This window comes from Buttiauxella sp. WJP83 (genome assembly GCF_027594725.1).
In the GTDB taxonomy this organism is placed as follows: domain Bacteria; phylum Pseudomonadota; class Gammaproteobacteria; order Enterobacterales; family Enterobacteriaceae; genus Buttiauxella; species Buttiauxella selenatireducens.
Map to the genome: position 1 here is coordinate 1,786,199 of NZ_CP110080.1, position 57,671 is coordinate 1,843,869.

Here is a 57,671-nt window from a genome sequence, read left to right on the forward strand (position 1 = left end):
ACCCGGGTCCAACAGCTATCGCGACCATCTTCCACGCGGATATGGGTAAAACCCTGCTGTTCGGTACGATTCTGGCGATTCCAACGGTTATCCTGGCGGGTCCCGTCTTCGCTCGCTGCCTGAAAGGTATCGACAAGCCAATCCCGGAAGGTCTGTACAGCGCGAAAACCTTCACCGAAGAAGAGATGCCAAGCTTTGGTGTCAGCGTCTGGACCTCACTGGTGCCAGTAGTGCTGATGGCGATGCGTGCCGTGGCAGAAATGGTGCTGCCAAAAGGCCACGTGATCCTGTCCGTAGCAGAGTTCCTCGGCGACCCGGTAATGGCAACCCTGATTGCGGTTCTGATCGCACTGTTCACCTTCGGTCTGAACCGTGGCCGTAACATGGATCAGATTAACGAAACGCTGGGTTCTTCCATCAAAATCATCGCCATGATGCTGTTAATCATCGGCGGCGGCGGTGCATTTAAACAGGTTCTGGTAGACAGCGGCGTGGATAAATACATTGCGTCGATGATGCATGGCAGCAACGTATCGCCAATTTTAATGGCCTGGTCTATTGCTGCCGTACTCCGTATCGCGCTGGGTTCTGCAACTGTGGCAGCAATCACCGCAGGCGGTATCGTTGCTCCACTTATCGCTACCACGGGTGTTAGCCCTGAACTGATGGTTATCGCGGTTGGTTCCGGTAGCGTGATTTTCTCTCACGTTAACGACCCGGGTTTCTGGTTGTTCAAAGAGTACTTTAACCTGACTATCGGCGAGACCATCAAGTCCTGGTCGATGCTGGAAACGATTATCTCTGTCTGCGGCCTCGTAGGGTGTCTGCTGCTGGGTATGGTCGTGTAATGTGAAGCAAGCCGGGTAGACTCCCGTTTACCCGGAATACGGTTTTATAAGTCCGGCAAGCTTTGCGCTGCCGGACTTACCTCATCATCAGCAAGGTGCGCCGGGTAATGGTCGCCTTATTCATTGTTAGATCTAATGAATGAGCTCTATTATTTGCCGCGACCTGTTAAACAGGTCATTCAGTTCATGTTCCGTTTGCTTGCCGCTTTTCACCAGCCAGAGAAAATCATAATACGTCGGGTAATATTCCAGACCATTTAGCAACTGGCAAAAGCGGTGCGCTGCAATTTCTGATGTTGCCGCGACGGTAGAGTAGCCACGGAATGGGCCAAGCGCGACATTACAAACCTTCTCCAGCGTTTCGCTGACCGGTTTCTTGCGACTGTATTCCAGAAAATGGAAAAACTCGTGCGCCAGATGAATGTCGATGATTTTTTCCAGTGAAAGCCTGCAACAGGATTGCAGGCTTTCCAGTGAAGGTTGATACAGTGTTACGCGTCGGATGTTTTTCTTTTCACTAAATTCAAACTGAGCGCGAAACTGAACGGTAAAAAACAGGCCATCACTCTTATCGAGCTTAATATCAATATGGTTCTGTTGATACAGCTCGCGAATTGACTGTCCGGCAAATTTTTCAGCAGCATCCTCACCGGCTTTCAGCGCATTATCCAGGTAATAGCTGTACTTCTCCGGTGGGATTTTATTAAACACCGCATCATTTTGCAGATCCAACCAGGCCAGTACTCGATTCAGTTCGTCGCGCTCCATTTTTAGTCCTCACTGCCAGGCAATAGCGATAATATTCTGACCCTGTTCCACCACATCCATCTCCATTTCGATAATCGACATCAACTGCTCTTTCGTTTGGGTGCCAGTGAGGTCGAGCATTTTTTCTTTCCAGAATATAAATGTCTTGGGGATCGCCGCGTTAGCTTCTGAGTATCGGGTATTGTCATCAAGGAACTCCGCAAAAAGTGACGGGATCTCCTGACGTGTACACAACAGCCAATTGGCATTCTCTTTTTTAAGCCGCACCACACCTTCACGGTCGAGTATGCTCAGACGACGCTGCTGCTTCTTCATTAGCCCAAAGAAACGTTTTTGCTCGCTAATACCTTCAAACAAGTGCCAGCGACCGGTCTGGCAAGCGTATTGAGTCGTTTGTTGAGGCAGATTGACGGATTCAGCAGCGATCCGCTGAAGCTGATCCAGCGGTAGCGTGTCGTTGATGGTCTCTTTTTGACGCAACTCTGTTGCGCCCGTAGCGATTGCGCGCAGCACATTTTTTTGCTTATCAATCTCAATATTGATATCGACTGTCGCTTCGTTGGCTCCGGATTTCACAATGCGTTCCAGAATTTCGGCACGAATCATTTTGATCTCGGCTTCGCCAGGATTGACGACGCTTTTTTCGATCATTTCTCGCACCATCGCCATACCGACGCCAATGGTAGAAATGTACGGGGCATTGTTGGCGTTTTTATGCTTCATCGCCACTTTTTCCGCCATTGCGGGGACCAGAATACAGCCGCTGCCACCACCACCTACGAGCGTGATAAAATGCCGTTCCAGCTTGTACTCGGCAATCATGTCTTCGACCACCAGCATCACTTTATCAATCGCGATGTCCAGTGCTTGTCGCGCAGCCTGTTCCGCGCTACAACCGAGATGATCCCCAAATAGCTGCCAGGCGATACGCGCACTGTTCACATTACCCGCCGCGTAGTCGTCTGCCGGGACAAATCCCAACAGGTTCGCAGCACCAGCAACCGTCAGCGCATAGCGTTTCCCTTCTGCTCCCTGTATTACCGCATAGGTCTGTGGATCGCCGGGACGCGGGCTAATAAAAGTCAGTTCAGGATGTTCACCAAAGGCCAATTCAGGAATAAAGCATTCATATTCACAACCCGCTATATGCGCACTGCGCGGCCCAGTCATGGTGATTTTGCCGTTTTCAACCACCATCATACTGCCGCCCGCTACAGCCAGAGTGCGAACGTCCAGAGAGCGTAAATAGGTGCGATGTCCACCAACCTGCGCGTTCTGGATCATGACTTTGCCATTTTTGATCACCGAGATGTCGACGCTGGTGCCGCCAACTTCAAAGAAAATACCGTCGGAGACTTTTTCATACATAAGCGCTCCCGCAACCCCCGCCGCCAGACCAGACAGCATGGTGAGGATTGGGCGTTTACGGACTTCATCAATGCTCATTACGCCGCCGTCACAGCGCATAATCATCAGTTGAGAAGCAATTCCCGCCTCTTTGATCGCCTGTTCTGTCATATTGGCGGTTTCCAACATACGCGGGATCAGGCTGGCGTTTACCACCGCCGTACGGGTACGGGTTTTCAACCCGTACAATTGTGTAATTTCATGACCACCGGTGGCACAAAGTCCCATTTCTGCCGCGATAGCTATCACGCGTAGTTCATTGGTGGGATCGTCCACACTGTAAGCTTCCGAAGCCACAATAACCTCGGCACCCCGCTGACGTAACTCAGCAATGGCGCGACGAATGTCTTCATCGCTAAGCTGGCGGGTATCAAGGAACGTGTTAAACGTATGAAGAAATTTACCATCCGAAAGCGGGATATCATCAATGTGGGCTTCTTTGCGTGCGCTTTTTCCTTCAAAGCCACTGCCCATGGCCACTATACCCACTTTGGCGACATCCCCTTCCAGCAGGGCATTGGTTGCCTGAGTAGTCCCGTGGGCAATAAAGCTCACTTGCTGCGGCGAAATGCCGTTTTCCGCAAGCACCTGATGAATAATGGTGATGATACCGTGTGCGACACCGTTCGGATGATGGTGTGTGGTCGGGATTTTTTTCTTAGCAACCAGCGCAAAGCTGTCGTTATCGATAATGGCGGCATCGGTGAAGGTGCCACCGACATCAATGCCGATGCGATATGTTTTGCTCGTCATAACGATTCTCTCCCTTAAAAGGCGATGTATCCTGCCATCAGCATGGAAACCAGGACCGCCGCCATTGCCCATGGCAGGGTTTTGCGCATGATTTCATTCACGTCGACTTTGGCGAAATCAGATGACCAGACGTTGTGAGTGTTAGTTGGATCTGACAGCCCTTGCAGCAATGATGCAGAGCGCAGCGCCAGCATGGTGGCCAGTGGGGACAGGCCGCCACCCAGCATCAATACGCCCAGGCCGCTACCCAGACCAAAGCTATTCAGTGGGCCACGATACAGCGCCAGTGGGCTGAGCAGAGAGAAGAAGAGGATATAGGTGAGCGGTGACGTAGGAATAATCACCTCAATCAAAGGCTTCAATACCTCGCTAACCTGCGGTGCTGTGACGGCATTCAATAGAATACCGATGCCGACCATCAGGCCAATCGCACCTGCGACGTTCTGTATACCTTCGACCAGGCTACTGACCAGTACATGCGTCGGGCGTTTTGGCATTGCCAGCAACAACGTGATCACCAGGCTTAAAACGATGGCGGGAACGACCTCAATTTGAAACGCGAAGATGATAATTACCGGTACCATCGGGGAGAGCAACGCCAGAGGATTGATCTGTTTGCGGTTGCTCAGCTTATCGGCTACAGGCATTGACCAGGCTTTACGCACGACCACATCGCGTTTCACCATCCATGCAACCATAGCGAGATAGATAATAGCAGCAGGGATGGCGAACATGACGGCGTAGCGCGCCATATCTGCAATCGGAATGCCATACAAATCATGCATCAGCGCCCAGCCACTGACCGCAAACATGCTTCCCAGCGCGTGACAAGCCAATAACACGATGCAACTGGTTAATGGCGAAAGCCCGGCTGTCAGCAGAATAGGAATGATAATACTACCAACCAGAATCACCATGCCCAGTCCATCGCTGGAGGAGAAAATCACCGTACCGATAACGAAAAAGACAATGGCCATTGTCATTGGCTTATCACCAGAGAGCTCTGCCGCTTTGCGAACTAGAGCTTCAGTGACGCCGATTTTTTTCAATACTTCACCAAACCAGGCACCAAAAATCAGCGCGACGATCGTGGCACCCAAACGTAGTGAACCTTGAGTCAGTACATTGTTGGCAATAGAGAATGTTGCTTTATCTTCACTGAAAATTGGTGCACCTGCGACCAGAGGCATCAGAATCGCCATCACTGGCAATGCGAGGATCGCGGGCATTTTCCGCGTCATCATTAAGCCAGAGAAGAGCAGGAAAATGATCAGGATGGCGCTGATCTGAATAATATGAAGCATGTCCATGTGAATTCCTCAGAAGTCGAGATAACCATGTTGCTGACGAATGGCATCCTGTAGCTGACTGACGGATACCTGATGAACGCTGGTGTTGTTTTTTGCTGCCAGCGCAGCTGCAATTCCTCCGGCCTGACCAATTGCACCTACCGTTGGGGTGGTACGGATGGCTGCCTGAGCTTCAAAAGTGGCAGAAATACAGCGCCCGACGACGATCAAATTATCTACTTCTTCGGTAATGAGCGTTCGCCATGGAATACCGTACATACCGCCATAGGGGAGCGTGCCGTGTTGAGTGCCTTCACCATCTGGGCTATGGATATCAATGGGATAACCAGAAATGGCAATGGTGTCTTCGAAACGGGTTTGATTCAGCAAATCTTCGGCAGTAAGGCGGTAGCATCCTTTAATCTGCAAGGAACTACGGATACCCACTGAAGGGCCAGTTGACAACACAAGTGCGTTTTCAAAACCGGGAACAACGCGTTTGACAAAGCCTTCCAGCTCGCGGCATTGCTGACGACCTACAAACTCGGCGTGGCTCAGACTCCATGGATCGGTCGCATCGTGATCGAGGATACGGCTGGTATTGAAAATAAACTCACCAGGGTTGTTAGTTTCAAAGAACAAAACATCTTCGCGAGGAATAGAGATTTCGCCTGCCGCTTTTGCTGCTGTCAGTTCTTTAACAAAACCGTGGCATGACAGTCGCTCGGCTGTTTTGACGTCCTCGGCCCGGTAGTGGTTATTCAGTTCAGCAATGTGGTCAAGCATGTAGGTACGCAGTTTTTCGCGATCGACATTGCCCATTTTCATGGTCAGTGTCATCGGCTGCGATTTGCCGTCTGACTCACGACCTTTGAGCAGCGGTACACCTGATTTCTCTGCCACAACAGCGTCACCACTGGCATCAATAAACACTTTGGCACGAAGGGGCATAAGGCCGGAGCGGGTACAGACGGTGATAGTGTCAATGACGTTACCAACACGAGTCACTTCTGCCAGCGACGCATGATAAAGAACTTTTCCGCCTGCTTCTAAAAGCATCAGTTCCAGCTCGTGTTTCATCGCCTCGGCATCGAATGGCGTGTAGGTCGTCGTAAAATGACCAGGGTCACGGACATGTCCCGGTGATTTTCCCTGTGCTTTTAAGCGGCTAACTAATTCATCAGTGATCCCACGGATCACCTGCTTTTCACCAGCGTGAAAGGTCATCATCGGATTTACACCGTTGGTGGTCAGGGTTCCGCCCAGACAGGCACTGGCCTCAACGACGACGGTTTTGGCCTGATTTCTCGCCGCCGCAATCGCGGCAATGCTGCCGGAAATGCCTCCACCAATAACCACGACATCAAACTGTTCCATTCTATTGCCTTTTAGTAAACAAGAGGTGTTGGGCGCATCATGCGGACATAATATCCAGGTGTATAGTGATAATCTGGTCGAATGTGAACAAGGTCATTATTTTTATTAAACAATAAATTTTTTTGTGATCCCGCATTTATTATCGGTTTTAATGCCTCTTTTTACGGTGAACTTACCATTATGTGATAGCTGTCTTTGTGTTTAGTAAACACCTGTGTCAGGCTGTTTAGAATATAATGGGTATGACCCAATGAGGGAAAATCATGAGACTCGGACTGGATATTGGCGGTACTAAAATTGAAGCGGTCATTCTTGGTGAACAGGGAGATGTGATTTATCGCGAGAGATACGCCACGCCAAAACAAAGCTATGGCGCTTTTTTTGAGGCAGTCGTGGAGGTCATTGGCAAAGCAATGGGGGCGGTCAGTGGGCCATTATCTGTTGGTCTTGGAATCCCCGGCACCGTGGGTAGTAGCGGATTAATAAAAAACTCCAATATTCTGGTGCTCAACCAGCAACCTTTTTCCCGTGATCTGGAACAACACCTTGGAATGCCCGTTGCGGTGACCAACGATGCTAACTGTTTTACCTTATCTGAGGCGATGGATGGCGGTGGAAAAGGCTACGGCGTTGTGTTTGGTGTAATCCTGGGTACGGGTTGCGGTGGTGGGTTATGTGTTGATAACCGACTGATTTCTGGTCCTAACTCCTGTGCAGGTGAGTGGGGGCATAATGCGTTACCCCACTTCCAGAGTACTCAGGATGGTCAACCCGTATCGTGCTATTGCGGGCAGCTCAACTGTATCGAAAATTTTGTTTCGGGTAGCGGTCTGGAGCGCCAGTATTTCGATGCCACGGCTCAACAGGCAAGCGTTCCGGAAATCATGCAACGGATCGCTTCTGGAGATGACGATTCCTGCCGGGTGTGGGATCGTTATCGTGATCAATTGGCGAGGGCGCTAGCGAGTGTGGTGAATACGCTTGATCCTGACGTCATTGTCTTGGGCGGAGGGATATCAAATATTGCATTGTTATATCCGGGATTACAGGAGAAAGTGGCACAATATGTTTTTGGCCAGCAGTGCTGTACGCCGATTATCCAGGCAAAGCATGGTGACAGCAGCGGTGTGCGGGGTGCTGCCTGGCTCGGGGCGCAATTACCCCTTAATATCGCTACCGCATAATGAGACTCAATGAATGAGAGCAAGATGACGAAACCAGTACGAATTAGAGATATTGCCGAAGTCTGCGGTGTGTCAGTGGGCGCGGTTTCTCGCGCTCTTAAGGGACAGCCCGGTTTGCGTGAAGATACACGCCAGCGGATAATTTCTGTTGCAGAACAACAGGGCTACGATTTTTCCCGCCTGCGCAGCGATAAGATTAAACGCGTGCTCTTTTTACTGCACCGTCAGCACAACATCAGTTATGCCTTGCCGTTCTATTCGCAACTTCTGCTTGGCATTGAAGATCAGTGTCGTGACCACGGCATCGCCCTGAGCTTCCTCTCGATTGGCCCAGGGGATGCGGCAAATGAGCAGGTGATGTTACATCAGCCTGACGCCTTAATCTGCGCCGGTTTTTTTGAGCCGGAATTGTTGGGGCTACTCCAGCAAATGAAATTGCCGTTGGTGCTGGTAGATTTGTGGGCACCGGGATTGCCTTGTGTGAACCCGGATAATACTCAGGGAGGTTACCTTGCTACCCGGCATTTAATTGAGCAGGGGCGTTGTCGCATTGCATTTCTCGCTAGTACGCTGTCTCACTACAGTATCCGACAACGCGAAAAGGGTTACCGCCAAGCGTTATATGAAGCACGTCTGCTGATGCCACCAGAGTATGAGGCCATTGCACCGCCCTTGCTGGATACCGAGCAGTCATTGATAGAAGCTATTAATGAATTGCTTAATTTACCTGAACCTCCGGATGCCATTTTTGCTTATAACGATGCCGCGGCACTGGTAGTGCTTCGTGTGTGCGCGCAGCGGGGATTGCGAGTACCTGAGGATATTGCGCTGGTGGGGTTTGATGATATCGACGCGGCCGGGTGGTCACTTCCACCGTTAAGCACTATTGCGATTAATAAGCAGCAGTTGGGACGCGAAGCGCTGAATTTGTTACTCGAAGAGAAGCAAGAGGGAAACCTGTTGCTGCCCGTACAATTGATCGTTCGGGCCAGTTCAGCGGTAAAAGCGTCAACGTCGGACACTGGAAATGACATCACGGACTCGCTCGTGGTCAGGAATTGATTGATGTGTGAACAGAAATGGATGTTTATCAGGAGCTAACGGCGAGCAAAATAAGGTAAGTAACTATCTCTTGAGGCTAAATTGAAACGTTCATCAGTGGGTAGAGGAAATCACAGAGGCACCATTTTTCCTGACATCCTTTATCAAAAACACTCATTTTTAGGGTAAAGTTACTGCATATCGTAGGCCGAACAGATCATAAAAAGTCATCCTGTAAAATTCGGCGTAAAAATTGAACACCTTTTGGAGAACACAGCATGAATCATGGGCCGCTAAACGAAGAAGAACTGGAATGGCTGGATGACACGCTCACTCAGTACGGTAATGATGATTCTGTGTTGGACGTTTCTGAATTAGACGGGATGCTGACGGCGATTCTCTCTGCGCCGACGAAGATTACATTTGCTGAGTTACAATCTGCAGTGTGGGGCGGTGAGAATCAGCTTCCACACTGGGAAAGCGCACAAGAACAACAACGCTTTCACGAACTCTGCTCTCAGCATATGAATGATATTGCCGAACGCCTGTCCAGTGCTCCTGACCAGTTCGAACCCCTGTTTGGTTTTCGCGAAGTTGATGGTAATGACTACACGATCGTTGAAGAGTGGTGCTTTGGTTACATGCGCGGTGTTGGGTTAAGTGACTGGAGTGCCTTGCCAGAATCGTTGCGTTCCGTGCTGGAGGCAATTGCTTTACATGGTGACGAAGCTAATATCGCGAAGCTTGAACAGATGACCGAAGAGGAATATGAAACGAGCCAGGCAGCAATTGGTCCTGCTGCGTTGGAATTACATCGTTACTGGAAAGAACAACCTCAGTCTGAGATAAATACTGTTCATTAATTATACAGTGGAAAAGTGTTTTCTCATTAACCAGGCATTCTTCATTGAATGCCTCATTGACGCCATCTCTCGCTAAACCCTCCCACCGGATATGCCTAAGTTAAATCCCAGACAAAAACTTCACTCCTACTTCTTTAAGAAAAACAAATAGCTACCTGTTCGAAAGCACAACATCAGGCAAAAGCAGAACCCTTCAGACATACTTAAACGACATTTTACAATTCATAACAATCTTACATCGTATTCTTTACACTTATGATATAATGATGATGGGAAGGGACTGCATCATCATTATAATTCGATTAATAACGAGTCTAACAATGCTGAGAAATTCACTGAAGTTTACCCATGGAGGGTACCCAGTATTTATTAAGTTAGCGGATTTCATTCTTATTAACTCGATTTTAATATTGAGTGCATTGCTATTATCAATGGAATCGACTAGCACTGTATTAATGTTCAGTTTTCTGTTCTCCACCGCATTCTTGCTGTTTGGCGAATATACTGAACTTTATCTCCATCGACCCAAAAACTGGAGTGTACGAGGTCAGTTGCGATTGATCTTATGCTCATTTCTTACGGTGGTTTTTGTAGAGATTGTCAGACTTTTAGCGGGTGGGTGGCAGTCAGTTGGGTATCTAAACACCCTGGAAAATGAGTTTATCCCTGTTACCTTATTCTGGTACGCAATACCTCTTTTTTTGCTCTATTTAGTCCATTTAATTTTCCTCAAATATTCAACGAAAAAGAACATTCGCGTCGCTATTGTTGGGGTGACATCTAACGGCCTGGCGGCAGAAACGGCCCTGCTCAAAGAATATTCCAATGTAAAACTCGATTTGGCGTTCTACGATGAACGCGATGCTTCGAGATTTAGCGATCTGATTGACCGAATCAACAGCCCCTTCAAAGGCTCAGTCAGCGGCTTGGTTGAAGAGGCGCAAGCAGGCAGAGTCGATGAAATCTATATCGCTTTACCGTTAGTTGCGCTGGAAAGGATTCGCCATTTCCTTGCTGTGATGTCCGACACCACGGTTGATACTTACATCGTGCCAGATTTTAACTCCTACAGCTCTCATATGTCTGAGTTGCGTTCGGTCCATAACTTACAAACCATCAGTATTCTGAGCTCACCTTTCGCCGGTTTTGGCTCCTTTATCAAGCGCGCCGAAGATTTGGTGCTGGGCAGTATTATCATGGTGTTGATTTCATCACTTTTGCTGGTGATTGGCATCGGGATAAAACTGACCTCTCGTGGGCCAGTATTTTTCAAGCAAGACCGTTATGGTTTGAGTGGGCAACGAATTAAGGTCTGGAAATTCCGAACGATGCGCGTGATGGAGAACTCAGACACCGTGGTGCAAGCGACGAAAGACGATCCGCGAGTCACGCGCTTTGGCGCATTTTTACGCCGTACGTCCCTGGATGAACTCCCGCAATTTATTAATGTGCTGCAAGGCAGCATGTCGATTGTTGGCCCAAGGCCACATGCCGTCACCCACAATGAGCAATATCGTAAACAAGTGGAAAACTACATGATTCGCCACAAAGTTAAGCCTGGGATCACAGGTTTAGCGCAAATTAACGGCTATCGTGGAGAAATTGATGCACTTTATAAAATGGAAAAGCGCGTACAGTACGATATTGAATACATCCAAAGCTGGTCGTTGTGGCTAGATATAAAAATTATTATAAAAACTATTTTCAAAGGATTTGTTGGGAAAAATGCATATTAAATATATTTTTGTAGCCGGAATCGTTATATCACAACCGGCCCTGGCAGACTTAACACCGAAATCTCATATCGGCTTTGCAGGTATTGATTTTCAAGGCAAAGTGGGTGCGAGTTACGGTTACGAAGATAATGTGACTTATCAGCCACATGATAGCGATGCTATTGGTTCAAACTTTTTGAGCGCCGCGCCAGTATTGACCATGGAAGGACAACGTGGCGCAGATAAATACCTGATAATGTATTCAGGTGATTATCGCAATTACACTAATGACTCGGCTGATAACTACAATGATCATTTCTTCCGTTTTAATGGTGAGTGGCGTTTTGGGTTAAAGCATGGGCTTGCCTTTAATATTGAAGATTCTATTGGGCATGAAGATCGTGGTCGTGGTGTGACAGAAGGCTTCGTACCTGAGCAATTTCAAGAGTTTGGGATTAACTCCCCCCTTAGTACCAACCTTTTGAACAGTGAGTTGCGTTACACTTACGGGGCCTATGAAGGACGCGGAAAAGCTGCACTCGCTGTGCATTATAAAAGACTTCGTTTTGGGAATACCCAGGAAGTGCAGAAAACGGACGATGACTTTTACACGTACATTCAGGAGCAGGAATGGTATGAAAATGGCCTGGTTGCCGAAATATTCGACCAATACTCCCCGAAAACACGTTTCCGTTATAGCTTTATTACTAACCAGCAGCATTATGATCATGCTACTGCAAAAGACAGTAACGAATATTATTTGATGTATGGAATCAAGTCCCAGGTTACGGGTAAGACCAATATCGATATGAACGTGGCCTGGTTGTATAAAACGTTTCAGAACAACCCAAACTCGCAGGATTTTAATGGACTAAACTGGGATATTCAGGGGGAGTGGAAACCACTCAACCAGGCTATTTTTACAGCACACACCTCGCAGCGTATTAAAGACCCTTCAGAAGTGGGGGGATATATTCTGGTTTCGCAATACGGTATTTCGTATCAACATTTTTGGTTCAATGACCGTTTCTCTACCTTGTTAGATTATTCCTACACTACGGAAGGCTATAAGAAACAAGATAAGGACAGAACGGATAAAGACAGTGTATTCACTTTCGCCATGAGTTACGACTTCAGACCTTCTGTTAATTTTGAATTGAAATATCAAATAGATACATTGCGCTCTACCAAAGAAACCGATTCGTTCTTTATCGGTGCTGACGACGACCGGGAAGTTCTGAGAACGCTGGGCTATGACAATTCGCTGATTATGTTTACAGCTAAGGTGCAGATTTAAAATGAAAATAATGAAACTCTGGGCATTTTTATTATTCACTGTGCTTTTGGCTGGATGTTCAGCCTCTCAGCCTCCACTCATGGATAATCCTGATGCTGAATCAACGGAATATCTTCTCGACTCAGGTGACACCGTCAGTATTGCTGTGTACGGAGAACCTGAGATGACGATGAAGTTTATTATCGATAAAAGTGGAACGATAAATTTCCCTTACATTGGGAAGGTCACCCTGAAAGGAAAAACACCCGATCAGGTGAGTGCCGATCTCACGGGGCGTCTGAGCCCGGATTATCTGCAAAATCCGATGGTCACCGTCAATATCGCTGAATTCCGTAAATTCTATGTTTCAGGTGAAGTGAAGGTTCCTAATGGTTTCGCCTGGGAACCTGAACTCACGGTAGAAAAATCTATTGCAATGGCGGGAGGTTTCACCGACAGGGCGGATCGCGAAGATATTAGTATCCGCCTCGCGGGGACCAACCAATTGCTTGAGAACGTGGACGTAAGACACTCCGTTCACCCCGGTGATATCGTTATAATTGGCATGGGCTTCTTCTAACTATGAAACTATCAATAGTAGAAAATGGCATGAAGCGAGAAAGCGCTATCGATTTCTCCCGGTTTGCCAAAGAAATTAAAAAGAACACCTGGAAAATCCTCCTCGCGGGTGTGATTGCGGGAGCGGTTGCCTGGCCATTAATCACCATGATGACATCTAAGTATGTCTCGACGGCGACCGTGCTTATTAAGGCACAGCCGGATAACGTTTCTCCATTCCCGCAAGTAGATGGTTATGACTCGACACGTAATGGGTATTACGAGACTCAGTATGCGTTGATGCAGTCGCGTATCGTGCTGGAACAAGCGGTGCGTAATTTGAAACTGGATGAAAATCCTGATTTCAATGGCGTCAAATCGGACAGCAAAATTGCGATTACCCCAGAGACTCAGCAGCTGCGTGTTGATAACGCACTGAAACATGTGTTGAAAAACCTCACTATCACCCCTGTTCGTACCACACATCTGGCCTCGATTTCCTACGAGTCATCATCTGCGGAACTTGCGTCTCAGATAGCCAATGGTGTCGCGCAGGCATTTATTGATTACAGCGCAGCACAAAAGCGTGGCAATACGCTTAAAGCACGTGAAATCAACCAGAAGCGGATGGACGAGCTTCAAAAGCAAATAGCCGATCAGAAAGTGGCGATAAATGACTATCTGAAAAATCAGGGGCTGCTGACTTTCCGCGGAGTGGATGGCTTTGAAACAGAACAGCTAGGCATCGTCACAAATCGCCTGGCCGATGCGACTCAGCGCAGAGTCGCGGCGCAATCGCTGTATAACGAAGTCCGTCTACGCCCGGGGCGATCACTCGAAAATCTCATCTCGCTGCCGGTGATTTCGGATCATGCTCAGATCCAGCATTTACGTCTTGCACTCATACAGGCGAGAGGTACGCTGTATGAGCTGCGCAAATCCTACGGCCCAAAACACATCAAGGTTCAGGAAGCTCAGGCGCACGTTCAGGCCATTCAGGATCAGACCAACAGTGTGCTGGGTGAACTGGAAACCGGTCTGCGTCAACAGTATGAGGCTGCTGCGGCTGACGAACAGAACTACTTGCATCAATTGGATGAGCAAAAAGCGCTCTTCCAGAACCAGGCCTCGAAACGTGACGGTTATAACGACTTAAAACTGGCGCTGGATAAAACGGAAGATTCGTACAAAACGTTGTATCAGCGCACCCAGGAACAGTCTCTCTCCGGAAGTGAGAGCGATTCAGATGCCGTACTGTATGACCCGGCTGTGCCTGCTGAGCGTCCCGTTAAGCCGAACAAATCTTTGTTGCTGATTATGGTGGTGCTGTTAGTTTTGGCCTTCAGTATTATGTACTTCATCGTTAAATCTGCGATGGACAGTTCCATTAATAACCTGAGCCAAATGAAGAAGCGCCTGAACCTCGAAGCGTTAGGTGAGATTCGTCGCTTTAATGGGCTGGGGAGTCGTGCGCAAATCCGCGATGTTATCGCCAATAATCCGATGAACGCCGATATTATTCACAGCATTCGAACCCGTATCATGCTTGATAATCGCCATCTACAGGCTGTGTCAGTGACCTCGGCGGATCATGGGGAAGGCCGGACGTTGCTGGCGAATCTGTTGGCAAATTCATTCAGTTTTGACCAGAAAACACTGCTTATCGATCTCGACTTCTCCAATAAAGACGGCTTATCCAGCGAATTGGCCAATCCGTCTGCGCATGGGGTTGCTGAGTTGCTGCGTGGCGAAGCGACGCTTGAGAATCTGTGCGTCAAAGTGAATGAAAATCTGGATTTCCTCGCCCGAGGCAATACCTCGATCTCATCACTATTGATGCTGTCGTCTGAAAATCTGGAACATCTGATGCGTGAATTGCGTAGCCAATATCAACGCATCATCATTGACGTTGCTGCGGTGAATCAGAGCCAGGATAGCCAGTTGATTAGCCGTGTCATTGACGGTCAGATTTTCATGCTCAAAGCCGGTGCGCCTGCGGAACATATCACCCAGGCGTTGGATAAACTCGAATCTAATCATTCGGTTGTTATTGGTGTCGTGATTAACCAAGTCGTTGATAAAAATCTTGAAACGAAAGAGGGATTACGCTCACTCAACCTTCAAACCAATGAATTGATGAACGGTACAGGCCGTCTATGAGTTTACTGAGAAGCGCGTCCACAATTGCTGGGTCATCAGTCATTTCACAGCTGATTGGTGCGCTGTCTATTTGGTTAATTTCGCACAAATATGACCTGGCAGAAGTGGGGCTGTACGCGCTTAACTACAGTATTGCGTTGATTGGCGCACAAGTTTGTACCTTTGCTTCACAGTTGTTAATTCCAAAGCAGAACGATGATGAACTGGCGCAAAACGTGGTGTTTTGCTTATTACAAAGTCTGATTATCGCGCTGCCTTATGCACTACTTACCGCGTGGCTGTTTAACCAAAATATCTTCTTCCTTTATCTACTCACACTGTCCAACACGTGGATTTTGATATCGGAGAACTTGTCATTACGCACGGCTAATTTTGGATTTTTGGTCTTCCAGCGTATTTCTGTGTCGGTGGTGGTGGTGGTTTCGGTGCTGCTGACCTCGCATATTCAGGCATTTTACTGGGCCTGGGCAGGCTTGATGATGGTACTCACCATTGGCTGTATTCTCCGGGCCTTTGATATTCGTACTGTGCAACTGGAACATTTGAGTCCCAAAAATAACCTGGCATTCTTTAATAAGCACGTTCATCACATTACAAAAGTGGGCAGTGCGGAAGTGCTGGCGATGGCGAACAGTAACTTGCCTATCATGTTGATTAATTTTTGGTTCTCAGCGCTAACGGCGGGTTACTTTTCGATTGTGAGTCGCTTCTGCCTGGCACCGGTGGTGATTGTCGGGAACGCGGTACGTAACACGATTTTCTCAAAATGGTCGATAGATTTCAGGCATAACACGTTTAACTTTGAAGAGTATAAAAAGGTCCGTTTGTTGCTTCTGGTGTTAGGCGTTGTGTGTACGCTAGGGGTGTTTCTTTTCTACCCTATCGTTATGCATCTTGGTTTCAGTGAGGATTGGATAAACTCGATCCCAACGTCACGCTATATGCTGCCTTATTTGTTCCCGGCCCTGGCGGTTTGCCCGTTGACCGTGATTGAGCTGATATTTGGCTCTCATCGTTATTTCCTGCGCATCCAGTTTGAACAATTAGCGATTGTACTGATCGCCTTTGTCATTGTGCCTTATTTTTATAACGACTATGCCACATCGATTATTCTGTTCTCTGTATTAACGTTCGTTCGTTATGCCTTTATTTATCTCAAGGTAAATAAACGCGCCAATCTTTTGAAAGACAGGCCGGTCGTATTATGAATCTCAATACTGGGAATTATTTACAGACATACTCTTTCCTGACCCTGATGATTTGCGGGTTAGTACAATATTTCACCGGCGTGCTGGCGGTGTTGTGGATCCCTTTCTTCCTGACGTTGCTGATGTTCGTGCTGCTGGTGATGCAAACCCGCTACGAAAAATTACAGCTGGATAAACAAGAAATTGTGGTGCTGACACTGTATCTCATTTTCCTGGTATTAGCGGGAGCGTCCACCCTTTTGCAAGAAGGGATAACCGATGCCATTGTCGGCTTTAAAAATGAGATAGCACTCTCGCTGGTGATGATCTGTCTGTTATTAGGATTCTGCCGTGAGTCGCAAATTTATCGCGTAACACGTTCTTTGTACTGGATGTTTTACGCACAATTCCCGGTGGTTCTTTATCAATTACTGTTTGTCCTACCCCAGCGTGTTGAGGTACGTGGCGAAGAAGATAAATGGGACTCCGTGGTAGGAACCTTTGGTGGAGACCCATTGGGAGGCGGGAATACCGCCGCGATGGGGCTGTTTTGTCTGCTGATTATGCTGTTAAAAGTCTCCGAATTTAAACACGGCTTAACCAGTTTCAAATCGATGGCCCTGCATGTCATTTTGGGTTTTGGTTTGTGTATTGTTGGTGAAGTGAAATTTGTCATTCTATTGTCACCCATACTGTTGGCGCTGCTTTGGGTCATGCCCAGCTTCGTCAAAGGGGTGAACAAAGTGAATATCAAAGCGCTGCTTTTTATCTTCGCGGGGATGGCATTATTAATTGCGCTGGCTATCGTCATCTTAGCGTCGGGTTATTCCACCGCCTTTGGTACTGACCCTGAGCAAAGTTCGCTGGCCGTCTTTATAGATTCGCTCAGTTATATTTTTGACCCAAACTATATTCTGCCTTCAGGGGAAGTCGGACGCTTTACTACGCTTGTCTTCTGGCTGAAGAATAACGATCTGTGGGGGCTTTCAGGAACGTTATTTGGTTACGGACTGAACGCGACAAACAGCGGAAGTATCGTTTCGCCAGGCTTCCTGAATATCACTTATAATTTGATTCTCGATTCAACGTCTTTGAGTATGTTGCTCTGGGAAGTGGGCGTGGTGGGAACGCTGTTATTTATCGGGTTAATTCTCTACATCCTGAAAATTGTGCAACCTAAAGCTCTGTTAACGCGCGAGCAATTAGACACGCAAGATCTGCAATTGCTCAGTTTTGCGCCTGCGTTCAGTGTTTTTGCTATCAGTTGCTTATTGAGTTTGCCCTACAGTCAGATACTCACGATCACGCCAATGATACAATTCTTGTTCTATCTGTCCCTGGGCTCAAGTCTGATTATTCGTCGGTCCGTTTATCGTTTTGCGGAGCAGTAATATGAGTCATAAACCCTTTATCTCCGTGAGTATTAAAACACTTAACGAAGCCGAATGTATTGAAAAAACCATTGATAGTATCCAGCAGCAGATTGCTGAATACCCGCATAAAATTATTGTTGCCGATAGTTTATCCACCGACAGCACTCAGCAATTGGCCAGCAATAAAGGTGTCACCGTGGTGTCCTTAACACAACCTGCGGACCGCTGTTGTGGTGTTGGGCACCAGCTTGGCTATTTGTACAGCGAAGGGGAATATCTGCTGTTGATGGATGGCGATATGGAGCTGGAAAAGGGATTTATCGATAGCGCCATTGCTTTTCTGGAGAGTCATCCTGAATATGCGGGCGTGGCGGGTACAGTGGAAATGGATGAAGCCACTAACTATGAATTTAAATCGCGGAAACAACGGCTGCATGAAATTTATCCCGTTGGGGATTGCGATCATTTAGGGGGCGGGGGTTTATATCGTCGCTCGGCAATAGAAAAAATTGGTTATCTGACCAATCTCAATCTTCACGCGTATGAAGAGGCTGAACTTGGGATGCGCCTGGTGGACGCCGGTTATAAATTACACCGCCTGAACGTACCTTATTTCAGCCACACTTCGCACGATATGCCCACACTCAAATTGCTTATGTACCGCTGGCGCAGTGGATATAACCAGGCACCCGGCGAGTTATTACGCAGTGCGTGGGGTAAGCCTTATCTGCGAAATGCGATAAAAATGGTCAAAAATGAGGTGATTTTTGCGACTTATTTATTGCTATTACTGGTTGCGATTTTGACTTTCAATATCGATATTATTGCGCTGGCTTTGCTGCCACTGGTGGCATTTATTATCCTGAAAACGATTAAAAATCGGTCATTACTCAATGGCTTGCAAAGTGTACTTAATTTGGCCGTACTTTCTGTCGGATTACTCAAGGGACTGACTCATTCGATGCGAGATCCAATGACTCCACCCGACAGCAAAGTCATTAAAGAATAGGTTGCTATGATGAAAATTTTACTGGTGAATAAGTTTTTCTACATCAAAGGTGGTGCAGAAACAGTTTACTTCCAGGAACGCGAAATGCTGAAACAGGCTGGCGTCGACGTTATTGATTTCTCAATGCAACACGAAAAAAACTTCCCTTCAGACTATGCGGACTATTTTGTCAGTAATGTCGATTATCATAAAGGCAGTAATCTGCTCGGCGGAATTAAGACGGCGGTAAACTTTATACACAACGCTGAAGCCTGCAAAAAAATGAAGGCACTGCTTGAGAAAGAACGCCCGGATATTGTTCACTTTCATAATATTTACCATCAGCTAACCCCATCGATAATAAAAATTGCCCGGGATTTTGGCTGTAAAACAGTGTTAACCGCCCACGATTATAAGATTGCCTGTCCTTCCTACGCGATGTTGCGTGATGGCAAGGTTTGCGATGCCTGTATCACGGGGTCAGTCTACAACGCGTTTAAATATCGCTGTTACGAAGGATCAGCGTCTAAAAGTTTGTTGCTCTCTTTGGAAGCCACCTGGCAATATATCGCGAAGAATTATCAGGCTCTGGACGTCATTATTTCACCGAGTGAATTTTTGCGCGGAATCATAAGACATACGCTGCCCAATTCACGTATTGACGTGATTGTGAATGGTATTGATGACAGCCAGCCGTTCCAGGACATTGAAGACCAGGGTTATATACTCTATGTCGGACGAATTAGCCCTGAAAAAGGGATACAAACGTTAGCGCAAGCACATCAGCTTATGCGCAATAAAATTCCGCTGAAAATTGTGGGTAATGGTCCAATTTATAATGACCTGGTGACGCAATTTCCGCAGGCAGAATTCCTCGGTTATGTACAACAAGGCGAGGGATTAGATGCATTAATTAAGCACGCACGCGTGATTGTCGTGCCTTCAGAATGTAATGAAAATTGCTCGATGTCAGTGTTAGAAGCCATGTCATTTGCGCGGCCAATAGTGGGTTCGCGTATTGGTGGGATCCCTGAACAAATACGTGATGGCGTTGATGGCGCTTTATTTGAACCCGGAAATGCCCAGGCGCTGGCCACGATACTCGATGACCTGGCCGAAAATCCGGAGAAAGCGCACCACATGGGATTGAATGCTCACCAGCGGCTCTGCGATAAATACGCGATGCGAAATCATATGAAAGCATTGCTCGATTTGTATCAAGAATTGTTGAGCAAACCCTGATATGACTAAAAAAATTACTGTTATCGGCACGCGTGGCATACCCGATGTATTAGGCGGAGTGGAAACACATTGCCAAAATCTTTATCCAGCCATCAAACAACAGTTTGATGTGGATATTTGTGTCATCGCGCGTGCACCTTATGTTGGTTACAGTAAGTCACAGTATAAAAATGTTGAAACCGTGGCGCTGTGGGCGCCCAAAAAACGTTCGCTGGAAGCCATTGCTCACTCTGTTTTAGCGGCGTTTAAGACCTGTTTTGACCAATCAAGTATTGTTCATGTCCATGCGATCGGGCCGGGTCTGGTTGTGCCGCTGCTCCGAATGCTTGGCAAGAAAGTGGTGTTTACGCACCACGGCCCGGATTACGAACGCCAGAAATGGGGTGGGATTGCAAAGAAGGCGCTTTTGCTGGGCGAAAAATTTGCTGTCAATTATGCCAATGAAGTCATCGTTATTTCTGACGTCATTAATCAGTTGATTCAGAAGAAACATGGCCGCATGGATGCCCATCTAATCCATAACGGTGTGAATATTCCGCCAACGTTTACCCCTGAAATGATTCATAAAACACTCGATCGTTATGCTCTGAAGCCTAAGAATTATCTTGTTGCGGTGGGGCGTTTTGTGGAAGAAAAGGGGTTTCATGATTTAATTGCCGCCTACCAGCAATCCGGAATATCCGAACCGTTGGTTTTGATTGGTGATGCGGACCATCCTTCCGACTACAGCATAAGTCTGAAGGAATTAGCCATAAAAACGCCGAATGTCATTTTGACTGGCTTTTTAAAAGGTGACGCACTGAAGGTGGTATTTTCTCAGGCAAAGCTATTTATCATGCCGTCTTATCACGAAGGATTGCCGATAGCGCTGCTGGAGGCGATGTCGTATTCGCTACCGGCGGTAGTGAGTGATATCCCGGCAAATCTTGAAGTCGGGCTGCCCGCTGACGCTTATTTCAAAGTCGGAAATGTGGTTGATTTAGCTGAGAAAATTCAGGAAAGAGGTGTGCTAAATACCGCCGATTACAGTCAATTTCTGCAAACCTATGACTGGAGTGAGATTGCCAGGAAAACTGTAGGTGTCTACCATTTAATAGATAAATCAATAGGTTAAAATTGACGAATTCAACCCGACGCCCCATCGTCATTGACAGATTCTACGAAGTGCTTGATGAAGAAACTCAGGCACAGCTGACTCCCGAACAAAAGCAGGAGATAGAGGGCGCGCTCGTTTCGATCACTCTTTCAACACACCACCGGATCGATATTCGTAAGAGCTTTCCCTTCTTTGGGACGCGTTACTATATGGTCTTTTTACTGGGACGAGACTTACGTAAAAGGCTGCGTAAAGAATCGACTCTGGTGCGAATTGTTGTGACATTGCTGATTCTTGGCGGCTCTATTTTTGCCGTTTTGTGCCTGTTACTGACGCTATATATGATCAAATCCGCAGTGGGAATCGATCTGATTCGGAATTTCCATGTGGGGATTTGGGACTGGTGGCTCAGCTTGCGTAACAACTAGTTCTGGGCGAGCTAACGCCCCTAACACCAATCGGAAATACTATGAATATAAAAACGTTAATTTCATTGATGTGCATGGTTTTTCCGGGGGCGGTCATGGCCGTACCGATGACAGTCGTCACGCCAAAAGCACTTTCCGGCCCCATAACGAATCCGGGAATGGGAATCGCCAGCTTTCATCAGGGATATGGTGATCAACTAACGCGGGCGCAATATCCCGATACCGGAATTGAATACGAGCGTTTTTACTGGTCAGAAGTTGAGCCAGTTGAGGGGCAGTACAACTTTGCTCTTGTTGATGATGCTTTTAAGTTTGCAGCGAAGCATCAACCGGCGATGAATGTTGGACTGCGATTTATGGTGATGGATGGCCCGGAAAGCGGGAGCAAAATCCCTGACTGGCTGATTAAAAAAGGGGTGAAAGGCGTCTGGACATCGGACAAAAAAACCTTCGCACCGGACTTAGATGACCCCATTTTTCTTGAATATAGCCAGCGTCTGCTGAACGCCTTTGGGAAGCGGTACGATGGTAATGAAAACCTGGCCTACGTCGATATTGGCATGGTGGGTTCCTGGGGTGAATGGCATAACAGCAATTTCCCTTCAATGACTCCGCTGGAAAAGCGCTACACACCTGCTCAACTAGAAAAGTACGTCACCATGCACTTTACTGCGTTCCCTAAAACGCCAAAAATCATGCTGATTGCCGGTGGCGATAACCTCGTGAGCGCTACGAAGCGTGGTGCTGGCTGGCGTGCGGACTGTCTGGGCGACTGGCGTAACTTTTCGACAACCTGGAACCTGATGGAAGATGATTATCCGCAGCGCATAGAGGCGGCACAGGCGGCCTGGTCCGGTTTTAATGATGCGTGGAAACGCGCGCCGATTAGTTTTGAGATCTGCGGCCATATGGCCGAGTGGAAAACCATCCAGCATTATTCCCTCGACGAAGTGCAACGGACCTTTGACTGGGCATTAGAACAGCACGCCAGTACGATTAATTTGAAGTCCACTGAGGTGCCGGTTATGTATCGCGGCATCGTCGATAAGGCGCTGACAAAACTGGGATATCGTTTTCGTCTAGCCTCGTTAAGCCATGATGCGGTCGTAGCAAAAGGCGGATCTCTGACGCTAAATAGCCTGTGGAAAAATGAGGGGGTCGCGCCGATTTACCTGAAATATGATGTGTCGTATCGCCTGGTGAATGATGCGAACAAGGTTATCGCCCAGGGGAGAACCTCTGATGATATTCGCAGCTGGTTACCTGGCGAGCGCACCACGAGTTATCGTCTGACACTGCCTGCGAATTTAGCGAATGGGCAATATTTTGTTGAAGTGGCGATGCTGGATAAACAAGGAAAAGCGCGAATTAATCTGGCGAATGAAGGCAAACAAAGTGACGGTTGGTATCGGGTGTCGAAGGTTCGCACTAATAATTAACGGAGAATGAGCCTGAAGCTGAAATTCAGGCTCATTATCGTGACAGGAATTTAAGAAACAGAATTAAGAGTTAAAACCGTTCGGGTTATTTTTCTGCCAGTTCCAGGTATCACGCATCATTTCGTCAAGAGAGCGGGTCGCTTGCCATCCCAGTTTCTGTTTGGCTAAGGATGAATCCGACCAGCATTCCGCGACATCACCCGGTCTTCTGTCGACTATTTTGTAGTTAATTTGGGTTTGTGCGGCTTTTTCAAAAGCCTTTATCAGGTCAATCACGGAATAACCGACACCGGTCCCCAGGTTGATGGCTTTGAAGGCCGATCCCTCAGCTTTATGATCCAATGCCGCCAGATGCCCGCTTGCCAGATCCAGCACATGAATATAGTCACGGACGCCGGTTCCATCGGGTGTTGGATAATCGTTGCCGTAAACCGAGAGGCATTCGAGCTTTCCAATAGCGACCTGAGAAATATAAGGCACCAGGTTATTAGGAATACCGTTGGGATCTTCACCGATCCGGCCTGACGGATGCGCGCCAACCGGGTTGAAATAGCGTAAACAGGTAATGCGGAATTCAGGTTGTGCGTGCGAAAAATCACGCAAAATTTGTTCAACCATTAATTTCGACGTCCCGTATGGGTTAGTGGTCCCCCCGGTTTGACACTCTTCGCTTAGCGGGACTTTTTCTGGATTGCCATATACCGTCGCAGATGAGCTGAAGATCAAGCTATCGACGCCTGCAAGCAACATTTCATTGAGCAAAACCAGCGTCCCAACGACGTTGTTTTCATAATATTCCAGAGGCTTTCTAACCGACTCACCGACAGATTTTAAGCCAGCGAAGTGAATAACATCGGATATCTCGTGATTTGAGAAGATCTCTTTTAGCGCATGTTTGTCTAAAATATCGGCAACATATAATGTCGGTACTTTTCCGGTTAATTCTGCAACCCTGTCCAAAGAGGCTTTAGACGAGTTAGAAAGGTTGTCGATGACGACGACATCATCACCTCTCTCCAGTAATGCCAGAACGGTATGTGAGCCAATATAGCCAGCACCACCAGTTACAAGAATTGCCATAGTATCTCCAGAATAATATTGCAAAATGAGCGAATCGAGCTTATGTCTTACTCATGCTCAGTCAAGTTAACCAAGAGTATCAGCAAACACCCGGGCATTCATCTGCTGTTTCAGGCAAAATACTGTTTCCGGTATTTGACAAGGCACTTAAAGATTATCTTTTTTAATGGAGAGAAAAAGCTGAATATCCAATTTTTAGTATCATAGACAATATATGTGTCAGAAAAATTAAAAGTATGAATGCCTGAGCTTTTGTTAATGGTAGGGGAAATATTCGCCACCAGTCGTTCTTCGAAAGTCGTTGGGGTTAAGTTGATTAACTCTTTGATATAAATTGATTTCCCATATGACCCGGGTAAGCATTCCTGAGTAAGAATATAATTTTTATTATTGTTTGAATAAGGCGTTCCGGCACCGCGATGGTGGTAGTTACATAATGTTAACGACGGTTCGATTTTTTTCCAGTCACCTAACAAATCATTTGCCGTGTGAATTACCATTTCATTATCCAGCGTGGTGGATATGAGATAGCTTACGCCATCCAAAGTAAAGAAGACATTATCTGTATATTCGACATCGGAAAGTAACACTTTGACTTTTTCCCAACGCGCCGGGAAATCAGTAGATTGAAAGAGAATAACTTCTTTTCTTTCTGATGATTCCGGGATCATAAATAGTTTGTCATCATGAGAAAAAATAAAAGGAAATGACAGGTGACATTTCAAATCATCAAAACCCTGTAGTTTGATATCTTCTATTTCTTTCATCTCGCTATTCAGAACCCGGCACTTTAGTACGCCTCTCGAGTTAAGGAAACTAAATGCTTCATAGAAGATAAACAGTTTATCTTCTTTTTCGATAATAAAAGGATCGGCCTGAAACGTGTATTTTTTATTAAGAAGTTGTGCTTTGGAATGACTGAGAATATCCAGCGTATTATCAGGGAATGAATGCATGCAGTTTTTAATGACCATGATGTCCCAGGACTCATGGAAGAATAGCTTTTTAATTAATCTATTGTTTTTGTTTAACATTTTTTCATCTTGTCCATGTCAGTTATCACCAGATACAGGAAGAAAATGTTGCTTATTATTGTATGAGTAGAAGCTATGTTCGGCGTTCGGAATACTGCTGTTGTGGAGTATAGACGTTCGGGCAACATTCGCCTTTCTGAAGAGAAAAATCTGGGGGATTTTGCAGGGTAGAGCGATGAACACATTTTGAAAATGAGAACCGGTAAGCATAAAGCATGCTTACCGATTAGAAATGATTAAGCTTGTGTATCCAGGGTAGAAAGTTCTTTATCTACGAAATACAAACCTTCACCGCTTTTACCGACCAGACTTAATTTATCCAGTACAGATTTAAACAGTTTTTCTTCTTCGTGCTGCTCAGAAACATACCACTGCAGGAAGTTAAAGGTCGGATAATCCTGAGAGCTCATCGCTGCATGAGCCAGTTCATTGATCTTACGAGTAATTAACTGTTCGTGCTCGTAGGTTGCGCTAAACAGGCTATCCAGAGAAGTATAATCATGGTCGGGTGCTGGAATAGCATTGATACGAGGCAAGCTTCCGGTATCCGTTAAATAAGCAAACAGGCGCTGCATGTGCTCCATCTCTTCCTGAGCATGGCGACGCAGGAAAGCGGCAGCCCCTTCAAAGCTATGGTAGCTGCACCATGCACTCATTTGTTGATAAAGCAGGGAAGAGTAAAGCTCAAGATTCATTTGTTCGTTAAGTTTTTCGATCATTTCAGCTTTAAGCATGAGGCGCTCCATGAGAATTAGGACTTTAACAATGGCGCTACTTTAATTTTATTATTTCTATAATGCAAAGGAATTGTTAATAATATTATTGTAATGAGAATGGTTGCTAATATTATTCTTTTTTAAAAGCTATTACAGGCCAACAAGAATGATTATTATTTAATTAACGGGATGAGAAATAATTTATTGCTCATCCCATTAGTAAACCCACTCCGGTTATTGAACGGCTATTTCATCTCTCAGATATTTCTCCATTCCGTTGCCCCGACACTGGTACTCAAGGGTCACAGTTTGGTTCAGGCACAACGCGCCGCTGGTCAGAGAGCAGGTTCTGATTGGCTCTCCATAGGGGAATGCGGAGACATAACCCCATTGTTGGCATTGATGGCTGGCTGCTGACTGTGCAACGTAGGTATCAATTTTCGCTCTTTGTAATGGGGCAATATCAAAACCCAGACGAACAACCCCTGCAACTTCGCTTCCTTTGACGGGCTGTGGGGTTTTATTCATGGTGCAGCCGCTTAATAACGCAGCCACTAAAAGCAAATAAACAGATTTCATATGCTGAGACTCAAATGATATTTCTTACAATTTTAGCATGCAGCCAAACGGAATATGACCAACAGCACAAAGCTGCATAATTTCCCTTACGTTAACGAATAGAGCGGCTCTTAAGTGGAATTTAAGGTAATAATCGGCTGGAAATTTACGGCTGTAACCGTATCGGTATAAACCGGAGGGTTTTCATCGGGAAAACGCAGAAGTGTGACCCCATCTTAATTTTTTAAAACTAAATTTCATTAAATTTGAAAGTATGTTTGCTAGATAGTATCGTTACTGCATACCTAAGCTTTTCAACGCGGGAAACCCCGTGACCCAATCAGGAGACGGAAATGAAAATAGCACTGATGATGGAAAACAGTCAGGCTGGCAAAAACGCAATCATTCTTAATGAGTTGCAAGCGGTTGCTGCTGAGAAAGAGTACCCGGTTTACAACGTCGGTATGAGCGATGAGCAGGATCACCACCTGACCTACATCCACCTCGGTATTATGGCGAGCATTCTGTTGAATTCTAAAGCCGTTGATTTCGTTGTGACCGGTTGTGGCACAGGCCAGGGCGCAATGATGTCCCTGAACATCCACCCGGGTGTGGTTTGCGGATACTGCCTGGATCCTGCTGATGCTTTCCTGTTCTCCCAAATCAACAACGGAAACGCACTGTCACTGGCATTCGCTAAAGGCTTCGGCTGGGGTGCAGAGCTGAACGTACGTTATATGTTTGAAAAAGCATTCACTGGCCGTAAAGGCGAAGGCTACCCAATCGAGCGTAAAGAGCCACAGGTTCGTAACGCGGGTATCCTGAATCAGGTTAAAGCTGCGGTAGTGAAAGAAAACTATCTGGACACCCTGCGTTCTATCGATCCTGAACTGGTGAAAACAGCAGTGACGGGCGAACGTTTCCAGAAGTGTTTCTTCGAAAACTGCCAGAACAAAGAGATTGAAGCGTTCGTTCGCGAAATTCTTGCCTGATAGTATTTAATCGCTAATAAAGATGGTCAGCTTTTGCTGGCCATTTTTTTTGCGTCAACACCACTTAATCCACGGTGTGCTGCGTCTGACGTGCGGCTTCAAGATGCTGCGCATCCCAGTGTTGATGGTTGATATTCGCTTGCGGCGCTTCCGGCCATCGTTGTTGTATACCGCCGTGCAGGCTCGGTTTATGTAGCGTAGGGAAGTTTAATGAGGGTGAATGTTCGGCGGGTTCTGCGGTCTTTGCCTGATAACTGATTAGCGCCAGAACCAGCATTACTCTAACCGTTCTCTGTTTCATAACGACCTCAACGACACGCGATCTGTTGCGTTAAGTATAATTGAGGTCTGAAATGCACTATGGCTTTTTGGACACGCTGCTCCCGGCGTTTTGTGGCAGTCGCAGTAAATCAACCAGCCCCAGCAGGCAAATCAGTGTAATCATCACAAACGATATTTTGATCGACATCCCAGGAATTGACGCGACATCGAGCCACTGGCTTATTTTCTCGCCAAGGCGGATCCCTATCGCGCCAAGCGTAATACCTAACCCAACAGACAGCTGCGTCGCAGTGCTAAAAAGCGTATTGGCGTAGCTCATTTGTGACGATGGCACATCGGAAAAGGAGAGGGTGCTGATGCCGGTAAATTGCATCGAGCGGAACATCCCGCCAAAAAACAGAATGGCAACCGTCAACCAGACCACGGTATGCGGAGTGAGAAAGGCGCAGGCTAACAGAGACGCGACATTGAGCAGCCCATTAATGATTAATAGTTTTTTGAAGCCTAACGCTCGAATTAACGACGTGGTGGCAGGTTTCATGGCAAGGTTTCCGGCAAACACCGCCAACACCAGCATGCCAGAATGAAACGCATCCATACCGAAACCCACCTGGAACAGCAGCGGCAATAAAAAGGGTACCGCACTGATGGAGGTGCGGAAAAGCGACCCTCCGTACATCGTCACGCCGAAGGTTTGCACCTTTAAAGCCTCAAGACGAATCATCGGATGTTGGGCATGCTTAAAATGCCAGAGTGAAAACCATAACGATGCGGCGCCCAATAGCAGCAGCCCCAATGTTGGCAGGAGATTGACCTGAGCTTGCCCCAGCATTTCCAGACCGTAAACCAGGCTAATCATCGCCACGGCGGTACCGGTAAATCCGATACCATCAAACGGGCGGCGATCGTCATCATGAATATCAGGAATCAAGCGCCACGCCAGCGCCATGGCAATCAATCCAAGCGGCAGATTGATATAAAAAATCCAACGCCACGACGCATAACTGGTGATGAATCCGCCCAGCGGAGGGCCAATTATCGGCGCAACCAGCGCAGGCCAGGTCAGCGTGGCGATAGCGGTAATCAGTAAATGTTTGGGCGTAGTTCGTAACACCGCCAGTCGCCCGACGGGCACCATCAGCGCACCACCAACTCCTTGCAAGATGCGCATCGCGACAAACTGCTCAAGCGTGTTGGCAATCCCGCACAGCACGGAGGCACAGGTAAAGATCCCGAGTGCGAGGGTAAAGACTTTGCGTGCGCCAAAACGGTCGGCAATCCAACCGCTTGCCGGGATCAACACGGCCAGAGTCAGCAAATAAGCACTCATGCCAATATTCAGATCAACGGCATCGACGCCAAATGTTTTTGCCATTTCCGGCAGAGCGGTGGCGATCACCGTCCCATCGAGAAATTCCATAAAAAATGCGCCAGCCACCAACAACGCCATGCCAGAAATGCCACGTTTTGGTGACTGAGAAGGGGAGTTTTCCATGAATGAAACTCAAAATTAAAATAATGTTTTAAAAATTAATTGAGCCAATTAACCAGTTAAGTATTGGATTTGCAAGCCATTTCATGTGACGAACTTGTAAAATCCACACGAAAAATGTGTGATGTGCATCACAAAACTATTGATTTGCGTGACGGATGTCATATTATGAGCACCATAAAGAGCAAAACCTGTAAAAAGAAAAAACTGGAGCACACAATGAAAATGCGCAAAATCCTGAAAAGCATGTTTGAGCAGTACTGCAAAACCTTTAAAGATGTACCGCCAGCTGGCATGTTTTAATCTGCCTGACTGAAGAAAAACCTGCTGCGGCAGGTTTTTTTATGCCTGAAATTTGAATGTTTCTCCTCTCTGTACCGCTATATATCGACATTTTATCCCTTAGCACTTTTTCGCATATCGTTATGCGTTTTACACTTATTTACAATGTGGGTAAGGGTGGTGCACTATGCGGACTCTATTTGAGATGGAGTCCGTGATTAAATGCGTAAACCCCTGTTGTTATCTGCGTTGTTTGCTTCTTTGGCCCTGGCTCTTTCAGGCTGTGATGATGCGAAAACTGACACTGCGGCAAGTCCTGCCCCGGCAAAACAAGCTTCCCAGGATGGCGGCAATTTGATTGTTGGTATTACCAGTGGTGACCCGTTAGCGATGAACCCGCTGTATGCCAGTGACCGTACTACGCTGACGATTATGCAGGCGCTGTATGCTCCGCTGTATAGCTTCAACGGCGACAAAATCGAATGGGGCCTGGCAGAAAGCCTGACGCCGTCCGATGACAACCTCTCATATCTTCTTAAACTTAAACCGAATCTGAAATGGCAGGATGGCAAAGCCATCACCGCTGATGACGTGGTGTTTACCTTCAACAAATTGCTCGATGAGAAGCAGCACAGCTTCTTCCGCAGTATGTTCGTGTATGGCGACAAACCGATTCAAGTCAGCAAAGTCGATGACCAAACGGTGAAATTCACGCTGCCACAGGTGAGCGCTGCGTTTGTCGGGACGCTGGTACAGATTTACCCGATCCCACAGCATGTGTTTGCTGATGAAAAGGGTGACATGGAAAAGAGCACCAAAAACGATGCGCCAGTCGGTTCGGGCCCGTTCAAATTTAAAGAGTATCGTGCCGGGCAGTATTACGCCCTGACGCGTTTTGACGACTACTGGAACGGTAAACCGAAACTGGATGCCGTCACCTACCGTTTTGCAAAAGACAGCAATTCCGCAAACCTGGCGCTACAAAACGGTGAAATCAACATGAAGATGGTTGATCCGCAAGATGTCACGCGCCTGAAATCGAGCGGTAAATTCGACTTCGTTATTTATCCGGAAGGCCGTCTGGCGTATATGACGTTCAACCAGAACGTCGATAGCATGAAGAATAAAACCCTGCGTCAGGCTATCGCTTATGCCATCAATAAAGATGAACTGGTTCAGGCGGCATTCTCTTCGCTGGATTACGCGCAACCTGCCGCGTCTATTTTGACGCCAGATACGCTGTATCAAACCAACGAGGTTGAAACCTATAAATTCGATGTGGAAAAAGCGAAAGCGCTGCTTAAAGAGTCAGGCGCACCAGCGAATCTGAAGCTACGTCTTGCCTATATCAACAGCAATAAAACCCAGGAAAGCATGGGGCTGTATATTCAGCAACAGCTGAAAAACGTGGGCATTGCGGTTGAATTGATGCCTCTGGATGCGAACGCGATGTCACAGCGTAGCCTGGACATGAAAAATACTGCTTATGAACTGAGTCTTGGCGGTTACATCATGGGTATGGAACCTGACGGTTATAAGTCGCTGTATATGAGTAACGAAGCTTACAACTACGCGCACTACAAAAACCCAGCGTTTGATGCGTTGTGGAACCAGGGTGCGACCGAAACAGACAAAACCAAACGTGCTGAGATTTACAAACAAATCCAGCAAACGGTGGCAAACGATATGGCCTGGTATCCTATTGCTTATACCAACGCCGTGGTTGCCGTCGATAAACGTTTTGCCGGGACGCAAGAAGCCGAACCTAAGCCGGTTTATATGTTCCAGGATCTGTCAAAAATCTATCAACAACAGTAATAAGCACTTACCCCCGGCACTCAGCCGGGGGTTTTATTTTGGGTAAAACCTGGAAAGCAGTATGAACAATCTGTTAGTACGACGCCTGGCGCAACTTGTGCCGATGCTGTTCTTCATTTCACTGGTGTCGTTTTTGCTGGTCAAACTGGCACCCGGCGATCCGGTGCAGGCCTACATCACACCCCGCATGAGCCCTGAGGATATCGAGCGTATCCGTCACAGCCTTGGGCTTGATAAACCGATGTTTATGCAATACCTGTTGTGGCTGAAAAACGTGCTGCAAGGGGATTTGGGTTATTCACTCATTTATCATCGCCCGGTATTAACCATGATTGCTGAACGTATTCCGGCAACGCTTGGGTTGATGGGGGCATCACTGATTCTGGCCATCGTGTTAGCCCTGCCATTGGGTTTGCTGGCCGGAGCTTTCAAACACCGCTGGCTGGATAACTTCCTCAACATGTTTGCCTATATCGGTATTTCAGTGCCGATTTTCTGGTTTGGTATCCTGCTGATAACGGTGTTTTCTGTGCAGCTCAACTGGCTGCCGAGCATGGGGATGCGCTCCATTGGCATGGAGGACTCATGGCTGGATGTGGTTCGTCACGGGATTTTGCCGTGTATCGCGCTGACTTTTTACAACCTCTCGAGTTATGTGCGTTACATCCGCTCTAACACCATTACGCAATTGTCAGCTGATTATGTGCAAACGCAGCTGGCATACGGCGCCACACGCCGCTCCATCTTATTCCGCCATGTTCTCAAAAATGTGCTATTGCCGGTTATTACGTTGTTTGGCCTGTCGTTTGGTGAGCTGGTGGTCGGTGCGTATGTCACTGAAAGTGTCTTTTCCTGGCCCGGTATGGGGCTGCTTGGGATCCAGTCAATAACCTCGCTGGATTACCCGTTGATCATGGCGATGATCATGCTCTCTTCAGCAATGATTATTTTCGGCAATTTATTGGCAGACTTGTTATATCGCGTGGCTGACCCGCGCATTAAGGCGTTGAGGTAAGACGATGAGTAGACGTTGGCAACAAGTTAAACATGGCCTGAAACGTAATCGTCCAGCTCAATTCTCATTACTGGTTCTGATCGTTTTCAGTATCGCCGCATTGCTGGCAGCGCTGAGTCCTTTTGATCCTAACCAGATGTCGTTGACGGCAAGATTACTGCCACCGGATGTGAAGCACTGGTTTGGCACCGATGACTATGGGCGTGACTACTTCACCCGTGCCTTATACGGCGGCCAGATCTCTTTGATGGTCGGTTTCCTGTCGATGTTATTTTCAACGCTGATTGGCACTTTGGTGGGGACGGTGAGCGGCTATTTTGGCGGGCGAATCGACAACCTGATGATGCGCGTGGTCGATATCCTGATGTCGATTCCGGCGTTCTTCTTGTTGTTGGTGCTCAACGCCTATCTGAAGCCGGGTATTGCCAACATCATTGTGATTATCAGTGCGCTGACCTGGATGAATATGTCGCGCCTGGTGCGGGCGGAAACCTTGTCGGTCAAGGAACGTGAATATGTGGTGTACGCGCGTGCCTGTGGTGAACATCCGTTTAACATCATTGCACGCCATATTATCCCGAATATCTTGCCGACCATTATGGTGGCCGCGACGCTGAATATTGCCTCGGCCATCCTGATGGAATCGACACTCAGTTTCCTCGGACTTGGCGTACAACAGCCGAATGCGTCATGGGGAAGTATGCTCAACAACGCACAATCGTTTATTGGGGAAGCCACATGGCTTGCCATGTTCCCTGGGATTTTGATTTTGCTGACGGTACTGAGTTTTAACGTTCTGGGCGATGTGCTGCGTACCGCCTTTGAGCCGGGGGCTAACCGAGATGAATAACTTACTGGAACTCGACAACCTGCAAACGTCGTTCTTCACCCGTGAAGGGGAAGTACAGGCAGTGCGTGGTGTGAGCTTTGCGGTGAAACGCGGTGAAGTGGTGGGGATCGTCGGCGAATCGGGCTGTGGCAAAAGTGTTACCTGTAAGTCGGTGCTCAAACTGCTGGGCAGCAACGGCAAAGTGGTCGGCGGCCATGTTCATTTCATGGGCGAAGATCTGGCGCGCAAAACGCCGGAACAGATGCGTCAACTTCGCGGCAACGATATTGCCATGATCTTCCAGGACCCGATGACTGCGCTTAATCCGGTGCTGACCATTGGCAAGCAGATGAGTGAGATTCTGATGCGTAATCAGAATCTCAACAAAAAAGCGGCGAAAGAAAAGGCGATTGCCATGCTGCAACAGGTGGGTATTGGTAACGCGGAAATCCGTTATAACCAGTATCCGCATGAATTCAGCGGTGGCATGCGCCAGCGCGTGATGATTGCGATAGCGCTTTCTTGCCACCCAAAATTGCTGATTGCCGATGAGCCAACCACCGCGCTGGATGTGACCATCCAGGCGCAAATTTTACGTCTGTTAAAACAACTGCAACAGCAAACCGATACCGCCATTATGCTGATAACCCATGACCTGGGTGTCGTGGCACAGGTCTGTTCACGCGTGGTCGTGATGTACGGCGGGCTGGTGATGGAGCAGGGCAGCGTCGAAGACATTTTTTATCGACCCGCTCACCCTTACACCCGTGGCTTGCTGGCGTCTCTGCCTCGTCCGGGCGAAACCGGGGCGCGTTTATCGCCTATCGAAGGTTCCCCTCCGGGCTTACTGAATCCGCCTCCCGGCTGCCCATTCGCCGAGCGTTGCCCGCAGCGCATGGCGCGTTGCAGTACGCTGCCGCCAATGTATGAAACGGGAGAGGAACATCAGGCCATGTGCTGGTTATGGGACCCTGAGGTGAACGCGGAGGTGAACCATGCAGGACGTTAAGCCATTAGTTCGGGTCAACGGACTACGCAAGTATTACCAGAGCCAGCAAAGTTGGTTTACTAAAACGCCACCGGTAAAAGCGGTCGATGGTGTGAGTTTTGATATCTATCCCGGTGAGACTTATGGGCTGGTGGGCGAGTCAGGGTGCGGTAAATCGACATTAGGGCGCAGCGTGCTTCGCCTGTTTGATATTACTGACGGTGAAATCGAGTTTGCCGGCCAGAACATTGCCAACATGAGCGACAAGCAGCTCAAGCCGTTGCGCCGTCGCATGCAGGCGATTTTCCAGGACCCATACTCGTCACTCAATCCTGGCATGACGGTCGCGCAACTCATTGCCGAGCCGATGAAAATCCATGGATATGGCAAAGAGCAACGCACGGCGCGCACGCTGGAATTGCTGGAGAAAGTGGGGCTGAAAGCTGAGCATTTGAACCGTTTTCCCCATGAATTCAGCGGTGGTCAACGTCAGCGAATCAGCATTGCTCGCGCCTTGTCGGTCAATCCGGAGTTTGTTTTGTGCGATGAACCGCTGTCGGCGCTGGACGTTTCCGTGCAGGCGCAGGTAGTGAATATTTTGCAGGATTTACAGCAGGCGTTTGGGCTGACATATCTGTTTATCGCCCATGACCTCTCGATGGTTCGCCATATTTCTGACCGGATTGGCGTGATGTATCTGGGCGCACTTGTAGAAGAAGCGCCGGCGGAAACGTTGTATACCGAACCGGCTCATCCCTACACCCGTGCGCTGCTGGCATCCATACCGGTAGCTGACCCGCATGTGCAATTGCTCGATCAGGGGGGCATCAGAGGGGAATTACCTGGGGCTATCAGCGACTGGCAAGGATGTAAATTCTGCAATCGCTGCCCACGAGCAATGGACAGGTGCCAGACTCAATCGCCGATGATGCGGGAGATTGCGCCTGGGCATCGAGTGGCTTGCTGGCTTTTTAACGAAGCGTAAGAAACAGCGGGGGCTTACTCAAGCTCCCGCACCACTTTGCAAGGTTGCCCCATCGCTAACACGCCCGCCGGAATATCTTTGCTGACAATACTGCCCGCCGCGATAGTCGTGTTATCACCAATCGTCACACCCGGTAAAATAACCACGTTGCCACCAATCCAGACATTGCTCCCGACCACAATCGGTTTGGCACAGGTCAAGAACGGATAATCAGGATTTCCCGTCAACCGCTCTTTTGCTGATAACGGATGAACCGGCGTGTAGAACTGCACATTGGGCCCTACAAGGGTGTTATCGCCAATGGTGATGGTGTTGCAGTCCAGAAATACGACATTGGTGTTGATAAAACAGTTGCGGCCAATCGTGACGTGTTTGCCGTAATCACACCAAAACGGCAGTTCAATCCAACTCTCATCGCCAAAGCCGCCCAGCATTTCACGAAGCAACGTTAGCTTCTTATCCGCGTCGTGGGAGTCGAGTTGCGCCAGTTTTTTCGTGATTGCGCGTGCATTGTGATACATCCCGAGTAGCTCAGGGTCGCGAGTGTTGTAGTTCAGACCCGCCAGTAATTTCTCATGTTCGGTCATTGTTGTGCCCTTATTTTTCCTGACAGCATTCTATTACTGATATCGTTTCAGCGTACAGATATGTACTATGACGCCCATTGCGAAACAGGAGAGTAAAAATGTCTGAACAATTATCTGCCGACCAGGAATTAGTATCCGACGTGGTGGCGTGCCAGTTGGTGATAAAGCAAATTTTGGATGTCATTGATGTGATTGCACCCGTTGAAGTACGCGAAAAAATGGCGAATCAGTTAAAGACCATTGATTTCGCCACCCATCCGGCAGCGGCAGATCCTGTGACCCGCCGCGCGATTCAAAAAGCGATTTCGTTGATTGAGTTGAAGTTTACGCCACAGGGCGAAGCGCATTAACTCAGCAAGTGAATCGCCCTTTGTTTAAAGGGCGATTCACCGTTAAAAGAATGTCATTACTAGTATGTAACTTGCCGCACACGCACAGCTCACACCGATCAACCCTGGCAAAATGAAACTGTGGTTGATGATAAATTTACCTATCTTCGTGGTGCCGGAACGGTCAAAACCGATGCAAGCCAAATCACTTGGATAAGTCGGTAAAACGAAGTAACCGTAAGATGCCGGGAAGAAAGCAATCAGCATTTTCGGCTCAACCCCCAACATCAAGCCCATCGGAGCGACGGCAGTTAACGCCGCAGCCTGGCTGTTCACCAATTTTGAAACCAAAAACAGCACAATGGCATAGGTCCATGGATGGCTTTTCACTACGCCTTCCAGCGCCATTTTTAGCTCTTCAAGATGGGCCTGGAAAAAGGTATCGCTCATCCACGCGACACCAAATACCGAGAAAATCGCCACCATTCCGGCTTTAAACACCGCACCGTTGGAAATAGCCGAAGCGTTGACTTTACACACGACCAGCATCACGGCACCGGCAATTAACATCATCATCTGGATAACCAGATTCATTGATAACGGTTTTAATGAACCTTTGATCTCAAAAGCCGGGCGCAGCGCCGGAATCGCCCCTAATAACACCACGACCAGAATCCCGGCAAAGAAGATCCACGTTGACCAGTAGGCTTGCTTAGGGAAAACCTGGTTCATCAAGGTTTCGCTGCCACCATAGATAAATTCACGCTGTTTTGGATCTTTGAGTTTTTCCTGAAACTCCACGTCATCCTGCAAATCTTTACCACGACGCAAACTCCACAGCGCCGCAATCAACACGCCAAATAAGGAGGCGGGCACGGAGACGCAGAGAATATCGAGGATGCCCCACGCGTGGCCAATGCCGTGATTTGCCGCCAGAATCGAAATCAGTGAAACCACCGCCACCGAAACGGGAGACGCGGTAATCGCCATCTGTGAAGCAATCGAGGCCACCGCCATTGGGCGCTCAGGACGAATGCCTTTTTTCAGTGCGATATCGGCGATGATCGGGAACATGGTGTACACCACATGGCCAGTCCCGCACAGGAAGGTCAGCATCCAGGTGGTGAAGGGGGCAAGTAGCGTGATGTGTTGCGGGTGTTTGCGCAGCAGACGCTCGGCAAACTGCATCATGACATTCAGGCCGCCAGCCGTTTGCAATGTGGCGGCGCAACCAATCACGGCAAGAATGGTTAGCATCACATCGACGGGCGGTTTTCCGGGTTCAAGGCCAAAGATGAAGGTGAGAATAAACAGCCCAATGCCACTGATCAGGCCTAATCCCATTCCGCCAAAGCGTGTGCCGACTAACAGGCACAGAATAATAACAATGAATTCAATAGTTATCATGGTCGTCCCCTAAAATTACACATGCCTTAGCATTACAGAATGTGGGGACAACCATTGAGACGCAGATCTTATTTGCTAAAATTCAATAAAAACAACATTTTAGAAATAATTTATTAACACTCCGCTTTTGGCCAGCGGAGTGTTTTCTCATAACGGCAGATGTGAATGATGAAGGCGAGGAAGGGCCGTGTGGTCGTTTTCTATATCAACAACTAACAACTCTTCACCCCGTTTTAGCGCCAGGCGCATGCCCGCGTTATCCGGCGTAACCTGCATATCCGTGATCGGTTGTTGATTATCAAAATCCCAAACGCTAACGAACACTGGTTGACGTTCATGGCTGCGTAACACCAGATAACTTAGCTCCCGAATGGCAGGATTATCCGGCGAGTTTCCCTGCCACAACTCGGCCTGGCCATAGAGCCATAATGCTTGTCCGTTAGGGCGGGTGGCAAAGTGGCGCGGCTGACTGTTGGTTAACAATGCACAATGGGCGTCACGCATTATAGTCAGCGGGCCGTGAGTACTAAACTGGCCCGGTTCCCCCTCCACATCCAGCGCTTTCCCCTGAAGATGGAGCGTCCAGTCAACTTGTTGGCAATGCGGATTTTGCACACTGCTGATATCAATTAATGCATTGTCCAGCCATAGCAAACGGCGGCGAAAACGCACGTCACGCCACGCTTCACTGTCCCATTGAACGCGGGTGTGGCTGTCGAGCTCAGGCGGCGTTTGTCGCCAATCAACTTCGGTATCCAACCAGCAGAACGCCTCACTTTCATGATACTGATGCACCACAGGTAACGCGGGAGGTTGATTCGTTTGATTGACCGTAATGGTGTTATGAGTGGCGCTGTTTTTGTAATACGCATAATGCATTGGCGCCCCGTAACCGGTGGTGCCAAGATCAGGCAGGATCTCTTGCGCATCATTAAACAGCAGAATATTCAGGCGGTCATAATGGTCATGCTCACCGCCGAAGGGGGTATGTTTAACCAATAAAGCGCGTTGTTTTTCAGCGTTTCGCCATAAGGTCAGACCGCAATCTGGCGCATGAAGATGACCGACGGGAATAAGCTCGGGAAGCGTCTCTGGCAGCGGCGTGTTGTAAAGAAAAGCATCGAGATTCGGCCTTGGATGCTGCGCATTGATAGCGTTAAGCGCGGCGGCATACTGCTCATCACGGTAGTAATGCCATGCAAATTGATAAAGATGACGGTGGTCTAATTTTTCCTGGCCGTAGATACAATCGTTGATACGCGGGAAGGTGCCGTCAGGCATCAAAAGAGTCAGTGGGAAACTGAGCATTTTTTTGTAGTAAGGCTTGTCCAGCAAACTCCAGCGCGTCCCGATAGCCAGCTTTTCAAAGGCAAGAAAACCCTGTAGCGCGTAGAAGTGATAATGAATGGAACCCTCAAACCACAGCCCTTCATCGAATAAGCCATGCTGGAGCTGATAGCGCAGCCCATAAGGTTGATTGACCGCGAAATCGATTAACGCCTCGTCCTCCATCACCAGACCTAAAATCCCCACCGCGCTGCCGATTTTGACTTCATGGTTATGCAACTGGGCAGTGCGATGAGCCATCAAAAACTGCGCACCTTCGCGCAATAAACGTGTCTTAATCGTGTTGCGCTGCTCGGCGGTGAGCGCCTCCGCGATGCAATCATAGCCGAGGGCGAAATCCAGCATGCAGTTAGCTTCGCACAGCGTCTGGGCGTTCATTTTCCCCGGTCCGTTATACGGAATACCGCCATGAATGGTGTAATCCGGATAGAATTCGGCATAGCGCAACAGCAGCTCACGAACTTTATCCAGATAGGCCTGTTCACCGGTCAGTTGCCACAGTAAACCCAACTGATGGCACGCTTTGGCATTCAGGCCGTTGAGCTCACGCCACCACGCGCCATCATAGGGCTCGCCGCTAAAACGCTGTCCATCGACTGGGCAACAATGGACGGTAGGGGAGTGGCGATCCCACACCAGCCTGACGCCGTGCTCAGGGCAAAAATAGTAGAGGTTCCAGGTGGCTCGCGCAGTTTCTGGCACGAGTACAGGGTTGTTGAGAACCACACTGTTGTCGTCAATCAACTGCTCAATAATTTCGGGTTGGGCGCTAACTCGTTGCTGAAGAAGAATAAGTTGTTGCGTGGTGAACTGCTTCATCGCTCGATCCTTCATCCCTGGCTATGTGGTTTTAACGGGGTAATCAGATGTGAAATATCATCGGGATATTTCGCCATTAGCCACGCGGCTTTTTCAGAAAACTGTTTGTCGTCAGGCCAGGCCCGTGCGGCACTGACCATGTTGATCAGCGCTTTTTTATCGTCCATTTTATCAATATCCTTCCAGGGCCATGATTCATTGCCATTTATGTAGTGTGCGATGTAGTGATAACCCTTGCGCAAACTATGGTCATCCAGGGAGAAATTCCACACATCAACCCCCGCCACTTCCCCCAAACGGCCCAGTTTGTTGTAAGCCTCGAGATGGAAATTGCTGTAATGCCACGGGCGCGTGCGCTCAATTTCCGCCATCTGGCGGCCTTCCTTATCAAAATGGGAAGGAATACGTCGCAGTTGGGTTATTTGCAGTCGTTTCTTTGCCGCTGCCGTATCGCCGCTAAACAGGGCAAATGACGCCGCCTGTAAATCAAAATACGTGCCGTGATTGTTGTGCCAGTTATCTTCTTCAAATCCGTTTTGGCTGGTGGTCATCCAGTGGTAAAAATCGCCATACCACTGTTTTATCTTCTGATAATCTTCCTCGCTTATGACATTCGCCGGGCGTAATAACTCAACCGCATCAATCACTTCTACCAGGGCTCGGCTGTCAATCAGACCGATTCCTCGCCCATCGTTGATGCCAGGTATTGCCTGCGCATATTGCAGATTGGGGTTCATGCGCGTTTCTGGCTTCACAAACCAGTTCAATAACTGATCGCGTGCTTTTTCAGCGTAGGCGGGTTTTTGCGTAAATTGCCACGCGAGCGCCAGTGTCCACACATCATTGCTCATGCTGACTAAGCGTTTTTTGTCTGTGGCATTACTGTTGGCATCGGGGTTGGTTTCCCCATCTTTGCGCAGATATGGCAGCCCATCTTTTTTTGTCGGGTCAGGCCACCAGTAAGGGGGGAAGCTGTAGTAATCATGTTTATCGCCACTGGCGGCGGTTAGCGTTTTATCCATCACCGAATACAGTGGTTTATTCAGTGCTTTATCCGCGCCAGCAATGAGTTTGTGATACGCACCAACAAACTGTGGGTTTTGTGCGTTCACTTGCTGTTGGCTATAGTGCAAATCTTCGAGCTTAATTTGCAATGGATGTGCATCGGCGGCGTATAGCGGCGAGGCGGTTAGAGCACCCACCACCGCCAGCGAAAGCAATGACAGGCAAGACAATAAATGAGTCTTTTTCTGGCGCATATTCTCTACGTCCATCAGTAGGTTGAAAAAATTATCCCGGAGCGAAAAGCATCCATCGCATGGGTCGTTGCGATATATTTAAACGCTCACTGATATTATTAATTTTTCGTTAAATATGAGATTTGAAATAATGTTTCGAATGTCGAGTGCGCAGTGTAAGAGACGGATTTAAAATTTATGTGATTCATGTCAAATTAATGCCGCCAATGTGAAAATCCCTCTAAAAACGTATTCCACGTCACAGGAAATAGCGTTTTTAAACTTTTATTGATTTTGTGTGATTATTGTTTAATTTCCTAATTAATTGATTTTATTGTAAATTTAATAATGAATTTTTTCTTCATTACTTACTGACGTGATTTACAGCATACTTTTTGATTATGAAATGGCATTTCTATTTTTTGCGGTTGTTTTTAAATGAGGTGTTCTATTTAATTGCTGGACGGTTTTTTTCATTTCAGAAATAACGTGCTTCACTCCATTAAGCTATTAATTGAACCTCTTAGATAAATAAGGAAGTGAAAACAAATGTCCCCTACAAAATTAAAATCTCTATTACTGATTTCAACCCTTGGTTTAAGTGCGACGCAAACATTTGCGGCTGAAACACTGAATGTCTGGATTCGTGCCAGTAACGACTCAAAGAATATTTATAAACAAGAGGCTGAAACCTTTGAGAAAAAGACCGGTATTAAAATCGAGTACTTTAATGCCACAACCGACTTTGAACAGCGCCTCGCAAGAGCTGCGGCAGGTAACGCACTACCCGATCTTATCTTTAACGATGCCGTTGCGATTGGGCAATTTATCCAGCTAGGTATAGCGGAAGAAATTGACCCGAAAACCATTGCCGGAGGTGAAAACCTTTATCCAACCGCGTGGGAAAGTACCCGTTACACCGACGGTAAATTCTATGGTGTTCCGACGTCAGCTCAAACCTTTGCACTGTTCGTGCGTAAAGACTGGCGCGAAAAATTAGGCTTGCCTGCACCAAAAACCTGGAGCGACGTCGAAACATTAGCCAAAGCCTTTACGACTCAAGATCCTGATGGCAATGGCAAAAACGACACTTACGGCTTTTTATTGCCGGGTGCCACCACACGCGGTTACGCCAGCTGGTTTATGAGTGCATTCCTGTGGCAGGCCGGCGGTGATTTTATCCGCGAAGGGGCGAAAGGGACGTTTAAAGCATCACTCGACGAACCGGCGGCTAGCGAAACATTGAAATTTATGCGCGGCATGCTGTGCGAAAAAGTCGTCCAGCCTGGTGCCATTAACGCCACCACCGCCGACATCATTCCGTCTTTCCGCTCCGGGCAAACCGGAATGTTCTTCACCGGCCCTTATCACATCGCGCTATTTGATAAAGACCCAGGTAAAGACAAGTTCGAAGTGGTGACGCTAACGGGACCAAAAGGCAGCGCGACGCTTGCTGAAGGGACTACGGCATTCATGATGAAAAGCAGCAAAAACAAAGAGGCGGCTCGGAAATTCATTGAATTTATGATTTCCCAGGAAGGGCAAGAAATTGGTATGGGCAAAGGCAGCAAACATATGCCTGTTGTGCGCTTACCGGTAAACAAAATGGTTGATACGCAAGCGGTCTATAACGATGAACGCTGGGCAACTTTCAGCAAACTTTACGCCGAACAGGGCCGCTACGTGCCGCAAGTTCCAAACTGGACGCCAATTCGCCAGATAACCGCCGATGGTTTCAATAGCATTCTGGCTGACTGCAACAGCGATATTGCCGCTGAACTTAAAACTACCAACGAGAAGGTCAACGCTGAGCTGGCTAAACAGCAGGTGCTGGCGAAGTAATCCTGGTTGTGATTCCCCCTCACCCCAACCCTTCCCCAGGGAGAGGGAGAAAACCGGTATATCCCTTTCCTCAGGGCGAGGGAGAAAACCGGTCAATTCCCTCTCCTGGGGGAGAGGGCCAGGGTGAGGGTGCAACGGATCAACTCAACTTATACAAGAGCGAAAACAACGATGTTAACCTCCCGCCAGAAACGAAACCTGGTGCCGTGGATATTTCTTGCTCCGGCGCTAGTCATTTTCACCTGGTTTAAATTCATCCCGATGCTGCAAGGCCTGGTGATGAGTTTCTACAAAGTGAACTTCAATCAACCAGACGAATGGGTTGGGTTTGCCAACTTTGCCCGCGCGTTTGCAGATGTTGAACTGCATTCGGCCGTTTTCAACACCTTTCTCTATGTGGTGGTGACCATGGTGGTTGGGGCCATTCTGGCATTCTTCCTGGCAATGTTGCTTGAAGGACCCGCCCGCCACTTGCGTTTCATTCGTACCGCGATTTTCTTACCGGCTGTGACCAGTGCGGCCATCGTCGCCGAAATGTGGCGCATCCTGTTTAACCCAACGCCTAATGGCGTAGTGAACCATATTCTGAGCTGGTTCGGTGTGGCAGACCAGGGGTTTCTCGCCAGTGCCGATCAGTCACTTTGGGTGATCATGTTGCTGCATATCTGGAAAGCGGTGCCGTACAACATGGTTATCTTTATTGCCGGTCTGGCGGGGATTAGCCGTGATTTGTACGACGCCTCAAATGTGGATGGCGCGAACTGGTGGAACCGCCTGCGTTACGTCACGTTGCCTGGCATGATCCCGGCTATCTCTGTGGTGTTGATGCTTTCGTTCATTCGTGGTTTCCGCGTCTTTGCCGAAGTGTATGCCACGACAGGCGGCGGGCCATCCGGTGCGACCGAAATGATCATGACCCATATCTATAAACTCGGTTTTGAACAATTTGACTACGGCTATGCTTCGGCGGTGTCGTTCCTGTTATTCACTTTCACCGTGGTGCTGACAATGTGTCACCTCACGTTGAAAAAGCGCATTGCCCGCTATTAAGGAGCCGCCCATGTTAGGTAAACGTTGGGATACGGTAGGCCGCTGGATGATTTATGGCTTGCTGTTAATTGTATTTGTTGGACCGTTCTGGGGCATTGTCGCCACGGCATTCAGCGGTGCCCCGGTTAAACCAGGCGAACTGCTGGCGTGGCCGAATGAGTTTTCAATGGAGAACTTCATTTTTGCCTGGCAGGACATCGGCGTTTGGCAATATTTGCTGAACTCGATGGTGGTGGTGTTCTTTGGCACCATTTTGCAGGTTGCCGTCAGTGCCCTTGCAGCCTACGCGCTGGCCCGCAAAAAATTCATCGGTGTGTCGTTGGTCAGCCTGGTTATTCTTTCGACCATGATGCTGCCGGAGGAAGTGATCGCCATTCCGTTGTACATGATCATTAACTGGCAACTGCCGCTGATTGACTCGTCACTCTACAACACCTATCTGGGCATGATTATGCCGGTGGTAGGCTGGGCGTTCTCCATTTTCGTATTAAGCGAATTTATGGCCGCCATTCCAAAGGAGCTGGAAGAAGCTGCGCGTATTGATGGTGCGAATGAATGGCAGATTTTCTTCCACGTCATTTTACCGCTGGTCAAACCGGCCCTGGGGACCGTCGTGACATTTGGCTTCATCATGATTTGGGACCAGTACCTGCTGCCACTGATTGTGGTGAACCATGACAGTCTGAATACCATCCCGGTCATTCTTGGCCGCCTGCGTACCGACGAAAGTATTACGCCAAACATCTTTATTGCCATCACCTTACTGGCGATGTTGCCGAGCATCATTGTTTATCTCGGTCTGCAAAAACATTTCAATCGCGGGATTATGTCCGGCGCGGTCAAAGGATAAGGAGCGACAAATGGGTTCCGTAGTATTGAAAAATGTCTGTAAATCATATGGCGATGTACATGTTATTAAAGATGTTTCATTGACGATTCCAGACGGTGAATTCTGTGTGTTGGTTGGCCCAAGTGGCTGCGGTAAATCAACATTGCTGCGCATGATTGCCGGGCTGGAAGAGATAACCGGCGGCCAGGTGGGTATTAACGAAAAGGATGTGACTGACGTTGAACCAAAGCTTCGTGACATCGCGATGGTATTCCAGAGTTATGCGCTTTATCCGCAGATGACCGTGCGCGAAAACATGGGCTTTGCACTCAAAATGGCGAAGCTTCCGAAGGCGGAAATCAGCCAAAAAGTGGAGGCCGCCGCAGACTTGCTCGGGTTAGGCGTACTTTTAGATCGCTTACCGAAAGATCTTTCCGGTGGTCAGCGTCAGCGTGTGGCGATGGGCCGTGCCATCGTGCGTAATCCACAGGTATTTTTGTTCGATGAACCGCTGTCTAACCTTGATGCAAAATTGCGTACTCAGGTGCGTGGGGAAATCCGTGAACTGCATCGCCGCCTGAAAACCACGTCTGTCTACGTGACGCACGACCAAATCGAAGCGATGACCATGGGGCAGATGATTGTTGTGCTGCGCGAAGGGCGCATTGAACAGGTGGGCAGCCCGCTGGAGTTATATGACCGTCCAGCCAATTTGTTCGTTGCCGGGTTTATCGGCTCGCCGGAAATCAATCAGCTAAAAGGTGAAGTGGCGCTACATAACGGCGAGATGATGTTACGCCTTGCCGACGGCTCGTTATTAAGCTTGCCACCGGGCATACAGGTGAAGCCGCAGCAAAATGTGGTTTACGCGATTCGTCCGGAGCAGGTCAATGTCGTGAGTGAAGAGGAGCAGAGTGGGGCGCTAAAAGCGACCATCACCGCCATCGAAAATACCGGTTCTGATATGCAGTTGTTCTGTAACACAGGAGGTGGTTCATTCACCTCGGTGTTTAAACAGCGCTTAAATGTTAAGGAAGGCGAAACGGTATGGCTGCAACCCAGGGTGACCGGTATCCACATTTTTGATGCTGAAAGCGGGCAACGTATCGCGTGCCAGTAAGGAGCAATAAATGAAGTTGTATACTCTCGATGTGGCGTGTCTTGAAAATGCCCGCCGTGGCTTACAGCAGCCTTTTTCTCCTTTACAGCTGGCGCTGGGGCAACTGGTCAGTGAGGCGGATAAACTCCGTGGCCAGCCCACAGAAAGCGTGGTGCATAAAAAATTGCGCCCGGTGAGTGGCGATCCCCATGATTACTACAGCCTGGGAACATACTGGTGGCCTAATCCGCGCAGGCCAAACGGGCTGCCCTATATTCGCCGCGACGGGCATACCAACCCGCAATGTCAAAATAATGATACCGACACCACGCGTATTATTCGCATGTGTGAACGGTGCCTGACATTAGGCCTTGCCTGGTATTTTACCGGTGAACGCAAATATGCTCAGGCTGCGGCGGAACAGATCAAGTGCTGGTTCCTCGCTGAACAGACTCGCATGAATCCGCATCTGAATTACGGCCAGGCCATTCCTGGGATTGTTTCTGGCCGTGGCACAGGGCTTATTGATACGCGTCTGTTGTGGATGGTGATTGATACCGTGGGTTTGATCAGCGACGCCGGCGTACTGGATACCGACGATATTATTGGTTTGCACCAATGGTTCAGGGACTTTAACCACTGGATGTATTACAGCGATGTTGGTCACTCTGAATATGTCTGGCATAACAACCACGGCACCTGGTATGACGCGCAGCGTGCGGCTAATGCCCTGTTTTATGGTGATAAAGGGCTAGTAGCGCGCATTATCCAGCAGGGAATAACGCAACGTATGGCGGCGCAAATCGATCAGGAAGGTAAACAGACCATGGAACTGGAACGTCCTGTGCCGTTCCACTATTCCTTGTTTAACCTCGAAGCGCATTTGTTGTTAAATCGCTACGCAGAACATGTCGAGTTCGATCGCTGGAATATGGTGCAGGATGGCCGAAGCGTGAAACTCGGTATCGATTATTTGATGCCGTTTATCGCTGACCCAGATTTATGGCCGTATAGCGATTTACAAGGCATCGTCTGGGATAGCGCGTTGCGTATTTTGTTGCAATCGATAAGAGGGCTTCCAAAAGAGGCAACACGCTATAAAACTGTACTGGCCAGCTTCCCGGAAAATACCTTGAGTATGCGTGAACAACTGATGTGGTGCGCGTAACACAACGCTTAAATAGAGGTCGGGTACACCCGACCCTAAGGGGATTAATGTTGCTGGTGATTGACGAGATTCGTTAAATGCTCATCGGTCTGGGCCATACACAGGCCGGCTTTATGGGCGCTACGCACTTCGTCGAGAATAGTCGTCAGCAACACACCTTCTTCTTGTTGTTCCCGATCGACGGTTTTAAGGAAGGTGAGTGTAGGGTAATCTTTCAGGTCGGTCGCTTCAGCGGTGAGTTTCGATAAGGTCACGCAACGCTGGTGATGATCCTCCAGTGTTTGTTCAAACAGCATTTCTAAAGAGTTGCATTCACAGTGTTGAGTATCTAATGCGCCAACAATGGGGGTGCCACCTGCTTGTTTCATGAAATTAAATACGCGCATCATTTGCGTCACGTTACTTTGTGCCTGGCCTCGCAAGAAATTCGCAGTACCGGTTAAACTCTTTTCTGAGCACCAGGCGCTGAGGCGTAAATAAAGGTTTGAGGAACAAAAGTCACGGTTTATCTGTAAGTTAAGTCTTTGGACCATTCCGGATGTGGTCATCATCTTTTCCTTTTTGACGTGAACATCAGTTAAGCCTGGAATAAAAGTCGTACCAGAATTTCAATAACGATGAAGGAAGGGGGAATCTCTATAATTACCAGATAAAACAACAGCATTGCATTCATGGTGTTTTCGTGTCTCATGAACGCACTAATATCAACAATACCTCTTTTGAGTTATCGATGGAATTGTTAATTTTCTGTTTTTACTTTAATTTTCAAATTGATTTTCTGTGAAATAATAAAAAGTAAAAAGAAAATAATTTTCATGTCGAAATTATATTGGTGGCAACTTAAATATAATGATGAAAATTGTGACTCGTCCCGTAATAGCAAAATATCAAATAGATGCTTTATTGTGTTAGATCATATTTTCAACTCATCGGATAATTTCGCTCGCGACTGTTTTCTGTACTGCAACGGGGTTTGATTCATCATCTTCTTGAAGCAGGTGATGAAATAAGTGACCTCAATAAACCCCACTTCCTGTGCAATGGCGTCAACGCTTAAAGGTGATGTGCGCAGCAGATCGCAGCTTTTCTTAAGACGCCGGGTTAACAAATACTCATGAATGCTGCCCCCGGTCTGTTGGCGAAAAATACGCGAAGTGTAGCTACGCGATAAGCCGACAGACTTTGCCAGCTCATCCAGTGAAAATTTCTCGCTGTAATTGTTCTCCACCCACTGCATGATTTGCGATGCAGCCGTTTGTTGCTGTGGAAAAAATGCCTGTGGCTGCTCGGGGAGAAACGTCATTATCTGCATCACCATTAATGCAACATCACTGGCCGTTGAGTGGGCGGTCGGGTCCAGCTTGTCGAACTTGCTGAGGATCACCTCCATAAATGCAGCCTGTTCACTCAAATCGTAAACCTGAGCGGGGACGTTAGTGGCGGCAAGGGCAGAAAATTGCGCTTGCTGCCGCGGAAAGGCCTGCAGAGTGGAGATCACCGAGGAATGCTCGATATGCATCGTCGTACGGTGGTACTGGTTTTTGTCGCTCGCGTCGACATGCACTTTATGTAAGCGGAACGGCGGGAAGATAAACAATCGGCCTGGTCGCGCAGTGTAATGCTGATTATCCACGACAACTATGCCGTATCCACTTGAGATATAAAGAAATTCAACGCATTGATGCCAGTGGTAATACTGTGCGCTGGATGCCCGTAGGCGGTGAAATGAGATAACCTGGCTATCAAGCGTAATTCGCTCCATTAATTGTGCTTCACTCATTTCCCACTCCAGGACAATAGATTTAAGTTTTTACGCCATCATTTGTAATTTATTCACCTGATAAATAGAAAAAGCCAGCAAAATTGAAATGGCGGTTTATTTTTGTGATGTGGCTCACTCGGTGTCGTGATTAAAAGCGACTACTCTGTGTGTCAACGCGAAGTGTTAGCGCTCAGTAAATATGAATATCAATAACTTACAATATTCTCGTTTTAACGGGAGGGCATCTTGCAACCTATTAACATCACACTAAACAATCGCCTGGAAAGCAGGGGCGATCTCCAAAAACTGGTCAATGAATTATTGAATGCCGTTTCGCCATTCTTTAAAAAAGACGCCAGTCGTGTTGATCTTGCTAATTTCACTGCACATTACGGCCAGCAAATTGCCAATATGGAAACCTTCTCGCGTTTGCTGTGGGGTGTCACTCCATTACTGGCGGGTGGGCATGAGCCTGAGCATTTCTCTTTCTATATTCAGGCGATTAAAAACGGAACTAACCCGGAACACGCGGATTACTGGGGCGAAGTTGACCCTTGCGACCAGCGCATTGTAGAAATGGCCGCTTACGGATTGTTGCTGGCGGTCGCTCATAAACCGCTGCTGGCGCACTTCAATGAACAAGAAAAGCAGCATCTTTGGCAGTGGTTAAAGCAAAGTGAAAACCAGGCGATTCCAGATAACAACTGGCATTTCTTCCCGATTTTGGTGCAGGTCGGTTTTCATCATTGCGAAATGCCAACCAATGCTGATGCGCTGGAAACGCATTTTGCCGCGATGGAGCGTTACTACCTTGGTGATGGCTGGTATTCAGACGGACCGGGGCGTCCACGCGATTACTACATCTCGATGGGCTTCCATTTCTATGGGTTGATCTACGCCAAATTAATGGCGGACGTGGACCCTGAGCGCTGCAAAAAACTTCGTGAACGTGCGGCTCTGTTTGCCACCGACTTTATCCATTTCTTTGCTGACGACGGTTCCGCCATTCCCTTTGGCCGCAGCATGACCTATCGCTTCGCGCAGGCAGCATTCTGGAGTGCAGCCGCGTTTGCTGGGCTTGAAGTCTTCGAGCCGGGCGTGGTGAAGGGCATTGTGATGCGCCACTTGCGCTGGTGGCTGCAACAACCGATGTTCGACAGAGATGGGGTGCTGAGTGTCGGTTACAGCTATCCAAACCTGATCATGGCAGAAGATTACAACGCGCCAGGCTCTCCGTACTGGGGGCTTAAAATCATGCTGGTTATGGCGTTAGGCGAAGAAGATGCATTCTGGCAGGCGCAAGAATTGCCGCTGCCACCGCGTGATGCGCACCATAGCATTCCTCATGCTGCGCAAATTCTGGTTCATCAGCCTAACCATTTATGGATGCTGACTTCCGGGCAGCTTGAGCTGAACAACTTCGTTAATACCGAAGCCAAATACTGCAAATTTGCCTACTCCACACGCTACGGTTTCACCATTGAGCGTGGCCGTTACGGGCTTAATCATGCCGCGCCGGATTCGATGCTGCTGCTATCGGAGAAAGACGATTACTGGCGTGGACGTCGCGATTGCGAGAGCGTCACCACCGCCGATGGCATGATTTACAGCCGTTGGCAGCCGTGGAGTGATGTGACTATCGACACCTGGTTGTTGCCATTGGGCGACTGGCAAGTGCGCGTCCACCACCTCAAAACTGCGCGTGAACTGGATGCCGTTGAAGGCGGGTTTAGTGTGCCTAACCGTCCACTGCCACAGGTTCAGGCAGCGCAGGCGGTGTGCCAGGTGACAACGCAGGATGATATTAGCGCCGTTTATTGTTTAAGCCCGCAACCGCGTCGCGGCGAGCAGGTGGTGACACCACCAAACAGCAACCTGTTGTTTGCTGAACGGGCCGCTATTCCGTTGCTACGCGGTGAGTTGACTGTCGGGACACACATGCTGATCAGCGCCGTTTGGGCGGGTGATGCAAGCGCGTTTGACCCACATTCATGCCCACAAGCCGAGATCCGCGAGGGTGTGGTCAGCGTGGTGATGGGCAGTCATGAAAAGCACATCACGTTACATAAATTGCCGTGATGCTCCAGGAGAAATATCGATGAACAAGTCGTCAATCACGCGTACCGCTCAAATAAAAATGAGCAGCTTTATTTTTCTCTACTTCTTTACCTGGTCTTCAAGCTTCGGGCTGTATGCCCTGTGGCTGAGCCAAAAAGTCGGTTTGGACAGCATTACAATCGGTAGCGTTTTTGCCATCAACGGCGTTTTTGCCGTCCTGATGAAGCCAGTCTACGGCTACATCATGGACAAAATTGGTATGAGCAAGTGGCTGTTGTACGGTGTTTGCGCCGTATCGGCACTGATGGCACCGTTCTTTGCCTTCGTCTATCAGCCGTTATTACTCTCTCACACCATGGTGGGGATCTTCATTGGTGCCATCTACCTGAGTCTGGGGTGGTATGCCGGTGTGGCCGCGTCCGAATCCTATGCTGACCGCTTTAGCCGTCTGTATGGTCTTGAGTTTGGTCGTATTCGTATGTGGGGCTCGCTTGGCTGGGCTATGGCGGCTTCGGTTTCTGGCTTGCTGTTCAACTACACGCCGCTGGCAAACTTTCTCGTCAGTAGTACGACTTCCGTCCTGATGTTGTTGGTGTTGGTTAGCCTCAAGATTGGTGATGAGCAACTGCGTAATAACAGCATCATTTCATCAAACAAAATTGTGTTTACCGATGTGCTGATGTTGATGAAAAACAGAAAGTTCTGGATGTTCAGCCTGTATGTCGCGGGTGTGGCATGGATGATGTTTATCGCTGAACAGCAATTCCCACGCTATTTCGTTTCATTCTTTGAAACCAAAGAGCAGGGCAATGCCTGGTACGGTTACCTGAGCACCGTACAGTCCGGCACTGAATTTGTGATGATGATGTTCATCCCCTTGCTGGTTAACTATTTTGGTGCCAAAAAAGGCCTGTTGTTCTGCGGTATTGTGGTCGGTGCACGCCTGATTGCTTCTGGACTGGCAACGGACCCACTGGTTATTTCGATTATCAAACCGTTATACGGTATTGAGATCTCACTGCTGCTTATCTCGGTATTCAAATACATTGCGGAGCATTTCGATAAGAAAATCAACGCCACCATGTATTTGCTGGGTTACCAGGCAATGCTCTACGTCGGCTCTGTGGTTGTGGCGCCGCCAGCAGGCTACCTGTACGACAAAATTGGCTTCGGGAACACCTACTTAATCATGGGAAGCTGTGCCCTGGTATTCACTTTCATCTCTGCTTTCACACTGTCACGTTGTCAGTCAAAACGCGATGAATCCAGCTTTCTTACACCCGCTTTAAATTCTGCTCCGGTAGAACCCGCTAAATAAAATGTTAGGAGACGTTATGACCCGTACACCTGTCACTGAAAAAGTCGTGACCGAGGCACTGCGCCCGATTGAACTGCACCAGGTTGACCGTCTGGCACTGAATCGCAAACTGGATGCTGCTTTACAGAGCGTCACCAAAAAACTGGATAAAAACATCGCCGCGTTCGGTGACAAATTCCCGAATGAAAACTGTGAAGGCGGCAAATGGCAGCCTTCCGGTAACGTTGAGTGGACCACCAGTTTTTGGACCGGCCAGCTGTGGCTTGCCTGGGAGATGACCGGGGATGATAAATACCGTCAGGCTGCCGAACGTTATCTGCCTTCGTATGCTGAACGTATCGAAAACCGTATCGATACCGCGACCCATGACTTGGGCTTCCTGTATACATTGTCTTGCGTCAATGCCTGGCGTTTAACCGGCAATGAAGAAGCTCGTCAAACGGCGCTGCATGCGGCTGACGTATTAATGGAACGTTACAATTCGGTGGCCAAAATCATTCAGGCGTGGGGGGATTTGAATGATCCAGAACAACAGGGCCGGATGATTATTGACTGTAATATGAACCTCCCGCTGCTTTATTGGGCAAGCCAGCAAACCGGTGATGCGCGTTATGCAGAAGCGGCAACGGCGCACGCACAGCAGGCTGCGAAGTATATCGTCCGTCCGGATGCGTCCACCTTCCACACCTTCTATATGGATGTGAATACCGGCGAACCACGCTTTGGCAATACACACCAGGGTTTCAGTGACAGCTCATGCTGGTCACGTGGGCAGGCATGGGGCATCTATGGCTTTATGCTGAGCTACCTGTATACCGGCGACAAGAGCATGGTGGAGTTGAGCCGTAAGCTTGCACACTACTTCATCAACCGTTTGCCAGAAGATGATGTTTGCCACTGGGATCTGGCGTTGCTGGGGACCGACGCGGTTCGCGATAGCTCTGCTGCTGCAATTACGGCGTGTGGTTTGCTTGAGCTGATTAAAGCGTTGCCAGTGCAAGACGAGCATCGCGCTCATTACGAAGAGATGGCGCTGCGTATCATCGAATCACTGACCGATAACTATCTGGCGCGTGACGACGAAGCATGTGAAGGTTTGCTGAAACACTCGGTTTATCACATGGCAAGCGGCAAAGGCGTTGATGAGTGCTGTAGCTGGGGAGACTATTTCTACCTTGAAGCACTGACACGCGTGCGCCAGGTATGGAATCTTTACTGGTAAATATTTCGCCCCCGCGGTAATGCGGGGGCAACATGGAGAGTCGAGATGAAAACCGTTGCAGTCCTGTTGGCCCCTGGTTTTGAAGAAGGGGAAGCCATTGTCACTATTGATATTTTACGTCGCCTGAAAATTGAAGTGCGCACACTGTCATGCGTGGATACCCGTGCAGTGGTCAGTTACCACGATATTCCGATGGTGGCCGATGCCACTTTAAGTGAATGTTTTGATGAAACCTTTGATGCGGTGGTATTGCCAGGCGGCCCGGCAGGCAGCGTCTTTTTGGCTGGCAGTGAGAGTGTGATTGCTTTTGTGCGCCGTCATGACGAACTGGGCAAATTCATCTGCCCAATTTGTTCCGCAGCGGCGCGCGTACTGGGCGGTAATGGTTTGCTGAAAGGACGCCGTTATGTCTGTTCCGGTGATTTATGGCAGCAGGTAACCGACGGGGAATATGTCGACGCCGACGTGGTTGAAGACGGTAACCTGATTAGCGGCAGAGGACTGGGTAAAGTATTTGATTTTGCCCTGACCGTGGCAGCTCGACTGGAAGGGGATGAAGCCCCGGCACGTGACCACGCGGATCATATTTATTATCCGTGGTGACAGGCCCAGAACGTTGGCGGGAAAGCGCAAGGCTTTACCCGCCTTTTAGTTATAGATCGCATTATCCACTTCCTCGCTAATTTTATGGACAAACTTGCTAATCGCGGTTTTATTTGTCCGACATTTCACCCTGTTTTTATGTCTTTAATGGCTGAATACATGCACGGTTTTACTGTATTTCTGCTGTGTGATTCGGCTCTCCTATGGATTATTAATTTCCCGCTACAACTACTTCAGCCCAGAAAGTAAAAGCCCACACGGCTAATGGCTTGTTTTAACTAAACCTTACCCTACAGATAATAAAATTGAGCTGGAGTACACATGCACAAATTTACTAAAGCGCTGGCGGCCATTGGCATCGCTGCGGTTATGTCACAATCCGCTATTGCAGAAACCATGAAGCTCGGTTTTCTGGTGAAACAGCCAGAAGAACCGTGGTTCCAGACCGAGTGGAAGTTTGCCGATAAAGCGGGGAAAGATCTCGGTTTTGAAGTGATTAAGATTGCGGTTCCCGATGGCGAGAAAACGCTGAACGCCATCGACAGCTTGGCCGCCAGTGGCGCGAAAGGCTTTGTGATTTGTACGCCTGATCCCAAACTCGGCTCCGCGATCGTTGCTAAAGCAAAAAGCTACAACATGAAAGTGATTGCCGTGGATGACCAGTTCGTGACCGCCAAAGGTGCGCCGATGGAAACCGTGCCGTTAGTGATGATGGCAGCAACCAAAATCGGCGAACGTCAGGGACAAGAACTGTACAAAGAGATGCAAAAACGTGGCTGGGACGTGAAAGAGTCAGCGGTCATGGCGATCACAGCGGATGAACTCGACACGGCTCGTCGCCGGACTTCTGGCTCGATGGACGCCCTGAAAGCCGCCGGTTTCCCGGAAAAACAAATCTACAAAGTGCCGACCAAATCTAACGACATCCCTGGGGCATTCGATGCGGCAAACTCAATGCTGGTGCAACATCCAGAAGTGAAACACTGGCTGATTGTCGGCATGAATGACAACACCGTACTGGGCGGCGTGCGCGCTACAGAAGGCCAGGGCTTTAAAGCGCCGGATGTGATTGGCGTAGGTATCAACGGTGTTGATGCGGTAAGCGAACTGTCGAAAGCTCAGGCGACCGGTTTCTACGGCTCGCTGCTGCCAAGCCCGGACGTTCACGGTTATAAGAGCAGCGAAATGCTCTACAACTGGGTGACGAAAGGCGCTGAACCACCGAAATTCACCGAAGTGACCGACGTGGTGCTGATCACGCGTGATAACTTTAAAGAAGAGCTGGCGAAAAAAGGCCTCGGCGGTAAGTAATCTCCGAAACGCGGTGGATGACACTGTGTTTATCCACTCTACAAGCCCGAACCGTAAAGTGGATCAATCTGAGTGCCATCCACCCACCGGTGGTCAGTCGTTCAACCCTGGGTAAAGCAAAGGGTCAATCATGCAACAGCACACTCCGTATCTCTCTTTTCGTGGTATAGGCAAAACCTTCCCCGGCGTGAAAGCTTTACAGGACATCAGTTTCGACTGCTATGCCGGGCAAGTTCACGCTTTGATGGGGGAGAATGGCGCAGGAAAATCAACGCTTCTGAAGATCCTCAGCGGGAACTACGCGCCGAGTGAAGGCAGCATCGTCCTGCGTGGCGAAGAGGTCACTTTTGCCGATACGCCCGCCGCACTCAATGCTGGCGTGGCGATTATTTATCAGGAACTCCACCTGATACCGGAAATGTCGGTAGCCGAAAATATTTACCTCGGGCAACTGCCGCATAAAGCAGGTTTTGTGAACCGTTCGCTATTGAATTACGAAGCGAAATTGCAGCTTGAACATCTTGGGCTGGATATTGATCCGTCCACACCGCTCAAATATTTGTCCATCGGCCAGTGGCAGATGGTGGAAATCGCCAAAGCACTGGCGCGCAATGCAAAAGTAATCGCCTTCGATGAGCCGACCAGTTCGCTGTCGCGCCGTGAAATCGACAACTTGTTCCGCGTGATCCGTGAATTGCGCGCCGAAGGTCGTGTCATCCTCTACGTTTCGCATCGTATGGAAGAAATTTTCGCCCTCAGTGACGCGATTACCGTGTTTAAAGATGGGCGTTACGTGCGCACGTTTGATGATATGGAGCAGGTCAATCATGACTCGCTGGTGCAGGCGATGGTCGGGCGCGATCTGGGTGATATTTACGGCTGGAAACCGCGTGAGCATGGCGCTGAGCGCTTGCGACTTGTGGACGTAAAAGCCCCGGGTGTACGCACTCCGATTTCGCTTACGGTCCGCCGTGGTGAAATCGTTGGGCTGTTTGGTTTGGTGGGGGCTGGACGTAGTGAATTAATGAAAGGGATGTTTGGCGGTACGCGCATCACCGACGGCAGCGTGCAGATTGATGGCGAAGTGATAAACATCAACAAACCCGCCGACGCAATTCGTGCTGGCATGATGCTGTGCCCGGAAGACCGTAAAGCAGACGGCATCATTCCGGTGCACTCGGTGCGCGACAATATCAATATCAGTGCGCGGCGCAAACATATCAGCGCAGGTTGCCTGATTAATAACCGCTGGGAAGCGGACAACGCGGCGTCACACATTCGCTCCCTGAATATCAAAACCCCTTCAGCGGAACAACTGATCATGAATCTTTCCGGCGGTAACCAGCAAAAAGCGATTTTAGGACGCTGGCTGTCAGAGGAGATGAAAGTGATTTTGCTCGATGAGCCTACACGCGGCATCGACGTTGGTGCTAAACACGAAATCTATAACGTCATTTATGCCCTGGCCGAACAGGGTGTAGCGGTGTTGTTTGCGTCAAGCGATTTGCCTGAAGTGTTAGGGCTTGCCGATCGCATCATTGTGATGCGCGAAGGGGAAATAGCCGGTGAATTGCACCATGGCGAAGCCAATGAACAGCAAGCACTGAGTCTCGCGATGCCAAAAACCAGCGCATCTGCTGCATGAGTAAGGAGAGAAAAATGTCTGCATTAACGCCATCTTCAACAAATACATCATCGGGCGACAACAAGAAAAAGTCGTCTCTGAGTCTCGGTCGCATTTGGGACAACTACGGCATGCTGGTGGTGTTTGCGGTGCTGTTTATCGCCTGCGCCATTTTCGTGCCCAATTTCTCTTCTTTCGTGAATATGAAGGGCTTGGGGCTGGCCATTTCGATGTCGGGAATGGTGGCCTGTGGCATGTTGTTCTGCCTGGCATCAGGTGATTTCGACTTGTCCGTCGCCTCAGTGATTGCCTGTGCTGGGGTCACCACGGCGGTAGTTATCAATATGACCGAAAGCCTGTGGATTGGCGTGGCGGCAGGATTATTGCTGGGTGTGTTAAGTGGCCTGGTCAACGGTTTTGTTATCGCCAGGCTTAAAATCAACGCGCTGATTACCACACTTGCCACCATGCAGATTGTACGCGGACTGGCATACATTATTTCGGACGGTAAAGCGGTCGGTATCGAAGATGAGCGCTTCTTTACCCTGGGTTATGCCAACTGGTTTGGACTGCCTGCACCAATCTGGTTGACGGTGGTCTGCCTGATTATCTTTGGTTTCTTGCTCAATAAAACCACCTTTGGCCGTAACACACTGGCAATTGGCGGCAATGAGGAGGCGGCGCGTCTGGCGGGTGTGCCGGTGGTGCGTACCAAAATCATCATCTTTATTCTCTCCGGGTTAGTGTCGGCCGCAGCGGGGATAATCCTTGCTTCGCGTATGACCAGCGGCCAGCCGATGACCTCGATTGGCTACGAGTTGATTGTGATTTCAGCCTGTGTGTTGGGGGGCGTATCGCTGAAAGGGGGGATTGGTAAAATTTCCTACGTGATTGCCGGTATTTTGATTCTCGGCACCGTAGAAAATGCCATGAACTTGCTGAACATTTCGCCTTTCTCGCAATATGTGGTGCGTGGGTTGATTCTGCTGGCGGCG

51 protein-coding genes (2 of these 51 running past the window's edge) are annotated in these 57,671 nt (G+C 48.5%); 35 read left to right on the top strand and 16 right to left on the bottom strand.

What is annotated here, in order from left to right; genetic code table 11:
* Positions 1-848, top strand: the 3' portion of a protein-coding gene (gene gntT, locus OH773_RS08300) for a gluconate transporter (protein WP_270144733.1). Its footprint begins 469 nt before the window's first position; only the last 848 of its 1,317 coding nucleotides appear in the window; its start codon lies beyond the left edge, outside the window; it ends in the stop codon at positions 846-848.
* 132 nt (positions 849-980) lie between these two features.
* On the opposite strand, the gene OH773_RS08305 is transcribed toward gntT, so the two are convergent.
* The 4 genes from OH773_RS08305 to OH773_RS08320 are packed head-to-tail and all read right to left on the bottom strand — an operon-like array spanning position 981 to position 6,442.
* Positions 981-1,616 carry a hypothetical protein gene (locus tag OH773_RS08305; RefSeq protein ID WP_270144735.1) on the bottom strand — a complete coding sequence of 212 codons (636 nt, stop codon included), beginning with the start codon at positions 1,614-1,616 and terminating at the stop codon, positions 981-983.
* A 9-nt stretch (positions 1,617-1,625) separates the two neighbouring features.
* Positions 1,626-3,776: a hydantoinase/oxoprolinase family protein gene (locus tag OH773_RS08310; protein WP_270144737.1), complete on the bottom strand. Its 2,151-nt coding sequence runs from the start codon at positions 3,774-3,776 to the stop codon at positions 1,626-1,628.
* 14 nt (positions 3,777-3,790) lie between these two features.
* Positions 3,791-5,086 carry a hypothetical protein gene (locus tag OH773_RS08315; protein ID WP_270144739.1) on the bottom strand — a complete coding sequence of 432 codons (1,296 nt, stop codon included), beginning with the start codon at positions 5,084-5,086 and terminating at the stop codon, positions 3,791-3,793.
* 9 nt (positions 5,087-5,095) lie between these two features.
* A complete protein-coding gene (locus OH773_RS08320) occupies positions 5,096-6,442 on the bottom strand; it encodes an FAD-dependent oxidoreductase (protein ID WP_270144741.1) in 1,347 nt (448 codons plus the stop codon).
* Between the two features lie 263 nt (positions 6,443-6,705).
* Between OH773_RS08320 and OH773_RS08325 the strand changes: the two genes are divergently transcribed.
* The 14 genes from OH773_RS08325 to OH773_RS08390 all read left to right on the top strand — a co-directional run bounded on the left by OH773_RS08325 (position 6,706) and on the right by OH773_RS08390 (position 22,992).
* Positions 6,706-7,626, top strand: coding sequence for an ROK family protein (locus OH773_RS08325; RefSeq protein ID WP_270144743.1), 921 nt, complete (start codon positions 6,706-6,708; stop codon positions 7,624-7,626).
* 24 nt (positions 7,627-7,650) lie between these two features.
* Entirely contained in the window at positions 7,651-8,688 is a 1,038-nt protein-coding gene (locus tag OH773_RS08330; protein ID WP_270144745.1) for a LacI family DNA-binding transcriptional regulator, read from the top strand.
* A 257-nt stretch (positions 8,689-8,945) separates the two neighbouring features.
* Positions 8,946-9,530, top strand: a complete 585-nt coding sequence (locus tag OH773_RS08335; protein WP_270144747.1) for a YecA/YgfB family protein — start codon at positions 8,946-8,948, stop codon at positions 9,528-9,530.
* 320 nt (positions 9,531-9,850) lie between these two features.
* The gene (locus OH773_RS08340; protein ID WP_270144749.1) at positions 9,851-11,266 is read left to right on the top strand and encodes an undecaprenyl-phosphate glucose phosphotransferase; all 1,416 of its coding nucleotides are present in this window, start codon (positions 9,851-9,853) and stop codon (positions 11,264-11,266) included.
* On the top strand, positions 11,256-12,542 hold the full coding sequence (locus tag OH773_RS08345) for an outer membrane beta-barrel protein (protein WP_270144751.1): 1,287 nt from the start codon (positions 11,256-11,258) through the stop codon (positions 12,540-12,542). Before OH773_RS08340 ends, OH773_RS08345 begins: the two co-directional genes overlap by 11 nt.
* A 1-nt stretch (position 12,543) precedes the next feature.
* Positions 12,544-13,101: a polysaccharide biosynthesis/export family protein gene (locus OH773_RS08350; RefSeq protein WP_270144753.1), complete on the top strand. Its 558-nt coding sequence runs from the start codon at positions 12,544-12,546 to the stop codon at positions 13,099-13,101.
* 2 nt (positions 13,102-13,103) lie between these two features.
* The gene (locus OH773_RS08355) at positions 13,104-15,239 is read left to right on the top strand and encodes a GumC family protein (RefSeq protein WP_270144755.1); all 2,136 of its coding nucleotides are present in this window, start codon (positions 13,104-13,106) and stop codon (positions 15,237-15,239) included.
* Positions 15,236-16,447 (top strand): lipopolysaccharide biosynthesis protein, encoded by a 1,212-nt coding sequence (locus tag OH773_RS08360; protein WP_270144763.1) that lies wholly within the window; start codon positions 15,236-15,238, stop codon positions 16,445-16,447. Before OH773_RS08355 ends, OH773_RS08360 begins: the two co-directional genes overlap by 4 nt.
* Positions 16,444-17,817: a capsular biosynthesis protein gene (locus OH773_RS08365; protein ID WP_270144765.1), complete on the top strand. Its 1,374-nt coding sequence runs from the start codon at positions 16,444-16,446 to the stop codon at positions 17,815-17,817. The genes OH773_RS08360 and OH773_RS08365 overlap by 4 nt, the downstream gene beginning before the upstream one ends.
* Before the next feature lies 1 nt (position 17,818).
* Complete coding sequence (locus OH773_RS08370) at positions 17,819-18,808, top strand: glycosyltransferase (RefSeq protein ID WP_270144767.1); 990 nt, start codon at positions 17,819-17,821, stop codon at positions 18,806-18,808.
* 9 nt (positions 18,809-18,817) lie between these two features.
* Complete coding sequence (locus OH773_RS08375) at positions 18,818-20,029, top strand: glycosyltransferase family 4 protein (RefSeq protein WP_270145755.1); 1,212 nt, start codon at positions 18,818-18,820, stop codon at positions 20,027-20,029.
* Position 20,030: 1 nt separating this feature from the next.
* Entirely contained in the window at positions 20,031-21,143 is a 1,113-nt protein-coding gene (locus tag OH773_RS08380; protein WP_270144769.1) for a glycosyltransferase family 4 protein, read from the top strand.
* A gap of 2 nt (positions 21,144-21,145) precedes the next feature.
* The gene (locus OH773_RS08385; RefSeq protein WP_270144770.1) at positions 21,146-21,553 is read left to right on the top strand and encodes a hypothetical protein; all 408 of its coding nucleotides are present in this window, start codon (positions 21,146-21,148) and stop codon (positions 21,551-21,553) included.
* Between the two features lie 41 nt (positions 21,554-21,594).
* The gene (locus OH773_RS08390) at positions 21,595-22,992 is read left to right on the top strand and encodes a DUF4832 domain-containing protein (RefSeq protein WP_270144772.1); all 1,398 of its coding nucleotides are present in this window, start codon (positions 21,595-21,597) and stop codon (positions 22,990-22,992) included.
* 63 nt (positions 22,993-23,055) lie between these two features.
* Here OH773_RS08390 and galE read toward each other — a convergent pair whose 3' ends face one another.
* From galE to yecR, 4 genes are all read right to left on the bottom strand, one after another.
* Positions 23,056-24,072, bottom strand: coding sequence for a UDP-glucose 4-epimerase GalE (gene galE / locus OH773_RS08395; protein ID WP_270144774.1), 1,017 nt, complete (start codon positions 24,070-24,072; stop codon positions 23,056-23,058).
* 110 nt (positions 24,073-24,182) lie between these two features.
* A complete protein-coding gene (locus tag OH773_RS08400) occupies positions 24,183-25,106 on the bottom strand; it encodes a glucosamine inositolphosphorylceramide transferase family protein (RefSeq protein WP_442865659.1) in 924 nt (307 codons plus the stop codon).
* 236 nt (positions 25,107-25,342) lie between these two features.
* Positions 25,343-25,840 (bottom strand): non-heme ferritin, encoded by a 498-nt coding sequence (gene ftnA / locus OH773_RS08405; RefSeq protein ID WP_270144778.1) that lies wholly within the window; start codon positions 25,838-25,840, stop codon positions 25,343-25,345.
* Between the two features lie 216 nt (positions 25,841-26,056).
* The gene (yecR, locus tag OH773_RS08410; RefSeq protein WP_270144780.1) at positions 26,057-26,350 is read right to left on the bottom strand and encodes a YecR family lipoprotein; all 294 of its coding nucleotides are present in this window, start codon (positions 26,348-26,350) and stop codon (positions 26,057-26,059) included.
* Positions 26,351-26,733: 383 nt separating this feature from the next.
* On the opposite strand from yecR, the gene OH773_RS08415 reads away from it, so the two are divergent.
* Entirely contained in the window at positions 26,734-27,372 is a 639-nt protein-coding gene (locus OH773_RS08415) for an RpiB/LacA/LacB family sugar-phosphate isomerase (protein WP_183269642.1), read from the top strand.
* A gap of 64 nt (positions 27,373-27,436) precedes the next feature.
* Here the strand turns inward: OH773_RS08415 and OH773_RS08420 are convergent, their stop codons facing one another.
* Together OH773_RS08420 and OH773_RS08425 are read right to left on the bottom strand one after the other, a co-directional pair.
* Positions 27,437-27,673: a hypothetical protein gene (locus OH773_RS08420; protein ID WP_270144783.1), complete on the bottom strand. Its 237-nt coding sequence runs from the start codon at positions 27,671-27,673 to the stop codon at positions 27,437-27,439.
* A 57-nt stretch (positions 27,674-27,730) separates the two neighbouring features.
* Positions 27,731-29,149 carry an MFS transporter gene (locus OH773_RS08425; protein WP_270144784.1) on the bottom strand — a complete coding sequence of 473 codons (1,419 nt, stop codon included), beginning with the start codon at positions 29,147-29,149 and terminating at the stop codon, positions 27,731-27,733.
* A 216-nt stretch (positions 29,150-29,365) separates the two neighbouring features.
* Between OH773_RS08425 and azuC the strand changes: the two genes are divergently transcribed.
* From azuC to OH773_RS08455, 6 genes are all read left to right on the top strand, one after another.
* On the top strand, positions 29,366-29,449 hold the full coding sequence (gene azuC, locus OH773_RS08430; RefSeq protein WP_115628089.1) for a stress response protein AzuC: 84 nt from the start codon (positions 29,366-29,368) through the stop codon (positions 29,447-29,449).
* Between the two features lie 201 nt (positions 29,450-29,650).
* Positions 29,651-31,246 (top strand): ABC transporter substrate-binding protein, encoded by a 1,596-nt coding sequence (locus OH773_RS08435; protein WP_270144785.1) that lies wholly within the window; start codon positions 29,651-29,653, stop codon positions 31,244-31,246.
* A gap of 61 nt (positions 31,247-31,307) precedes the next feature.
* Complete coding sequence (locus tag OH773_RS08440; RefSeq protein WP_270144786.1) at positions 31,308-32,261, top strand: ABC transporter permease; 954 nt, start codon at positions 31,308-31,310, stop codon at positions 32,259-32,261.
* 4 nt (positions 32,262-32,265) lie between these two features.
* Entirely contained in the window at positions 32,266-33,111 is an 846-nt protein-coding gene (locus OH773_RS08445; RefSeq protein ID WP_270144788.1) for an ABC transporter permease, read from the top strand.
* Positions 33,104-34,099 (top strand): ABC transporter ATP-binding protein, encoded by a 996-nt coding sequence (locus OH773_RS08450; RefSeq protein ID WP_270144790.1) that lies wholly within the window; start codon positions 33,104-33,106, stop codon positions 34,097-34,099. The genes OH773_RS08445 and OH773_RS08450 overlap by 8 nt, the downstream gene beginning before the upstream one ends.
* On the top strand, positions 34,086-35,063 hold the full coding sequence (locus tag OH773_RS08455; protein ID WP_270144792.1) for an ABC transporter ATP-binding protein: 978 nt from the start codon (positions 34,086-34,088) through the stop codon (positions 35,061-35,063). The genes OH773_RS08450 and OH773_RS08455 overlap by 14 nt, the downstream gene beginning before the upstream one ends.
* Before the next feature lie 14 nt (positions 35,064-35,077).
* Here the strand turns inward: OH773_RS08455 and OH773_RS08460 are convergent, their stop codons facing one another.
* Positions 35,078-35,650 (bottom strand): sugar O-acetyltransferase, encoded by a 573-nt coding sequence (locus OH773_RS08460; protein WP_270144795.1) that lies wholly within the window; start codon positions 35,648-35,650, stop codon positions 35,078-35,080.
* A 98-nt stretch (positions 35,651-35,748) separates the two neighbouring features.
* On the opposite strand from OH773_RS08460, the gene OH773_RS08465 reads away from it, so the two are divergent.
* Complete coding sequence (locus tag OH773_RS08465) at positions 35,749-36,000, top strand: DUF2766 family protein (RefSeq protein ID WP_064559159.1); 252 nt, start codon at positions 35,749-35,751, stop codon at positions 35,998-36,000.
* A gap of 42 nt (positions 36,001-36,042) precedes the next feature.
* On the opposite strand, the gene OH773_RS08470 is transcribed toward OH773_RS08465, so the two are convergent.
* The 3 genes from OH773_RS08470 to OH773_RS08480 form a co-directional block, all read right to left on the bottom strand.
* Positions 36,043-37,386 carry an anaerobic C4-dicarboxylate transporter gene (locus OH773_RS08470; RefSeq protein ID WP_270144799.1) on the bottom strand — a complete coding sequence of 448 codons (1,344 nt, stop codon included), beginning with the start codon at positions 37,384-37,386 and terminating at the stop codon, positions 36,043-36,045.
* Positions 37,387-37,533: 147 nt separating this feature from the next.
* Complete coding sequence (locus tag OH773_RS08475; RefSeq protein WP_270144801.1) at positions 37,534-39,552, bottom strand: heparinase II/III domain-containing protein; 2,019 nt, start codon at positions 39,550-39,552, stop codon at positions 37,534-37,536.
* 11 nt (positions 39,553-39,563) lie between these two features.
* The gene (locus OH773_RS08480) at positions 39,564-40,787 is read right to left on the bottom strand and encodes an alginate lyase family protein (RefSeq protein ID WP_442865677.1); all 1,224 of its coding nucleotides are present in this window, start codon (positions 40,785-40,787) and stop codon (positions 39,564-39,566) included.
* 552 nt (positions 40,788-41,339) lie between these two features.
* Here OH773_RS08480 and OH773_RS08485 point away from each other — a divergent pair.
* The 5 genes from OH773_RS08485 to OH773_RS08505 all read left to right on the top strand — a co-directional run bounded on the left by OH773_RS08485 (position 41,340) and on the right by OH773_RS08505 (position 46,778).
* Positions 41,340-42,632 (top strand): ABC transporter substrate-binding protein, encoded by a 1,293-nt coding sequence (locus OH773_RS08485; protein WP_270144805.1) that lies wholly within the window; start codon positions 41,340-41,342, stop codon positions 42,630-42,632.
* A gap of 171 nt (positions 42,633-42,803) precedes the next feature.
* Positions 42,804-43,682, top strand: a complete 879-nt coding sequence (locus OH773_RS08490) for a carbohydrate ABC transporter permease (RefSeq protein ID WP_270144807.1) — start codon at positions 42,804-42,806, stop codon at positions 43,680-43,682.
* Between the two features lie 10 nt (positions 43,683-43,692).
* Positions 43,693-44,532 carry a carbohydrate ABC transporter permease gene (locus OH773_RS08495; RefSeq protein WP_064545771.1) on the top strand — a complete coding sequence of 280 codons (840 nt, stop codon included), beginning with the start codon at positions 43,693-43,695 and terminating at the stop codon, positions 44,530-44,532.
* Between the two features lie 10 nt (positions 44,533-44,542).
* Positions 44,543-45,631 (top strand): ABC transporter ATP-binding protein, encoded by a 1,089-nt coding sequence (locus OH773_RS08500; protein ID WP_270144810.1) that lies wholly within the window; start codon positions 44,543-44,545, stop codon positions 45,629-45,631.
* Between the two features lie 10 nt (positions 45,632-45,641).
* Complete coding sequence (locus tag OH773_RS08505; RefSeq protein ID WP_270144812.1) at positions 45,642-46,778, top strand: alginate lyase family protein; 1,137 nt, start codon at positions 45,642-45,644, stop codon at positions 46,776-46,778.
* A 44-nt stretch (positions 46,779-46,822) separates the two neighbouring features.
* Here the strand turns inward: OH773_RS08505 and OH773_RS08510 are convergent, their stop codons facing one another.
* Both OH773_RS08510 and OH773_RS08515 read right to left on the bottom strand, forming a co-directional pair.
* Positions 46,823-47,326 carry a non-heme ferritin-like protein gene (locus tag OH773_RS08510; protein WP_270144814.1) on the bottom strand — a complete coding sequence of 168 codons (504 nt, stop codon included), beginning with the start codon at positions 47,324-47,326 and terminating at the stop codon, positions 46,823-46,825.
* 365 nt (positions 47,327-47,691) lie between these two features.
* Positions 47,692-48,558: an AraC family transcriptional regulator gene (locus OH773_RS08515; RefSeq protein WP_270144816.1), complete on the bottom strand. Its 867-nt coding sequence runs from the start codon at positions 48,556-48,558 to the stop codon at positions 47,692-47,694.
* Positions 48,559-48,786: 228 nt separating this feature from the next.
* Between OH773_RS08515 and OH773_RS08520 the strand changes: the two genes are divergently transcribed.
* The 7 genes from OH773_RS08520 to araH form a co-directional block, all read left to right on the top strand.
* Entirely contained in the window at positions 48,787-50,619 is a 1,833-nt protein-coding gene (locus OH773_RS08520) for a DUF2264 domain-containing protein (RefSeq protein ID WP_270144818.1), read from the top strand.
* 19 nt (positions 50,620-50,638) lie between these two features.
* Entirely contained in the window at positions 50,639-51,916 is a 1,278-nt protein-coding gene (locus tag OH773_RS08525; protein WP_270144820.1) for an oligosaccharide MFS transporter, read from the top strand.
* A 16-nt stretch (positions 51,917-51,932) separates the two neighbouring features.
* Entirely contained in the window at positions 51,933-53,138 is a 1,206-nt protein-coding gene (locus tag OH773_RS08530) for a glycoside hydrolase family 88 protein (RefSeq protein ID WP_270144822.1), read from the top strand.
* Positions 53,139-53,183: 45 nt separating this feature from the next.
* Positions 53,184-53,741 (top strand): DJ-1 family glyoxalase III, encoded by a 558-nt coding sequence (locus OH773_RS08535; RefSeq protein ID WP_183269622.1) that lies wholly within the window; start codon positions 53,184-53,186, stop codon positions 53,739-53,741.
* A 321-nt stretch (positions 53,742-54,062) separates the two neighbouring features.
* Positions 54,063-55,052, top strand: coding sequence for an arabinose ABC transporter substrate-binding protein (locus OH773_RS08540; protein WP_270144825.1), 990 nt, complete (start codon positions 54,063-54,065; stop codon positions 55,050-55,052).
* Positions 55,053-55,182: 130 nt separating this feature from the next.
* Positions 55,183-56,697, top strand: coding sequence for an L-arabinose ABC transporter ATP-binding protein AraG (araG, locus tag OH773_RS08545; protein ID WP_270144827.1), 1,515 nt, complete (start codon positions 55,183-55,185; stop codon positions 56,695-56,697).
* 14 nt (positions 56,698-56,711) lie between these two features.
* Positions 56,712-57,671, top strand: the 5' portion of a protein-coding gene (gene araH, locus OH773_RS08550) for an L-arabinose ABC transporter permease AraH (protein WP_270144829.1). 45 nt of this gene lie beyond the right edge of the window; 960 of the gene's 1,005 nt are visible here — the first part of the coding sequence; it begins with the start codon at positions 56,712-56,714; its stop codon lies off the right edge, out of view.

Coding starts and splice junctions, on each gene's coding strand:
- OH773_RS08440 (WP_270144786.1), top strand. CDS start 31,308: ATGAACAATCTGTTAGTACGACGCCTGGCGCAACTTGTGCCGATGCTG.
- OH773_RS08340 (WP_270144749.1), top strand. CDS start 9,851: ATGCTGAGAAATTCACTGAAGTTTACCCATGGAGGGTACCCAGTATTT.
- OH773_RS08455 (WP_270144792.1), top strand. CDS start 34,086: ATGCAGGACGTTAAGCCATTAGTTCGGGTCAACGGACTACGCAAGTAT.
- OH773_RS08485 (WP_270144805.1), top strand. CDS start 41,340: ATGTCCCCTACAAAATTAAAATCTCTATTACTGATTTCAACCCTTGGT.
- ftnA (WP_270144778.1), bottom strand. CDS start 25,840: ATGCTTAAAGCTGAAATGATCGAAAAACTTAACGAACAAATGAATCTT.
- OH773_RS08355 (WP_270144755.1), top strand. CDS start 13,104: ATGAAACTATCAATAGTAGAAAATGGCATGAAGCGAGAAAGCGCTATC.
- OH773_RS08375 (WP_270145755.1), top strand. CDS start 18,818: ATGAAAATTTTACTGGTGAATAAGTTTTTCTACATCAAAGGTGGTGCA.
- OH773_RS08510 (WP_270144814.1), bottom strand. CDS start 47,326: ATGACCACATCCGGAATGGTCCAAAGACTTAACTTACAGATAAACCGT.
- OH773_RS08435 (WP_270144785.1), top strand. CDS start 29,651: ATGCGTAAACCCCTGTTGTTATCTGCGTTGTTTGCTTCTTTGGCCCTG.
- azuC (WP_115628089.1), top strand. CDS start 29,366: ATGAAAATGCGCAAAATCCTGAAAAGCATGTTTGAGCAGTACTGCAAA.
- OH773_RS08305 (WP_270144735.1), bottom strand. CDS start 1,616: ATGGAGCGCGACGAACTGAATCGAGTACTGGCCTGGTTGGATCTGCAA.
- OH773_RS08515 (WP_270144816.1), bottom strand. CDS start 48,558: ATGAGTGAAGCACAATTAATGGAGCGAATTACGCTTGATAGCCAGGTT.
- OH773_RS08380 (WP_270144769.1), top strand. CDS start 20,031: ATGACTAAAAAAATTACTGTTATCGGCACGCGTGGCATACCCGATGTA.
- OH773_RS08445 (WP_270144788.1), top strand. CDS start 32,266: ATGAGTAGACGTTGGCAACAAGTTAAACATGGCCTGAAACGTAATCGT.
- OH773_RS08505 (WP_270144812.1), top strand. CDS start 45,642: ATGAAGTTGTATACTCTCGATGTGGCGTGTCTTGAAAATGCCCGCCGT.
- galE (WP_270144774.1), bottom strand. CDS start 24,072: ATGGCAATTCTTGTAACTGGTGGTGCTGGCTATATTGGCTCACATACC.
- OH773_RS08345 (WP_270144751.1), top strand. CDS start 11,256: ATGCATATTAAATATATTTTTGTAGCCGGAATCGTTATATCACAACCG.
- OH773_RS08400 (WP_442865659.1), bottom strand. CDS start 25,106: ATGTTAAACAAAAACAATAGATTAATTAAAAAGCTATTCTTCCATGAG.
- OH773_RS08540 (WP_270144825.1), top strand. CDS start 54,063: ATGCACAAATTTACTAAAGCGCTGGCGGCCATTGGCATCGCTGCGGTT.
- yecR (WP_270144780.1), bottom strand. CDS start 26,350: ATGAATAAAACCCCACAGCCCGTCAAAGGAAGCGAAGTTGCAGGGGTT.
- OH773_RS08500 (WP_270144810.1), top strand. CDS start 44,543: ATGGGTTCCGTAGTATTGAAAAATGTCTGTAAATCATATGGCGATGTA.
- OH773_RS08420 (WP_270144783.1), bottom strand. CDS start 27,673: ATGAAACAGAGAACGGTTAGAGTAATGCTGGTTCTGGCGCTAATCAGT.
- OH773_RS08530 (WP_270144822.1), top strand. CDS start 51,933: ATGACCCGTACACCTGTCACTGAAAAAGTCGTGACCGAGGCACTGCGC.
- OH773_RS08475 (WP_270144801.1), bottom strand. CDS start 39,552: ATGAAGCAGTTCACCACGCAACAACTTATTCTTCTTCAGCAACGAGTT.
- OH773_RS08535 (WP_183269622.1), top strand. CDS start 53,184: ATGAAAACCGTTGCAGTCCTGTTGGCCCCTGGTTTTGAAGAAGGGGAA.
- OH773_RS08415 (WP_183269642.1), top strand. CDS start 26,734: ATGAAAATAGCACTGATGATGGAAAACAGTCAGGCTGGCAAAAACGCA.
- OH773_RS08450 (WP_270144790.1), top strand. CDS start 33,104: ATGAATAACTTACTGGAACTCGACAACCTGCAAACGTCGTTCTTCACC.
- OH773_RS08495 (WP_064545771.1), top strand. CDS start 43,693: ATGTTAGGTAAACGTTGGGATACGGTAGGCCGCTGGATGATTTATGGC.
- OH773_RS08470 (WP_270144799.1), bottom strand. CDS start 37,386: ATGATAACTATTGAATTCATTGTTATTATTCTGTGCCTGTTAGTCGGC.
- OH773_RS08490 (WP_270144807.1), top strand. CDS start 42,804: ATGTTAACCTCCCGCCAGAAACGAAACCTGGTGCCGTGGATATTTCTT.
- OH773_RS08310 (WP_270144737.1), bottom strand. CDS start 3,776: ATGACGAGCAAAACATATCGCATCGGCATTGATGTCGGTGGCACCTTC.
- OH773_RS08350 (WP_270144753.1), top strand. CDS start 12,544: ATGAAAATAATGAAACTCTGGGCATTTTTATTATTCACTGTGCTTTTG.
- OH773_RS08465 (WP_064559159.1), top strand. CDS start 35,749: ATGTCTGAACAATTATCTGCCGACCAGGAATTAGTATCCGACGTGGTG.
- OH773_RS08315 (WP_270144739.1), bottom strand. CDS start 5,086: ATGGACATGCTTCATATTATTCAGATCAGCGCCATCCTGATCATTTTC.
- OH773_RS08525 (WP_270144820.1), top strand. CDS start 50,639: ATGAACAAGTCGTCAATCACGCGTACCGCTCAAATAAAAATGAGCAGC.
- OH773_RS08370 (WP_270144767.1), top strand. CDS start 17,819: ATGAGTCATAAACCCTTTATCTCCGTGAGTATTAAAACACTTAACGAA.
- OH773_RS08360 (WP_270144763.1), top strand. CDS start 15,236: ATGAGTTTACTGAGAAGCGCGTCCACAATTGCTGGGTCATCAGTCATT.
- OH773_RS08425 (WP_270144784.1), bottom strand. CDS start 29,149: ATGGAAAACTCCCCTTCTCAGTCACCAAAACGTGGCATTTCTGGCATG.
- OH773_RS08330 (WP_270144745.1), top strand. CDS start 7,651: ATGACGAAACCAGTACGAATTAGAGATATTGCCGAAGTCTGCGGTGTG.
- OH773_RS08335 (WP_270144747.1), top strand. CDS start 8,946: ATGAATCATGGGCCGCTAAACGAAGAAGAACTGGAATGGCTGGATGAC.
- OH773_RS08390 (WP_270144772.1), top strand. CDS start 21,595: ATGAATATAAAAACGTTAATTTCATTGATGTGCATGGTTTTTCCGGGG.
- OH773_RS08325 (WP_270144743.1), top strand. CDS start 6,706: ATGAGACTCGGACTGGATATTGGCGGTACTAAAATTGAAGCGGTCATT.
- araG (WP_270144827.1), top strand. CDS start 55,183: ATGCAACAGCACACTCCGTATCTCTCTTTTCGTGGTATAGGCAAAACC.
- OH773_RS08320 (WP_270144741.1), bottom strand. CDS start 6,442: ATGGAACAGTTTGATGTCGTGGTTATTGGTGGAGGCATTTCCGGCAGC.
- OH773_RS08460 (WP_270144795.1), bottom strand. CDS start 35,650: ATGACCGAACATGAGAAATTACTGGCGGGTCTGAACTACAACACTCGC.
- OH773_RS08365 (WP_270144765.1), top strand. CDS start 16,444: ATGAATCTCAATACTGGGAATTATTTACAGACATACTCTTTCCTGACC.